The 57,671-nt window shown below is 72.3% G+C and carries 41 protein-coding genes and 1 rRNA gene (1 of these 42 running past the window's edge); 17 read left to right on the forward strand and 25 right to left on the reverse strand.

All coding sequences use genetic code 11. From position 1 onward, the window contains the following. A 5S ribosomal RNA gene (rrf, locus tag ACFU5F_RS24510) occupies positions 1–82 on the forward strand; the annotation flags it as partial. Between the two features lie 103 nt (positions 83–185). On the opposite strand, the gene ACFU5F_RS24515 is transcribed toward rrf, so the two are convergent. Genes ACFU5F_RS24515 through ACFU5F_RS24535 form a run of 5 tightly spaced genes read right to left on the reverse strand, consistent with a single transcriptional unit; the run spans position 186 to position 5,736 of the window. Further along, the gene (locus ACFU5F_RS24515) at positions 186–1,496 is read right to left on the reverse strand and encodes a DUF58 domain-containing protein (RefSeq protein ID WP_383891008.1); all 1,311 of its coding nucleotides are present in this window, start codon (positions 1,494–1,496) and stop codon (positions 186–188) included. Continuing rightward, a complete protein-coding gene (locus tag ACFU5F_RS24520) occupies positions 1,496–2,485 on the reverse strand; it encodes an AAA family ATPase (protein ID WP_383891114.1) in 990 nt (329 codons plus the stop codon). Before ACFU5F_RS24520 ends, ACFU5F_RS24515 begins: the two co-directional genes overlap by 1 nt. Next, complete coding sequence (locus ACFU5F_RS24525) at positions 2,485–3,675, reverse strand: DUF4350 domain-containing protein (protein WP_383891011.1); 1,191 nt, start codon at positions 3,673–3,675, stop codon at positions 2,485–2,487. Before ACFU5F_RS24525 ends, ACFU5F_RS24520 begins: the two co-directional genes overlap by 1 nt. Continuing rightward, positions 3,672–4,352 (reverse strand): DUF4129 domain-containing protein, encoded by a 681-nt coding sequence (locus ACFU5F_RS24530; RefSeq protein ID WP_383891014.1) that lies wholly within the window; start codon positions 4,350–4,352, stop codon positions 3,672–3,674. Before ACFU5F_RS24530 ends, ACFU5F_RS24525 begins: the two co-directional genes overlap by 4 nt. A gap of 40 nt (positions 4,353–4,392) precedes the next feature. After that, complete coding sequence (locus tag ACFU5F_RS24535) at positions 4,393–5,736, reverse strand: glycerophosphoryl diester phosphodiesterase membrane domain-containing protein (protein ID WP_383891017.1); 1,344 nt, start codon at positions 5,734–5,736, stop codon at positions 4,393–4,395. Positions 5,737–5,876: 140 nt separating this feature from the next. On the opposite strand from ACFU5F_RS24535, the gene mtnA reads away from it, so the two are divergent. The 7 genes from mtnA to ACFU5F_RS24570 all read left to right on the forward strand — a co-directional run bounded on the left by mtnA (position 5,877) and on the right by ACFU5F_RS24570 (position 14,538). After that, on the forward strand, positions 5,877–7,022 hold the full coding sequence (mtnA, locus tag ACFU5F_RS24540) for an S-methyl-5-thioribose-1-phosphate isomerase (RefSeq protein ID WP_383891019.1): 1,146 nt from the start codon (positions 5,877–5,879) through the stop codon (positions 7,020–7,022). 8 nt (positions 7,023–7,030) lie between these two features. Then, complete coding sequence (gene mtrA / locus ACFU5F_RS24545; protein WP_189823911.1) at positions 7,031–7,720, forward strand: two-component system response regulator MtrA; 690 nt, start codon at positions 7,031–7,033, stop codon at positions 7,718–7,720. 1 nt (position 7,721) lies between these two features. After that, a complete protein-coding gene (gene mtrB, locus ACFU5F_RS24550) occupies positions 7,722–9,809 on the forward strand; it encodes an MtrAB system histidine kinase MtrB (RefSeq protein WP_383891022.1) in 2,088 nt (695 codons plus the stop codon). Positions 9,810–9,903: 94 nt separating this feature from the next. Then, positions 9,904–11,634, forward strand: coding sequence for an LpqB family beta-propeller domain-containing protein (locus tag ACFU5F_RS24555; protein ID WP_383891024.1), 1,731 nt, complete (start codon positions 9,904–9,906; stop codon positions 11,632–11,634). A gap of 138 nt (positions 11,635–11,772) precedes the next feature. Next, the gene (locus ACFU5F_RS24560; protein WP_383891116.1) at positions 11,773–12,576 is read left to right on the forward strand and encodes a ComF family protein; all 804 of its coding nucleotides are present in this window, start codon (positions 11,773–11,775) and stop codon (positions 12,574–12,576) included. Between the two features lie 314 nt (positions 12,577–12,890). Then, positions 12,891–13,583 (forward strand): ribosome hibernation-promoting factor, HPF/YfiA family, encoded by a 693-nt coding sequence (hpf, locus tag ACFU5F_RS24565; protein ID WP_383891027.1) that lies wholly within the window; start codon positions 12,891–12,893, stop codon positions 13,581–13,583. Between the two features lie 205 nt (positions 13,584–13,788). Further along, on the forward strand, positions 13,789–14,538 hold the full coding sequence (locus tag ACFU5F_RS24570; protein ID WP_383891030.1) for a response regulator: 750 nt from the start codon (positions 13,789–13,791) through the stop codon (positions 14,536–14,538). Between the two features lie 36 nt (positions 14,539–14,574). Here the strand turns inward: ACFU5F_RS24570 and ACFU5F_RS24575 are convergent, their stop codons facing one another. Both ACFU5F_RS24575 and ACFU5F_RS24580 read right to left on the reverse strand, forming a co-directional pair. After that, positions 14,575–15,738 (reverse strand): winged helix-turn-helix domain-containing protein, encoded by a 1,164-nt coding sequence (locus ACFU5F_RS24575; protein WP_383891033.1) that lies wholly within the window; start codon positions 15,736–15,738, stop codon positions 14,575–14,577. A 114-nt stretch (positions 15,739–15,852) separates the two neighbouring features. Then, on the reverse strand, positions 15,853–16,422 hold the full coding sequence (locus ACFU5F_RS24580; RefSeq protein ID WP_383891035.1) for a GNAT family N-acetyltransferase: 570 nt from the start codon (positions 16,420–16,422) through the stop codon (positions 15,853–15,855). Positions 16,423–16,739: 317 nt separating this feature from the next. Between ACFU5F_RS24580 and secA the strand changes: the two genes are divergently transcribed. Continuing rightward, on the forward strand, positions 16,740–19,586 hold the full coding sequence (gene secA / locus ACFU5F_RS24585; RefSeq protein WP_383891038.1) for a preprotein translocase subunit SecA: 2,847 nt from the start codon (positions 16,740–16,742) through the stop codon (positions 19,584–19,586). A 114-nt stretch (positions 19,587–19,700) separates the two neighbouring features. On the opposite strand, the gene ACFU5F_RS24590 is transcribed toward secA, so the two are convergent. Continuing rightward, positions 19,701–20,258 (reverse strand): Rv3235 family protein, encoded by a 558-nt coding sequence (locus ACFU5F_RS24590; protein WP_383891041.1) that lies wholly within the window; start codon positions 20,256–20,258, stop codon positions 19,701–19,703. A gap of 457 nt (positions 20,259–20,715) precedes the next feature. Here ACFU5F_RS24590 and ACFU5F_RS24595 point away from each other — a divergent pair, with 457 nt between their 5' ends. Together ACFU5F_RS24595 and ACFU5F_RS24600 are read left to right on the forward strand one after the other, a co-directional pair. Beyond that, positions 20,716–21,231: a DUF6912 family protein gene (locus ACFU5F_RS24595; RefSeq protein ID WP_319366668.1), complete on the forward strand. Its 516-nt coding sequence runs from the start codon at positions 20,716–20,718 to the stop codon at positions 21,229–21,231. A 363-nt stretch (positions 21,232–21,594) separates the two neighbouring features. Further along, a complete protein-coding gene (locus ACFU5F_RS24600) occupies positions 21,595–22,263 on the forward strand; it encodes an HAD family hydrolase (protein ID WP_383891044.1) in 669 nt (222 codons plus the stop codon). A gap of 38 nt (positions 22,264–22,301) precedes the next feature. On the opposite strand, the gene ACFU5F_RS24605 is transcribed toward ACFU5F_RS24600, so the two are convergent. After that, complete coding sequence (locus ACFU5F_RS24605) at positions 22,302–22,868, reverse strand: DJ-1/PfpI family protein (RefSeq protein WP_383891047.1); 567 nt, start codon at positions 22,866–22,868, stop codon at positions 22,302–22,304. A gap of 594 nt (positions 22,869–23,462) precedes the next feature. Between ACFU5F_RS24605 and ACFU5F_RS24610 the strand changes: the two genes are divergently transcribed. Further along, positions 23,463–28,436: an NAD-glutamate dehydrogenase gene (locus ACFU5F_RS24610; protein WP_383891050.1), complete on the forward strand. Its 4,974-nt coding sequence runs from the start codon at positions 23,463–23,465 to the stop codon at positions 28,434–28,436. A 71-nt stretch (positions 28,437–28,507) separates the two neighbouring features. Here ACFU5F_RS24610 and ACFU5F_RS24615 read toward each other — a convergent pair whose 3' ends face one another. Both ACFU5F_RS24615 and ACFU5F_RS24620 read right to left on the reverse strand, forming a co-directional pair. Next, entirely contained in the window at positions 28,508–30,394 is a 1,887-nt protein-coding gene (locus tag ACFU5F_RS24615; RefSeq protein ID WP_383891053.1) for a serine/threonine-protein kinase, read from the reverse strand. 217 nt (positions 30,395–30,611) lie between these two features. Next, complete coding sequence (locus ACFU5F_RS24620) at positions 30,612–31,661, reverse strand: serine/threonine-protein kinase (RefSeq protein WP_383891055.1); 1,050 nt, start codon at positions 31,659–31,661, stop codon at positions 30,612–30,614. A 167-nt stretch (positions 31,662–31,828) separates the two neighbouring features. Between ACFU5F_RS24620 and ACFU5F_RS24625 the strand changes: the two genes are divergently transcribed. After that, positions 31,829–34,726, forward strand: a complete 2,898-nt coding sequence (locus tag ACFU5F_RS24625; RefSeq protein WP_383891058.1) for a CDP-glycerol glycerophosphotransferase family protein — start codon at positions 31,829–31,831, stop codon at positions 34,724–34,726. Beyond that, a complete protein-coding gene (locus tag ACFU5F_RS24630; RefSeq protein WP_383891061.1) occupies positions 34,723–35,841 on the forward strand; it encodes a glycosyltransferase in 1,119 nt (372 codons plus the stop codon). Before ACFU5F_RS24625 ends, ACFU5F_RS24630 begins: the two co-directional genes overlap by 4 nt. Before the next feature lie 15 nt (positions 35,842–35,856). On the opposite strand, the gene ACFU5F_RS24635 is transcribed toward ACFU5F_RS24630, so the two are convergent. Beyond that, positions 35,857–36,672, reverse strand: coding sequence for an ABC transporter ATP-binding protein (locus tag ACFU5F_RS24635; RefSeq protein WP_383891118.1), 816 nt, complete (start codon positions 36,670–36,672; stop codon positions 35,857–35,859). 22 nt (positions 36,673–36,694) lie between these two features. Beyond that, on the reverse strand, positions 36,695–37,642 hold the full coding sequence (locus ACFU5F_RS24640; RefSeq protein ID WP_383891064.1) for an ABC transporter permease: 948 nt from the start codon (positions 37,640–37,642) through the stop codon (positions 36,695–36,697). A gap of 176 nt (positions 37,643–37,818) precedes the next feature. Here ACFU5F_RS24640 and ACFU5F_RS24645 point away from each other — a divergent pair, with 176 nt between their 5' ends. Next, a complete protein-coding gene (locus ACFU5F_RS24645) occupies positions 37,819–38,457 on the forward strand; it encodes a TetR/AcrR family transcriptional regulator (protein WP_383891067.1) in 639 nt (212 codons plus the stop codon). A gap of 93 nt (positions 38,458–38,550) precedes the next feature. Then, positions 38,551–39,051: a DUF6174 domain-containing protein gene (locus tag ACFU5F_RS24650; protein ID WP_383891069.1), complete on the forward strand. Its 501-nt coding sequence runs from the start codon at positions 38,551–38,553 to the stop codon at positions 39,049–39,051. A gap of 94 nt (positions 39,052–39,145) precedes the next feature. Here ACFU5F_RS24650 and ACFU5F_RS24655 read toward each other — a convergent pair whose 3' ends face one another. From ACFU5F_RS24655 to ACFU5F_RS24680, 6 genes are all read right to left on the reverse strand, one after another. Beyond that, entirely contained in the window at positions 39,146–39,775 is a 630-nt protein-coding gene (locus ACFU5F_RS24655; RefSeq protein WP_383891121.1) for a hypothetical protein, read from the reverse strand. Between the two features lie 20 nt (positions 39,776–39,795). Further along, positions 39,796–42,291, reverse strand: coding sequence for a hypothetical protein (locus tag ACFU5F_RS24660; protein ID WP_383891072.1), 2,496 nt, complete (start codon positions 42,289–42,291; stop codon positions 39,796–39,798). Continuing rightward, positions 42,288–42,722 (reverse strand): DUF6507 family protein, encoded by a 435-nt coding sequence (locus ACFU5F_RS24665; protein ID WP_383891074.1) that lies wholly within the window; start codon positions 42,720–42,722, stop codon positions 42,288–42,290. Before ACFU5F_RS24665 ends, ACFU5F_RS24660 begins: the two co-directional genes overlap by 4 nt. Positions 42,723–42,912: 190 nt before the next feature. Next, a complete protein-coding gene (gene galE, locus ACFU5F_RS24670) occupies positions 42,913–43,884 on the reverse strand; it encodes a UDP-glucose 4-epimerase GalE (RefSeq protein WP_383891077.1) in 972 nt (323 codons plus the stop codon). A gap of 72 nt (positions 43,885–43,956) precedes the next feature. Beyond that, a complete protein-coding gene (locus ACFU5F_RS24675) occupies positions 43,957–45,549 on the reverse strand; it encodes a glycosyltransferase family 2 protein (RefSeq protein WP_383891080.1) in 1,593 nt (530 codons plus the stop codon). Positions 45,550–46,292: 743 nt separating this feature from the next. After that, a complete protein-coding gene (locus ACFU5F_RS24680; RefSeq protein ID WP_383891083.1) occupies positions 46,293–46,808 on the reverse strand; it encodes a MarR family winged helix-turn-helix transcriptional regulator in 516 nt (171 codons plus the stop codon). Positions 46,809–46,937: 129 nt separating this feature from the next. On the opposite strand from ACFU5F_RS24680, the gene ACFU5F_RS24685 reads away from it, so the two are divergent. Beyond that, positions 46,938–47,351 (forward strand): organic hydroperoxide resistance protein, encoded by a 414-nt coding sequence (locus ACFU5F_RS24685; RefSeq protein ID WP_005486852.1) that lies wholly within the window; start codon positions 46,938–46,940, stop codon positions 47,349–47,351. A 52-nt stretch (positions 47,352–47,403) separates the two neighbouring features. Here the strand turns inward: ACFU5F_RS24685 and ACFU5F_RS24690 are convergent, their stop codons facing one another. From ACFU5F_RS24690 to ACFU5F_RS24715, 6 genes are all read right to left on the reverse strand, one after another. Further along, entirely contained in the window at positions 47,404–48,732 is a 1,329-nt protein-coding gene (locus ACFU5F_RS24690) for a hypothetical protein (RefSeq protein ID WP_383891086.1), read from the reverse strand. Beyond that, positions 48,729–50,957, reverse strand: coding sequence for a CDP-glycerol glycerophosphotransferase family protein (locus ACFU5F_RS24695; RefSeq protein ID WP_383891088.1), 2,229 nt, complete (start codon positions 50,955–50,957; stop codon positions 48,729–48,731). Before ACFU5F_RS24695 ends, ACFU5F_RS24690 begins: the two co-directional genes overlap by 4 nt. Positions 50,958–50,962: 5 nt before the next feature. Then, positions 50,963–53,143 (reverse strand): CDP-glycerol:glycerophosphate glycerophosphotransferase, encoded by a 2,181-nt coding sequence (locus tag ACFU5F_RS24700; protein WP_383891091.1) that lies wholly within the window; start codon positions 53,141–53,143, stop codon positions 50,963–50,965. A 100-nt stretch (positions 53,144–53,243) separates the two neighbouring features. Continuing rightward, on the reverse strand, positions 53,244–55,484 hold the full coding sequence (locus ACFU5F_RS24705) for a CDP-glycerol glycerophosphotransferase family protein (protein WP_383891094.1): 2,241 nt from the start codon (positions 55,482–55,484) through the stop codon (positions 53,244–53,246). 234 nt (positions 55,485–55,718) lie between these two features. Next, positions 55,719–56,642, reverse strand: coding sequence for a carbohydrate ABC transporter permease (locus tag ACFU5F_RS24710; protein ID WP_383891097.1), 924 nt, complete (start codon positions 56,640–56,642; stop codon positions 55,719–55,721). Continuing rightward, on the reverse strand, positions 56,639–57,671 hold the 3' portion of the coding sequence (locus ACFU5F_RS24715) for a carbohydrate ABC transporter permease (protein WP_383891100.1). Its footprint extends 332 nt past the window's final position; the window shows 1,033 of its 1,365 coding nt (coding positions 333–1,365); the start codon falls outside the window, past its right edge; the stop codon is at positions 56,639–56,641. Before ACFU5F_RS24715 ends, ACFU5F_RS24710 begins: the two co-directional genes overlap by 4 nt.

A 57,671-nucleotide genomic window follows, 5' to 3' on the forward strand; every position in this document is an offset into this window, starting at 1 on the left:
CATTCCGAACCCGGAAGCTAAGCCTTACAGCGCCGATGGTACTGCAGGGGGGACCCTGTGGGAGAGTAGGACGCCGCCGAACAAATATTGAGAAAGGCCCACACCTATGGTGTGGGCCTTTCTGCGTTTCCAGGGGTATCCGGGGTTTTCCACCCCCGTCATGACGTCGTCATGACGACCTCTGATCAGAGACGTCCCGCTGCCTTCAATGCCAGGTAGGCGTCCGCGAGGGCCGGCGCCAGGTTGTCCGGAGTCGCGTCGACCACCGTGACGCCGTGCCGACGAAGTTGGTCTGCGGTGCGGTGGCGGTCCGCTTGTGACTGGGCTGCGGCCGCCGCCTCGTAGACGGCGTCCGTGGTGCCCCGCGCCTCGGCCATCCGGGCGATGTGCGGGTCGGCGACCGAGGCCACCAGAACCGAATGGCGCTGGGTGAGGCGGGACAGAACGGGGAGAAGGCCCTGTTCCACGGGGGCCGCGTCGAGGGTGGTGAGCAGAACGATCAGGGCGCGACGGGGGGCCGTACGGAGTGCGGTGGCCGCGAGGCCCCGGGCGTCCGTTTCGACGAGTTCCGGTTCGAGCGGGGCCATGGCACTGACCAGGGAGGGCAGGACGTCACCCGCCGAGCGGCCCTGGACGAGGGCGCGTACGCGACGGTCATAGGCGAGGAGGTCCACGCGGTCGCCGGCGCGGGAGGCGAGGGCGGCCAGGAGGAGAGCCGCGTCCATGGAGGCGTCGAGACGGGGGGCGTCACCCACGCGGCCCGCGGAGGTGCGGCCGGTGTCCAGCACGAGCAGGATGTGACGGTCTCGTTCGGGACGCCAGGTGCGTACCGCCACCGACGACTGGCGGGCCGTGGCGCGCCAGTCGATCGAACGGGTGTCGTCGCCGGGGATGTACTCCCGGAGGCTGTCGAACTCCGTGCCCTCGCCCCGGGTCAGGACGCTGGTGCGGCCGTCGAGTTCGCGCAGCCGGGCCAGCTTGGACGGCAGGTGCTTGCGGCTGGTGAACGGGGGCAGCACACGTACGGTCCAGGGGGCCCGGTGGCTGCCCTGGCGGGCGAAGAGGCCGAGCGGGCCGTAGGAGCGGATCGTGACCCTGTCCGCCTGGCGGTCGCCCCTGCGGGTGGGGCGCAGCCGGGTCGTGACGCGGCGGCGTTCACCCGGGGGGATCGCGAGGGGGTGGCGGGAGGCGGTCACCTCGGAGCCGGGGAGCCAGCTGCTGGGGGGCCAGGCGTCGCGGAGGTGGGCGCGCAGGGGGCGGTTGGTGGGGTTGGTGACCGTGAGGGTGACGTCCGCGGTCTCGCCCAGGCGTGCGGAGGTGTCGCCGGAGCGCAGGAGGCCCAGGCGGCGTACGGGAGCGGCGAGGGCGTAGTCGCAGGCGCAGGCCAGGGCCAGGGGGGCGTTCACGGCGAGGATGCCCGTCCAGCTGGGTTCCCAGATGCCCACGGGGAGGGTGCCGAGGGCCGCGAGGAGCGCGGCGCGTCCGGTGGGGGCCATCAGCGGGGGACGGGGACGTGGGCGAGGATCGCGTTGATGACCGAGTCGGCCGTCACGCCCTCCATCTCGGCCTCCGGGCGGAGCTGGACGCGGTGGCGCAGTGTCGGCAGGGCGAGTGCCTTGACGTCGTCGGGGATGACGTAGTCGCGGCCCGTCAGCCAGGCCCAGGCGCGGGAGGCCGCGAGGAGGGCCGTGGAGCCTCGGGGGGAGACGCCGAGGGTGAGGGAGGGAGACTCACGGGTGGCGCGGCAGATGTCCACGACGTAGGCGGTGATCTCGGGGGAGACGGTCGTCCTGGCCACGGCGGCGCGGGCGGCTTCGAGGTCGGCCGCGTTCGCGACGGGGCGTAGGCCGGCGGCGCGCAGGTCGCGCGGGTCGAAGCCTCCGGCGTGACGGGTGAGGACGTCGATCTCGTCCTCGCGGGACGGGAGCGGGACCGTCAGCTTGAGGAGGAAGCGGTCCAGTTGTGCCTCGGGGAGGGGGTAGGTGCCCTCGTACTCGACCGGGTTCTGGGTCGCGGCGACCAGGAACGGGTCCGGGAGCGGGCGCGGGGTGCCGTCGACCGTGACCTGGCGTTCCTCCATCGCTTCGAGGAGGGACGACTGGGTCTTGGGGGGCGTGCGGTTGATCTCGTCGGCGAGGAGGAGGTTGGTGAAGACCGGGCCGGGCTGGAAGGAGAACTCGGCGCTGCGGGTGTCGTAGACGAGGGAGCCGGTGACGTCGCTCGGCATGAGGTCCGGGGTGAACTGGACGCGCTTGGTGTCGAGTTCGAGCGCGGACGCGAGGGCCCGGACGAGCAGCGTCTTGGCGACGCCGGGGACCCCTTCCAGCAGGACGTGTCCGCGGCACAGGAGGGCGACGACGAGGCCGGTCACGGCGGGGTCCTGGCCGACCACGGCTTTGGCGATCTCGGCGCGCAGGGCCTCCAGGGAGGCTCGGGCGGTGCCCGGGTCCCCGGTGGTCCCGGCGTTGTCAGTGGTCGGGTCCATCATGAACGGCGTACCTCTCTTTCGAGGGCGTCGAGTCGGTCGGTGAGGGCGATGAGGGCCGCGTCGTCGCCGGGCGGCGGGCCGAACAGCAGGGGGTGCAGGGGCTGTCCGTCGCCGTGGAGGTGGGCGGACAGCGCGGGGAGCAGGGCCTCGGGTGTGTGGGCCCGGGAGACGGGGACGCCGACCAGGGGGGCGAGGCGGGTGCGGGTGGTGGAGCGCAGAGCGGCGGCCGCGCGGTCGCGGGCGTCGGCCTTGCGGTAGAGGCGGGCGCGGCCTTCGACGGTTTCGGAGGCGCGGATCGCGACGGGGAGGTTCTCGGGCACCAGGGGGCCGAATCGGCGTGCCCGCCAGAAGGCGGCGAGGGCGCCGGCGAGGAGGAGCTGCAGGGTGCCCCAGAGCCAGCCCGGGGGGAGCAGGGCGAGGAGGCCGCGGTCGCCGGTGTCGGGGGCGGAGTCGGAGAGCGAGGGGAGGTACCAGACCAGATGCGGGCGCGAGCCGAGGAGTTGCAGGGCGAGGGAGGCGTTGCCCTGCTCGTCGAGGCTGCTGTTGAGGAGGATGTCGGGGGCGCCGAGGACGACGGTGTCGCCCTTGCCCTCGGCCGCCGGGACGCGCACCAGGGTGGGCAGGCCGTTCTCGGGGTAGCAGGTGTCGGCCGCGCCGACGGTGACGTCGTAGCGGATTCCGCCGGTGTCGGCGCTGCCCGCGCGGCGGGCGGCGGGCAGTTCGCAGCGCGGCCTGAGTGTGGAGTCCAGGCTGAGGGCGGCGTCGGCGGTGACGCCGGGGGCGAGGGTGCTCACGGACGGGGGGCCGGGGGCCACCAGGACCGTGCGTCCGCCGGAGTCCTCGGTCGCCGCGCGGAGGCGGCGCTGCTGGGAGTCGGTCAGCAGGTCCGGGTTCGCGACCAGGAGGGTGGTGTCGGGGCCGGCCGCGGCGGTCGCGCGGTCGAGGGTGGTGACCAGCCGGGTGGACACGCCCCGGTCGTCGAGGAGTTCGGCGACGGCGCGGCTGCCGTCGGTGTCGGCGGAGCGTGGATCCAGGCGGCCGTGTTCGGCGCCGGAGCGGATCACGGCGATGACGGCGGCGGCCGCCAGGAGGATCACCGCCGCGAGGACGACACCGCGGGCGCGGGTCCACACCTGGCGGGCCGTGGGCGAGACCGAGGTGGACGGACGCGTGGCCTCGGTGGTCATTCGGCGGCTCCCGGGCGGGCGGTGCTCGCGGTCTCGGGGGTGCTGCCCGCCGGCGCGGGCCTGGCGCGTTCCAGGTCGGTGTCGAGGGCGGTGAGCCGGAGGTACGTTTCCTCGGCCGCGGACCGGCCGCCGTAGGTGACGTCGTCGAAGTCCCGGGCGGCGGTGTGCAGCCGGTCCGCGTGGCCGGGGAGCGACGTGCCCGCTTCGGAGGCCGCCTCGTCCGCGGTGCGGCCGGGGCGTACGTCGAGCAGGGCGCGCTCCTCCAGGGAGCGGACGACGGCGCGCATGCGTTCCTGGACGGCCTGGTTCCAGTGACTCTGGGCGGCCTGCGCCTCGGCGGCCGCCCGGTGTTCGGCGGCGCTGCGGGGGCGGTCGTCGAAGAGGACGGCGGAGGAGGCGGGGGAGCGGTGGGGGGTGCCGAGACGCCACCACAGGGCGCCCAGCAGGGCCAGTACGGCCAGGACGATGACGACGAGGCCGAGCGTGCCGCCCGGGGTGGCGGCGGAAGCGGCGCCGAAGACCTTGTCGAGCCACTCCCAGAAGGCGTCCAGGGCGCGCTCGTACCAACTGGGGTCGTTCTGGTGGTACATGTTCTTGGACAGCTCGCGTCGGGCCGCCTCCCGCGCGGGGTCGCGCGGGAGGGTGAGGGGCGGCTCGTCCGCCGAGCGCCACGACATCGGTACGGCTGTCAGTGCTCCCCCCGCCGGGCTCACCCCGTCAGCTCCCCGGGGTGGCGCCCGGGGCGTCGCCGTAGCCCTGGAGGCCGGCGGCGCGGCCCAGTTCGAGGTCGAGGGCCTCGCGGCGGATGCGCTGGTCGATGTAGAGGAGCACGGTGACGCCCGCGCTGATCGGGAAGGTGAGCGTGGACCCGATCACCGCGCCGACGCCGCTGATGACGAGGTAGGTCCAGCCGAGTGTGGTGCCGCCGGTGGCGAGGAGGCCGGAGATGCCGTCCCCGTCCAGGGCGGCGCCCGCGAAGGAGAAGGGGATCACGACGATCGACGCGACGATGTAGGCGATGATCGCGGCGAGCAGCTGGATGCCGAGGACCCGCCACCAGGAGCCGCGCACCAGTTTGACGGAGCGGCCGAGGGACTTGCCGACGCCCTGCTTCTCCAGCATCAGCGCGGGCGAGGCGAGCGAGAAGCGGATCATCAGCCACACGGTGAGGACGAAGGCACCCAGTCCGCCGAAGAGGGCGAGGAGGACGCCTCCGCCGGTGGAGCCGCCGGCCGCGAGGAGCACGCCGGGCAGGACGCCGACGGCCATGATCAGGACGGCGGTCACGAGCAGGAGGACGGTCAGTCCCGCCAGCCTCAGCAGCTGCGGGCGGGCGTCGCGCCAGGCCTCGGCGGTGGTCACGGACCTGCCGAGGACGGCGCGGCTGGTCACGGTCGTGAGCAGGGCCGTCGCGATGATGGTGCCCAGCAGGGAGATCACCATGACGACGGAGGTGCTCAGCAGGGTGTCGCCCAGGGCGCGGCCCAGTTCGCCGGGGGTGGCGGTCGGGTCGTTGAGGGCGTCGGCGCTCGCGGTGTCGTCGAGGACGAGGCCCTGGAGCAGGATGACGCCGATCTGGGTGACGACCGCGACGGCCAGGGAGATGCCGAGGACCGTGCGCCAGTACGTGCGCATGGTGGAGACCGCGCCGTCGAGGATCTCGCCGATGCCGAGCGGGCGCAGCGGGATCACGCCGGGCTTGGCCGCGGGCGGGGGGCCGCCCCAGCCGCCGCCCCAGCCGGGAGTGCCGTAGCCGGGGGCTCCGGGGCCCGGACGGCCGCCGGGGGCTCCGTGGCCGGGGTGTCCGCCCCAGCCCGGGACGGGCGGTGGTGGCGGGGTCGGGCCGGGTGCCTGCGGGGTGGGAGCGGACCACTGGGCGGGCGGCGGCTGCTCCTTGGACCACTTGGACTGCTGAGGCGCCTGGCCGGGGCCCGGCTGGTCCGCGGGCTGTGCGCGGTCCGCGTCGGTCCGGTCCTCGGGCCGCGCGGAGCCCTGGGGGTCCGGTTCCTGGCCGCCGGAGGGGGCGGATCCGGGCGAGGCCCAGCCCGGAGTGTCCTTCATCGTCGCTCCTTCACGGTGCTCGTCCGCGGTCGCGGCGGCAGCTTGGCGCCCATCGTGCCACGCGGTCCGCGCGAAGTGACCGGGGGCCGTGTTCGCTGCGTACCTTCAATTGTCCGGCGGATACGGGGCAGACTGACCGCATGGCTGATCAGTACGCGCGATCCGGCGACGACACCCGGCCGACCGGGATACCCGCGATCCGATGGGACGAGCCGCCCGAAGGCCCCGTCCTGGTCCTCCTCGACCAGACGAGACTGCCGGCCGAGGAGGTCGAGCTGGTGTGCACGGACGCGCCCGCGCTGGTGGAGGCGATCCGTTCGCTCGCCGTGCGCGGGGCGCCGCTGCTGGGGATCGCCGGGGCGTACGGCGTCGCGCTCGCCGCGGTGCGCGGGTTCGACGTGGAGGACGCCGCCGAGGCGCTGGAGGGTGCCCGGCCCACCGCGGTGAACCTCGCGGTGGGTGTGCGCCGGGCGCGGGCCGCGCACCGGGCCGAGCTGGGCCGGACGGGCGACCGGAAGCGGGCCGCCGAGGCGGCGCTCGCCGCGGCGCGGGCGCTGCACGGGGAGGACGCCGAGGCCAGTTCCCGGATGGCCGCGCACGGTCTGGCACTGCTGGACGAGCTGCTGCCGGGCGGCGGGCACCGCGTGCTCACGCACTGCAACACGGGGGCGCTGGTGTCGGGTGGTGAGGGCACGGCGTTCGCGGTGGCGCTCGCGGCGCACCGGGTGGGCCGCCTGCGGCGGCTGTGGGTGGACGAGACGCGGCCGCTGCTGCAGGGGGCCCGGCTGACCGCTTATGAGGCGGCGCGCAGCCACATGGCGTACACCTTGCTCACGGACAATGCCGCGGGCTCGCTGTTCGCGGCCGGAGAGGTGGACGCGGTGCTGGTGGGGGCCGACCGGATCGCTGCCGACGGATCGGTGGCGAACAAGGTCGGGACCTATCCGCTCGCGGTGCTCGCCCGGTACCACCACGTGCCGTTCATCGTGGTGGCACCGCTGACGACGGTGGACACGGAGACCCCGGACGGGGCGTCCATCGAGGTGGAACAGCGCGCGGGTCATGAGGTGACGGAGATCACGGCCCCTCAGGTTCCGGTGGCGGGAGCGGAGGCGGGAGGCGGGATCGCGGTGGCACCCCTGGGGACCCAGGCGTACAACCCCGCGTTCGACGTGACACCGCCCGAGTTGGTGACGGCGATCGTCACCGAGGAGGGGGTCGTGTCGCCCGTGACCGCCGAGGCGCTCGCAGAGCTGTGTGACAGGTCACGCCAGGTAACGATTTAGTTAATGGGATGATGGCATTCATGAAGGGACGAGTCCTTGTCGTCGACGACGACACCGCACTGGCCGAGATGCTCGGCATTGTGTTGCGTGGTGAAGGTTTTGAGCCGTCTTTCGTAGCCGACGGCGACAAGGCGCTGGCCGCGTTCCGCGAGGCCAAACCGGATCTGGTGCTGCTGGATCTGATGTTGCCTGGCCGCGACGGGATCGAGGTGTGCCGCCTGATCAGGGCGGAGTCCGGGGTGCCGATCGTGATGCTCACGGCCAAGAGCGACACCGTCGATGTGGTGGTCGGCCTGGAGTCGGGCGCGGACGACTACATCGTGAAGCCGTTCAAGCCGAAGGAGCTGGTGGCCCGGATCCGGGCGCGCCTGAGGCGGTCGGAGGAGCCGGCGCCGGAGCAGCTCGCCATAGGTGACCTGGTCATCGACGTGGCCGGGCACTCGGTGAAGCGTGAGGGACAGTCGATCGCGCTGACGCCCCTGGAGTTCGACCTGCTGGTCGCGCTGGCGCGCAAGCCGTGGCAGGTGTTCACCCGGGAGGTCCTGCTGGAGCAGGTCTGGGGGTACCGCCACGCGGCGGACACCCGTCTGGTGAACGTGCATGTGCAGCGGCTGCGCTCCAAGGTCGAGAAGGACCCGGAGCGGCCGGAGATCGTGGTGACCGTCCGTGGTGTCGGATACAAGGCAGGGCCCAGCTGACATGTCCGGTGACAGTGCCGCTTCGGCGCCCGGCCAGCCGGGGACCCGCGCGGAGCGGCCTGTCGGCCGGAAGGCGCCCGGTTCCGGCTGGAGGCGTCTGCTGGAGGGCGGGTTGCTCCAGGGCGGAGTCCAGGGCAGCCCGGTCCTGAGGCTGTTCATGCGCTGGGTGCGCCGTCCGTTGCTGCCTGTGATGCGGCTGTGGCGGCGCAACATCCAGCTCAGGATCGTCGTGACGACGCTGCTGATGTCGCTCAGCGTCGTGCTGCTGCTGGGCTTCGTCGTCATCGGGCAGGTCCGCAACGGGCTGCTGGACGCCAAGGTCAAGGCCTCGCAGAGCCAGGCCACCGGCGGGTTCACGGTCGCCGAGCAGAAGGCCGACGACGACGCGAGCGCGGCCGGGAACGAGAACCCGGATCCGGACGGCGACCGGGTGCAGAACGTCGGCGAGTGGACGACCAACCTGGTGACCTCGCTCTCCAGCGGCGGCCAGGGCGCGTTCGACGTGGTGACGCTCAGCCCGGCCTCCGCCGACGGCGACACCGGGAGTCTCGGCCCGCGCGTCTCCGGAGGCGTGGAGTGGGACCTCAGTGTGCCCGTGGAGCTGCGTGAGCAGGTCGACGACGGCACCGGCGCCGTACAGAGCTACACCCGGATCCACTACTACAACGGGCAGGAGCCCCAGCCGGGGCTGATCATCGGCAAACAGGTCAACGATCCCAACAACAAGCCGTACCAGATGTACTACCTCTTCCCGCTCACGCAGGAGGAGAAGTCCCTGAGCCTGGTCAAGGGGACCTTGGCGACGGCCGGGCTGTTCGTCGTGGTGCTGCTCGGGGCCATCGCCTGGCTCGTGGTGCGGCAGGTCGTCACGCCCGTGCGGATGGCGGCCGGGATCGCCGAGCGGCTGTCCGCCGGGCGGCTGCAGGAACGGATGAAGGTCAGCGGCGAGGACGACATCGCGCGGCTCGGCGAGGCCTTCAACAAGATGGCGCAGAACCTGCAGCTGAAGATCCAGCAGCTGGAGGACCTGTCACGGATGCAGCGGCGGTTCGTCTCCGACGTGTCGCACGAGCTGCGGACGCCGCTGACGACCGTACGGATGGCGGCGGACGTCATCCATGACGCGCGGGTGGACTTCGATCCGGTCACCGCGCGGTCGGCCGAACTGCTCGCCGACCAGCTGGACCGGTTCGAGTCGCTGCTCGCGGACCTGCTGGAGATCAGCCGGTTCGACGCGGGCGCGGCGGCCCTGGAGGCCGAACCGATAGACCTGCGTGAGGTCGTGCGCAAGGTCGTCAGCGGGGCGCAGCCCCTCGCGGAGCGCAAGGGGACACGGATACGGGTGCTGGGCAACCAGCAGCCCGTCGTGGCCGAGGCCGACGCCCGGCGGGTGGAGCGCGTGCTGCGCAACCTCGTGGTCAACGCCGTGGAGCACGGCGAGGGCAAGGACGTCCTGGTCAAGCTCGCGGCGGCGGGCGGCGCGGTCGCGGTGGCCGTGCGCGACTACGGTGTGGGCCTCAAGCCGGGGGAGGCGACGCGGGTCTTCAGCCGCTTCTGGCGGGCGGACCCGGCACGCGCGCGGACGACCGGTGGTACGGGACTGGGGCTGTCCATCGCCTTGGAGGACGCCCGGCTGCACGGGGGCTGGCTGCAGGCGTGGGGCGAGCCGGGCGGCGGTTCGCAGTTCCGGCTCACGCTGCCGAGGACGGCGGACGAGCCGCTGCGCGGGTCCCCGATACCCCTGGAGCCCAAGGACTCGCGGCGTCATCGCGGACTCAACGACGCCGGTCGGCCGCTCGGGGGCGGCGGCAAGCTCGCCACGGTGCCGGTGCAGACCGGTGAGCACGGGGCCGCCCGGGCGGCCATAGGGCCCCGGCCGGGCGCCGGACAGGCTCCCACGGCGGATCCGACGGCGCTGCCGGGCAACGGCGCGCGCGTGGTGCCCCGGCCGGCCGGGCCGGCCGCGACACCGCCGTCGGCACCGCCCGCGCGGCGGCCCGACGACGGTGCGGGCGAGGAAGCGCAGAAGCCGGCCGACAGTGGTGCGGAGCGGCGGCACGAGCAGGGGGAGGCATTCCGTGGGCGCTGACCGCGCGGAAGGCGGCCGCAGGCGTCCGGGGCGGACGGCCGTGCGTCTCGGGAGTGTCGGTGTGTGTGCCGCCCTGCTGGCGGGGTGCGCGTCGATGCCAGGCAGCGGTGACATGCGCGACGTCGAGTCCACCCCGAGGCAGGACTCGAAGGTGCGGGTCTTCGCGCTGCCGCCCGCCGACGACGCCGAGCCGCAGGAGATCGTGCAGGGCTTCCTGGAGGCCCTGACCAGCGACGACCTCAAATACGAGACCGCGCGCAAGTACCTGACCGGCGAGGCGGCCAAGGAGTGGGATCCGAACGAGTCGACCACGGTCCTCGCCGAGGCCCCGACCCCCTACCCCGCCGTCACCGAGGACCGGCCCGACGCCTACGACTACCGGTTCGAGCTGTCGGGCAAGAGGGTCGCCCGGGTCGACGAGCAGCACGCGTACACACCCACCAGCGGTGAGTACAGCAGGACCGTGCACCTCACGCGCGTGAAGGACACCCGGCAGTGGCGCATCGACAGACTGCCGTCGGGGGTGGTGCTCGGCAGGTCCGACTTCGAGCGCAACTACAAGTCCATCAACAAGTACTACTTCACCTCCGCCGCGCAGTCCGGTGAGCCGGGCACCGTCGCCGACCCCGTCTACGTGCGCAGCCAGGTCGACCCGGTGACCCAGGTGGTCCGCGACCTGCTGCAGGGCCCCACCAGCTGGCTCAACCCCGTCGCGAGGACGAGTTTCCCCTCCGGTACGGCCCTCAGGAAGGGCACCCGGGCGCTGACGCCCGACGACCAGAACATCCTGGTCGTGCCGCTGAACAAGAAGGCCGACCGCGTCTCGGCGGGCAGGTGCAAGGAGATGGCCGCCCAGCTCCTGTTCACGCTGCAGGACTACATGCCCACGGGCGTGACCGACGTGGAGCTGCAGGGGTCGACCGGCGCGCAGCTGTGTGCGCTGAGTGAGAGCGAGGCCGACACCGTCGCCTCGCACGGCTCCGGCAGGACCGCGAGCTTCGAGTACTTCATCGACGGTGACCGCAAGCTCGCACGGCTGTCCGGGCAGGGCGCGGTGACCACGCCGACGGCCGTTCCCGGCGCGCTCGGTGACGGCGAGAAGCAGCTGCGGTCGGCCGCCGTCTCGCGGGACGAGGAGCGGGCGGCCGGTGTGTCGGCCGACGGGAGCGACCTGTACGTGGCGCCGCTGACGCCGGGTGGCACGATCGGCGAGCCGGTGCTGCACAGCTCCGGTGCCACCGCGAAGGACCGGCTGACGACACCCAGTTGGGACGGCCGGGGCGACCTGTGGGTGGCGGACCGTGACCCCGAGAACCCCCGTCTGCTGGTCCTGACGGACGGCATGGGTGATCCGTTGGAGGTCAGAACGCCCAACCTCGACGGCCGCATCGAGGCGGTGCGGGTGGCCGCCGACGGGGTGCGGGTGGCGCTGATCCTCAAGAACGAGGGCAAGCGGGCGCTGTACATCGGACGCATCGAGCGGGACGCCGACGCCGAGAGCACCACCGTCTCGATCGTCGAACTGCGGTCCGTGACACCGGACCTGGAGGACGTCACCGCCATGTCCTGGGCCGGCGACAGCCAGCTCGTGGTCGTGGGGCGCGAACGCGGTGGCGTGCAGCAGATGCGGTACGTCCGCGTCGACGGGTCCCCGACGCCGGGCTCCGGGCCCTCGGCGCTCACCGGTGTGGAGGAGATCGCCGCGTCCGAGGACGAGAGCCAGCCGCTGGTCGCGCACTCGGCCGACGGGATCGTCCGGCTGTCGCCGGGGTCGCAGTGGCAGACGGTGGTCAAGGAAGGGTCGGCGCCGGTCTACCCCGGGTGAGGGTGGGGCAGGGCACCGCGGTCTTCCGGCGCCCGTCATTCGTGTGGGTGACAACCTCTTTGCGGTTGCGGTCAGTTGTCCACAGGCGGTTGTCCACAGGGGTGGCGGAGCCTCGTCCGCGTGGGCACAGTGGAGGACATGCGGGGGTGGTGGCGTGACCTCACTGATCTGGTGCTGCCGGCCGAGTGCGGGGGCTGCGGGAGGCCTCGCGCGGTGCTCTGCCCGGAGTGCCGTGCGGCTCTGACCGGAGCCGCGCCGTGCCGGGTGCGACCGGCGCCGGAGCCGTCGGGGCTGCCCGTGGTGCACGCGGCGGCGCCGTACGAGGACGCGGTGCGGGCCACCCTGATCGCGCACAAGGAACGGGGTGCGCTGGCTCTCGCCGGACCGCTCGGCGCGGCCCTGGCGGGGGCCGTACGCGCGGCCGTACGGGCCGGTGGTGACGGGGCGGTGCTGCTGGTCCCGGTGCCGTCGGCGCGGCGGGCGGTGCGGGCGCGGGGGCACGACCCCACGCGGCGGATCGCGCTCGCGGCGGCCGGGGAACTGCGGCGCGGCGGGACACCGGCCCGGGTCGCCGGGGTGCTGCGGCAGCGGCGGGCGGTGGCCGACCAGTCGGGGCTGGGCGCCCGGCGGCGGCTGGACAACCTCGCGGGTGCTCTGGAGGTGGCCGCGGGGGGTACCCCCCTCCTGGACGGCGGCGCGATCGTGCTCGTGGACGACCTGATGACCACGGGTGCCTCCCTCGCGGAGGCGGCCCGGGCGGTTCGGACGGCGCGGGGCGGGCATGCGGCGAGGACGGGAGAGTTCGTTGCGAGAGGAAAGCCGCAGGACGCGGTGCGCACACGGGGGGTGACGGGAACGACGGGCGGGAACGGTGCCGAGGACGGGATCAGCGCGGCGGTGGTCGCCGCCCCACCCGACTCTTTCGAAATAAACCGGAACTGACAGAGAACTTGCATCGTTGCAGGTAATGAAAGGGCCAATTCACCTGAACGGAGGTACGCCCCAGTAGAGGGTGACGACATCCGGCCGGGCGAGATATGTTCGGTTGTGAGGGAATGGCCCCGGCCGTTCACCACATATCCGAATGCTGCGCTGCGGCTTTTCCGAATCACCCCGCGCCGGTGGGTGGAGATCTTGTCCACGGGGGAGGAGGAGGTGGAAGTCACCGAGTCCGCGGTTCCGGGAGCCACCGGAACCTGGTGCACAAGGGAGATGCTCCGCCAGTGGAGCGGAGCGATCCGGGAACGGAGTTCTGCGTGGACATCGTCGTCAAGGGCCGCAAGACCGAGGTGCCCGAGCGGTTCCGCAAGCACGTGGCCGAGAAGCTGAAGCTGGAGAAGATCCAGAAGCTCGACGGCAAGGTGATCAGCCTCGACGTCGAGGTGTCCAAGGAGCCCAACCCCCGACAGGCCGACCGCAGCGACCGGGTGGAGATCACGCTCCACTCGCGCGGGCCGGTGATCCGGGCCGAGGCAGCGGCAAGCGATCCGTATGCGGCGCTCGACCTGGCGGCGGACAAGCTGGAGGCCCGGCTGCGCAAGCAGCACGACAAGCGTTACACGCGCCGTGGAGCGCGCCGTCTGACGGCCGCGGAGGTCGCCGACCACGTCCCCGGCGTGGCCACGCTCAACGGCAACGGATACGTCGCCGACGAGGAGAAGGCGGAAAGCGTTCCCACCAAGAAGATCGGTTCGCTGGAGGTGAAGGGCGAAGGCCCCCTCATCGTCCGCGAGAAGACCCACGTGGCATCCCCGATGACCCTCGACCAGGCTCTCTACGAGATGGAGCTGGTCGGGCACGACTTCTACCTCTTCGTCGACTCCGAGACCAAAGAACCGAGTGTCGTCTACCGGCGGCACGCCTACGACTACGGCGTCATCCACCTCAGCACCGACCCGATGGTCGCCCAGGCGCATCCGGACGCCGCGGGCGGCGCGCTCGGCGGCTGAGCGCGCCCGGTGACAGCCTGCCGGTGCCCCTGGAGCGCTTGTGCGCCCCCAGGGGCACCGGTGTGCGACCCCTAGCGGCCCGCTCTGTCACCGCAGGGTGGGCCAGGCATGAAATCATGGCCGGACCGGCCCCAACCGGGGGGCCGTTGCCTTGGGTTGGCAATGGCACAGAAACACAGGGCCACGGCCTTCAGGGGGAGGAACGATGGCGGACAGCAGTTTCGGACCGATGCGTGACGCGAATGCCGACGGCGGCTCCGCCGGCACGGACTCCGACACGGGCTCCTCACGGAAGGAGCCGATCCGGGTCCTCGTCGTGGACGACCACGCGCTTTTCCGCCGCGGCCTGGAGATCGTGCTCGCCGCCGAGGAGGACATCCAGGTCGTCGGTGAGGCCGGTGACGGGGCGGAGGCGGTCGACAAGGCCGCGGACCTGCTGCCCGACATCGTGCTGATGGACGTACGGATGCCCAAGCGCGGCGGTATCGAGGCGTGCACCTCCATCAAGGAGGTGGCCCCCAGCGCGAAGATCATCATGCTGACGATCAGCGACGAGGAGGCCGACCTCTACGACGCGATCAAGGCGGGGGCGACCGGCTATCTCCTCAAGGAGATCTCCACGGACGAGGTGGCCACCGCCATTCGCGCCGTCGCCGACGGGCAGTCGCAGATCAGTCCCTCGATGGCGTCGAAGCTGCTCACCGAGTTCAAGTCCATGATCCAGCGGACCGACGAACGGCGCCTCGTGCCGGCGCCGCGGCTGACGGACCGGGAACTGGAAGTGCTCAAGCTCGTGGCGACCGGTATGAACAACCGGGACATCGCCAAGGAACTGTTCATTTCCGAGAACACCGTGAAGAACCATGTGCGCAACATCCTGGAGAAGCTGCAGCTGCACTCCAGGATGGAGGCCGTGGTGTACGCGATGCGGGAGAAGATCCTCGAGATCCGCTGAGCGGCGCCCCCGCCCGCAGTCGCGCGCTCGTGTGGATCAGGACAGGGCGCGCACCAGCGGCTCCCGTAGTTCCGGGGCGTCGACCCGCTCCACGCGCACGTCCGTGCAGTCCACCCAGGTCGCCGCTTCCAGGAGGGCCTGGGCCACGGCCGGGACCGCCTTCGGGCCGTCGAGGGTGACCTGCTTGGCGACCAGGGTGCGGCCGTCGCGGGCGGGGTCCACGCGGCCGACGAGCCGGCCGCCGGACAGCACCGGCATCGCGAAGTAGCCGTGGACACGCTTCTGTTTGGGGACGTAGGCCTCCAGGCGGTGGGTGAAGCCGAAGATGCGCTCCGTGCGGGCCCGCTCCCAGATCAGGGAGTCGAACGGGGACAGGAGCGTGGTGCGGTGGCGGCCGCGCGGGGGCGTGGCCAGCGCCGCCGGGTCGGCCCAGGCGGGCTTGGCCCAGCCCGCCACCGTCACCGGGACCAGGCCCGAGTCGGCGACCACCGCGTCGAACTGCTCGCCCTTGAGACGGTGGTAGTCCGCGATGTCCGCGCGGGTGCCGACGCCCAGGGCCTCACCGGCCAGCCGGACCAGGCGGCGTACGCACTCCTTGTCGTCCAGCTCGTCGTGGAGGAGGTCCCCGGGGATCGCCCGCTCGGCGAGGTCGTACACCCGCTTCCAGCCGCGGCGCTCCACGCAGACCACCTCGCCGTGCATCAGGGCGCGTTCGACGGCGACCTTCTCCCCGGACCAGTCCCACCACTCGCTGGTGCGCTTCGCACCGCCCAGCTCCGTGGCCGTGAGGGGGCCCTCGTCGCGGAGCTGCTTGATGACCCGCTCGTAGGCGCCGTCCGGGAGTTGGTGGTTCCACTGCGGGCTGGAGCGGTAGGCGCGGCGGCGGAAGGCGAAGTGGGGCCACTCCTCGATGGGGAGGATGCAGGCGGCGTGGGACCAGTACTCGAAGGCGTGCGTGTCCGTCCAGTAGGCGCTGTCGACGGTGGTGCGACCCACGGCGCCGAGGCGGGCGTACGGGATGAGTTCGTGCGAGCGGGCGAGGACCGAGATGGTGTCGAGCTGGACCGCGCCCAGGTGTCGCAGCACGCCCCGGACGCCGGACCTGCGGTCCGGGGCTCCGAGGAAGCCCTGTGCCCGGAGGGCGATTCTGCGGGCCTCGTCTGCGGTGAGTTCTGTGCTGGGGCGCGGAAGGGAGGTCATGCTCCGCAGGGTAGGGGAGGGGACTGACAGGCGGGGCTGAGCTGGGGATACGGACCGCCGTCCAGCGGGACCGCGCCCGTCCGGGGCCGGGCGCGGGGCGTCAGGGCGGCGGGGTCAGGAGCGCCCCGGTACGTACGGCGTCGCCGAGGGCAGACCGAGGTCCGAGGGGAGCAGGGAGGCCAGCCAGCAGTCGCGGCGGACCCCGTTGTTGTCGAGGCCCGATCTGAGGGTGCCCTCGAAGACGAAGCCGGTGCGTTCGGCCACCGCGCGAGAGGCGGCGTTGCCCACCTCGGCGCGCCATTCGAGGCGGTCGAGGGCGAGTGCGGTGAAGGACCAGTGCGCGGCGGCGCGGGTGGCCTCGGTGACGTAGCCGTTGCGGCGGTGCTCCCTGGTCGCCCAGAAGCCGATCTCGCCGGTGCCGGACAGGCGCCTGGTGATGCCCAGCATCCCCGCCAGCTCCCCGGCGGGAAGGAAGAGGCCGAAGGTGAACATCGAGGCGTCGGCCCAGCCTTCGGGAACGGCCCGCTCGACGAAACCCTCCGCGTGCTCCCGCAGATACGGCGAGGGGATCGTGGTCCAGCGCTGGATGTCCGGGTCCTGCGCGGCGGCGTACACCGTGGCGGTGTCGCGCTGGTCCACGGTGCGCAGCAGCAGGCGCTCGGTGGTCAGGGTGACGGGTTCCATCGGGCGATTCTGCTCGGTGGGACGCGGGGGCGCCATCCCGTGGGAGGCCGATCCGTCCGAGGCCGTCGCGCGGGGTGGAAGCACCCGGAGCAAAGGCGCGGTGCGTGAGGGCGCGGTCACAATTCGCGCATTTGGTGGGCGGAACGCGGCACCATCTGCGACACCTGCCCGTTGTCCTGGTGAGCTGTCACCGCCAGACCTCCCGGCACGGCGGGGTCCTCGCTTACGATGGCCGTTGCTCAAGCTGTGATTCAAGACTGTCAACTGTCATTGAAACCGACCCTCCCCAGGCCCGACCGGCAAGGAGACAAACCCCCGTGTCCGTCCTCTCGAAGATCATGCGTGCAGGCGAAGGCAAAATCCTGCGCAAGCTGCACCGCATCGCGGACCAGGTCAACTCCATCGAAGAGGACTTCGTCGACCTCTCCGACGCCGAGCTGCGCGCCCTCACCGAGGAGTACAAGCAGCGGTACGCCGACGGTGAGACCCTCGACGACCTGCTCCCCGAGGCGTTCGCCACCGTCCGTGAGGGCGCCAAGCGCGCCCTCGGCCAGCGCCACTACGACGTGCAGATCATGGGCGGTGCCGCCCTCCACCTCGGCTATGTCGCCGAGATGAAGACCGGTGAGGGCAAGACCCTCGTCGGCACGCTGCCCGCCTACCTGAACGCGCTGGCGGGCAAGGGCGTGCACCTGATCACGGTCAACGACTACCTGGCCGAGCGCGACTCCGAGCTGATGGGCCGCGTCCACAAGTTCCTGGGTCTGAGCGTCGGCTGCATCCTCGCCAACATGACGCCGGCCCAGCGCCGCGAGCAGTACAACTGCGACATCACCTACGGCACGAACAACGAGTTCGGCTTCGACTACCTCCGCGACAACATGGCGTGGTCCAAGGACGAGCTCGTCCAGCGCGGCCACAACTTCGCGATCGTCGACGAGGTCGACTCCATCCTCGTCGACGAGGCCCGTACGCCGCTGATCATCTCCGGCCCGGCCGACCAGGCCACCAAGTGGTACGGCGACTTCGCCAAGCTGGTCACGCGCCTGAAGAAGGGCGAGCCGGGCAACCCCCTCAAGGGCATCGAGGAGACCGGCGACTACGAGGTCGACGAGAAGAAGCGCACCGTCGCCATCCACGAGGCGGGTGTCAGCAAGGTCGAGGACTGGCTGGGCATCGACAACCTCTACGAGTCGGTGAACACCCCTCTGGTGGGCTACCTGAACAACGCCATCAAGGCCAAGGAACTCTTCAAGAAGGACAAGGACTACGTCGTCATGGACGGCGAAGTCATGATCGTCGACGAGCACACCGGCCGTATCCTCGCCGGCCGCCGCTACAACGAGGGCATGCACCAGGCGATCGAGGCGAAGGAAGGGGTGGACATCAAGGACGAGAACCAGACACTCGCCACGATCACCCTGCAGAACTTCTTCCGCCTCTACAAGCGTCACGACCACAACGGCAAGGAACGGCCCGGCCTCTGCGGCATGACCGGTACGGCGATGACCGAGGCCGCCGAGTTCCACCAGATCTACAAGCTCGGTGTCGTCCCGATCCCGACCAACCGGCCGATGGTCCGCAAGGACCAGTCCGACCTGATCTACCGCACCGAGGTCGCGAAGTTCGAGGCGGTCGTCGACGACATCGTCGAGAAGCACGAGAAGGGCCAGCCGATCCTCGTCGGTACGACGTCGGTCGAGAAGTCCGAGTACCTCTCGCAGCAGCTGAGCAAGCGCGGCGTCCAGCACGAGGTGCTCAACGCCAAGCAGCACGACCGGGAGGCGACGATCGTCGCCCAGGCCGGCCGCAAGGGCGCCGTGACCGTCGCCACCAACATGGCCGGCCGTGGTACGGACATCAAGCTCGGCGGCAACCCCGACGACCTCGCCGAGGCGGAGCTGCGCCAGCGCGGCCTCGACCCCGAGGAGCACATCGAGGAGTGGGCGCACGCCCTGCCCGAGGCGCTCGCGAAGGCCGAGGAAGCGGTCAAGGCGGAGTTCGAGGAGGTCAAGGAGCTCGGCGGGCTCTACGTCCTCGGCACCGAGCGCCACGAGTCCCGGCGCATCGACAACCAGCTGCGCGGTCGTTCCGGCCGTCAGGGCGACCCCGGTGAGTCCCGGTTCTACCTGTCGCTGGGCGACGACCTGATGCGGCTGTTCAAGGCCCAGATGGTCGAGCGCGTGATGTCCATGGCGAACGTGCCGGACGACGTCCCGATCGAGAACAAGATGGTCACCCGGGCGATCGCCTCGGCGCAGTCGCAGGTCGAGCAGCAGAACTTCGAGACCCGGAAGAACGTCCTCAAGTACGACGAGGTCCTCAACCGGCAGCGCGAGGTCATCTACGGCGAGCGGCGCCGCGTCCTGGAGGGCGAGGACCTGCAGGAGCAGATCCAGCACTTCATGGACGACACCATCGACGCGTACATCACCGCCGAGACCGCCGAGGGCTTCGCCGAGGAGTGGGACCTCGACCGGCTGTGGGGCGCCTTCAAGCAGCTCTACCCGGTGAAGGTCACCGTCGACGAGCTGGAGGAGGCCGCCGGTGACCGGGCCGGGCTGACCGCCGAGTTCATCGCCGAGTCGATCAAGGACGACATCACCGAGCAGTACCAGGCGCGTGAGACGCAGCTCGGCTCCGAGATCATGCGTGAGCTGGAGCGCCGGGTGGTCCTGTCGGTGCTGGACCGCAAGTGGCGCGAGCACCTCTACGAGATGGACTACCTCCAGGAGGGCATCGGCCTGCGCGCGATGGCGCAGAAGGACCCGCTGGTCGAGTACCAGCGCGAGGGCTTCGACATGTTCACCGCCATGATGGAGGGCATCAAGGAGGAGTCCGTCGGCTACCTGTTCAACCTGGAGGTCCAGGTCGAGCAGCAGGTCGAGGAGGTCCCGGTCGAGGACACGAAGCCGTCCCTGGACAAGGGCGACGCCGTGCCGGCCCAGGCGGGTGCGTCGCGGCCGGAGATCCGCGCGAAGGGCCTGGAGGCCCCGCAGCGCCGTGACCGGCTGCACTTCTCCGCGCCCACCGTCGACGGCGACGGCGGCATCGTGGAGGGCGACCTCCCCGAGGACGAGCCGATCCGCTCCGAGGCCGACGGTCTCACCCGCGCGGAGCGCCGCAAGCAGCAGGCGAAGACCAGCCGCCGCCGCAAGAAGTAGGCGGCGCGCCGCGCGACACCGCCGCGCCGGGCGCGGCGGTGGGACACGAGCCGCGTGAGGCGGTGAGGGCCGGGCACCTTCGGGTGTCCGGCCCTTCGTGCTCGTGGCCGCCGTTCAGTCCTCGTCGTCCCGGTGAGGGAGCCTCGGGCCGCCGAGTTCCACCGCCGTGCAGCGCCAGCGGTGGTCGGGGCCGTGTTCCAGGCGGAAGGCCATGGCCCGGAGGCGGTCGCCGGCGCCGATGCGGGCGAAGACCTCCAGGGCGCCCGGTCCGGCCACGTAGTAGCCGATGTCGCGGACGACCGGGTCGGCGCCGTGGGGGACGCGCAGGGTGCCGTGTTCGGCCAGCCAGGCCAGCTCGTCGTAGGCCCTCCCGGCGGTGTGGCGCAGCATGCTGTGGACCGGACGCCGGCCGCTGAGCACGGCGAGGAGGAGGTCGGCGAAGCGGTCGGTGGGGCGAGGGTGGTGGGCCGGCCCGGTGGCCGTGGCGGGCGGCGTGGGGGAGGTGCGGGGCGGCGGCTGGATCGCGGGCGCCGCGGTCGTGGAGCGGGGTGTCGACGGGCGGCCGTCCCCCGGGGTCGTACGGGCCGGGGTGCGGCCCGGGCGGCGGGTGTCGTGGCGGACGGGCGGGCGGGTGCCGGGGGTGCGCCTGGTCCTGGTCATGACCTTGTTCATCGGAAATCCCCGTTCGTCGGTGAGGCCGCGGGTACCAGTCGGTAACTTGGTGATGGGGATCTTGTACGAGGCCGGGAGGGGCCGTGGCAAGGAGGCGTGGGGCGCTGCCGGGGGCCGGGAGAAGTTCACCTATCAGGGTGACGGTGAGGGGGTTCGGGCCAGGCGGGGCACGGGTGTACCGGTGAGGTGACGGGCCCGGGGTGGACGCGTCCGCAGCGCCGGGCGGGCGCTCGAAAGGGGACGCCCGCACGTATCCTGAAGGGCCTGGCGGAGGCTTCGCGGGGCCTTCGCGGCGGACCGGGACGCATCGCGGGAACAGACCGCGGCGACGAACCGCCGACTCGCTCCGGACGCTCCGGTTCAGCCCCGCGAGCACGACCCGGAGCACGACCCGGCGGATGCCCGGGTGTACGACCCAGAGCTCGACCGAGATCACGACTAACGAAAGCGGCCTGCCATGCGCGTCTACGTCCCCCTGACCCTTCCCGGGCTCGCCGAGGCGTACAAGACGGGTGAGCTGGGGGAGGGGGCGTTCGTCGCGTACGCCGTCACCCCGGCCCTGCGGGAGTGGTATCTGTCCGACGACATCGAGGAGTTGGAGTACGCGGCGCTGAACCGGGCGGCGCACGCGTCGCTGCGGCTGGTGGCCGTGGATCCCGGGGCCGCGCGACGGCGGGTCGTCGTGGCGGTGGACGTGGCCGACCGGGACGCGGTGGCCGATCCCGACCGGGGCCTCGATCCGGTGGCGCTCGGAGAGGTGCGGGTGGCCGGTCCCGTGCCGTTGAGCAAGGCGGCGGCCGTGCATGTCGACTCGGCGGAGGCCGAGGAGGAGGTCGGGGAGGCCGCGGACGCGCTGGGGGCGGCGGACCAGGGCGACGACGACGCGCAGTTCATCGTGGACGGGGCGGACGACCACGAGCTGCTCTGGTACGCGACCCAGGAGATCCCGAACCTCGTGGGACTGGGCGGCTGACCCCCGCGCCCACGGGTGCCCGCGGGCGTCCCACGCCCGGGCTGGACGGGGGCCGGCTTCGCTCGCCGGGTGCCGCCGCGCCCAGCCGTGCCGCCCCGGGCGGCACACTGCCGCAGCCGGAAAGGTTGGGCGGGCGGCTGACACAGCCACGCCGGACGAGGGCGTTCGGGCGGCACCGTCGTCCTGTCGGCGACGACGCGTGCGCGACCGCCGCCGGGGAGACCCCCGGCGGGGCGGGGGCGGTTTCCGGGTCCGGGCGGGGGTGCGGAGGAAGCGGGCGAGCGGCTGGTGCAGGTGTTCGAGGGGGGTGGCCCTGATGGGCGGTGGGAATGCGGTGTCGGTGGTGAAGGGTACGTTCTGGGTATGGGGATGAACGGAGCCGGGGCGCATATCGTCTGGGACTGGAACGGGACCTTGTTGAACGACAACGAGGCGATCATCGGGGCGACGAACGCCGCGTTCGCGGAGCTGGGGATCGAGCCGATCACGCTGGAGCGGTACCGGGAGCTGTACTGCGTACCGGTGCCCAAGTTCTACGAGCGGCTGATCGGGCGACTGCCCTCGGACGAGGAGTGGGAGGCCATGGACGTGGTCTTCCACCGGTACTACGCCGAGCACCGGGTCGCCTGCGGGCTGACCGACGGTGTGCCGGGGCTTCTGACGCAGTGGCTCTCGGGCGGCCGCAGCCAGTCGATCCTCAGCATGTACGTGCACGAGGAACTGGTCCCGCTGGTCCGGGGCTTCGGGATCGAGCCGCACTTCGTCCGGGTCGACGGACGCACCGGCCCCTCCGGGGGCAGCAAGGCCGAGCACATGGTCCGGCATCTGCGCCGCCTCGTGGGCGTGGAACCGCGACGGACCGTGGTGATCGGGGACGCCGCCGACGACGCCGTCGCCGCCCGGCACGTGGGGGCGCAGGCCGTGCTCTACACCGGCGGCTCCCACAGCAGGGCCAGCCTGGAGTGGGTCGGGGTGCCCGTCGTGGACACCCTGGAGGAGGCCGTCGCCGAGGCCGAGCGGCTCGCCGCGTAACCCGGCTCTCGCGATCCGTGCTTCCGAGGCGCCCCCGGCTACGTCACCGGCGCCTTCGCCCGCAGCACCGTGAGGAACTCGCGCATCCAGCCGGAGTGGTCCGGCCAGGCGCGGGCGGAGACGAGGGTGCCGTCGACGACGGTCTCGGCGTCCTGGAAGGCGGCGCCGGCGGCCTGCATGTCGAGTTCGAGGGCGGGGTACGCGGTGACGCGGCGGCCCGACAGCGCGTCCACGGCGGCGGTCAGCAGCGGGCCGTGGCAGATCTGGGCCACCGGCTTGTCGGTGTCGAAGAAGGACTTGAGGATCTTGCGCAGCTCGGGATCGTTGCGCAGGTACTCCGGGGCCCGGCCGCCCGGGACGACGACCGCGACGTACTCACCGGGGTCGACCTCGGAGAAGGCCAGGTCGGCGGGCCAGGAGTAGCCGGGCTTCTCGGTGTAGGTGTCGTAGCCCGGCTCGAAGTCGTGGACGACGAACCGGAGCTTCTTGCGGCTGGGGGCCGCGATGTGGACCTCGTACCCCTCCTCGCGGAGGCGCTGGTAGGGGTACAGGACCTCCAGCGACTCCGCCGCGTCGCCGGTCACGATCAGGATCTTGGCGGTCATGGTGGGCTCCCCTCGGTACCGCAGGGCTTCCTTCGTCAGGCTATGGCCTCCTGGGCAACGTGCATCCGGGGTGAGGATCTGCCAAGGGGGTGGGTGGATTCCCGGGCCCGGCGAAGCCGCGTATAAGCTCGGTTGCGCGGAGGTAAGCTCAAAAGTGCGCGAGGGGTACTGTGCAGAACGTCAAAGTTCCACCCCCTGTTTTGTACACATACGGCTCATGACGCGCCCCCCGTCCGGAGGGATAGCCTTGTGGCGTGATCAGCGCGATAGTTCGCGGGGACGCCGTCGTCCCTGCCCTGCGCCCGGTGAGCACGGACGACATCCGTGTCCGGGCGGCGGTCGCTGGTCCTCGCGGGCGGGAGGGAGCCACCAGGGCTCCCGGGACGCCGGGAACATCCACGGACGGCACGGCGCCGAGAGCAGCGTCACATCCCCGTCGGGTGCCGAGAATGGCTGATTACCCCCCGCTCGTCTCGCCCTGCGGCATAGCGTCGAACCAGACCGGACACCCCGTGTCGTGGTGGCGCGTCGGAGGGCACGAGTTCGTACTTCCTTCTACGTCACGCAACGGCGCGCGACAGGAGCCAGAGGACAATGCAGACCAAGCTGGACGAAGCCAAGGCCGAGCTGCTCGAACGGGCCGCCCGGGTAGCTGAGAACAGCCCGGTCGGGGGGTATCTACCGACTGGGACGACGAGCGAGAGCAAGTCCGGCATCCCGGACCACGAGACCGTGCTCGCGTTCCTCCAGCGCTACTACCTGCACACCGCCCCGGAGGACCTGAGCGGCCGTGACCCGGTCGACGTCTTCGGAGCCGCCCACTCCCACTATCGGCTGGCCGAGAACCGCCCCCAGGGCACGGCCAACGTACGGGTGCACACCCCGACCGTCGAGGAGAACGGCTGGACGTGCAGCCACTCCGTCGTCGAGGTCGTCACCGACGACATGCCCTTCCTTGTCGACTCCGTGACCAACGAGCTGTCACGGCAGGGGCGCGGCATCCATGTCGTCATCCACCCCCAGGTCGTCGTACGGCGGGACGTCACCGGCAGGCTCGTCGAGCTGATCACCGAGCCGTCCGCCGTCGCCGCGGCCGCCGCCGCGGTGGCTGCAGGGGAGACCCTGCCGCACGACGCGCACATCGAGTCCTGGATCCACGTCGAGATCGACCGCGAGACCGACCGGGCGGACCTCAAGCAGATCAACAACGATCTGCTGCGCGTCCTGTCCGACGTCCGCGAGGCCGTCGAGGACTGGGAGAAGATGCGGGACGCGGCGGTCCGGATCGCCGACGGGCTGACCGCCGAGCCCACCGCCGACGACCTGCGCGAACAGGAGGTGGAGGAGGCCCGCGAGCTGCTGCGCTGGCTCGCCGACGACCACTTCACCTTCCTGGGGTTCCGGGAGTACGAGCTGCGCGAGGACGACTCCCTCGCCGCCGTCGCCGGGACCGGCCTCGGCATCCTGCGCTCCGACCCGCACCACTCGGGGGACGACCAGCACCCCGTCAGCCCCTCCTTCGAGCGGCTGCCCGCCGACGCCCGCGCCAAGGCCCGTGAGCACAGGCTCCTCGTCCTGACGAAGGCCAACAGCCGGGCCACCGTCCACCGCCCGTCCTACCTCGACTACGTGGGCGTGAAGAAGTTCGACGCCGAGGGCAACGTGATCGGCGAGCGGCGCTTCCTCGGCCTGTTCTCCTCGGCCGCCTACACCGAGTCCGTGCGTCGGGTGCCCGTCGTCCGCCGCAAGGTCGAGGACGTCCTGCGGGGAGCCGGGTTCTCGCCCAACAGCCACGACGGACGCGACCTCCTGCAGATCCTGGAGACCTACCCGCGCGACGAGCTGTTCCAGACCTCGGCCGACGAGCTGCGGTCCATCGTCACCTCCGTGCTCTATCTCCAGGAGCGCCGGCGGCTGCGGCTCTACCTCCGCCAGGACGAGTACGGGCGCTACTACTCCGCCCTCGTCTACCTCCCGCGCGACCGCTACACCACCGGCGTACGCCTCAGGATCATCGACATCCTGAAGGAGGAACTGGGCGGTATCAGCGTCGACTTCACCGCCTGGAACACCGAGTCGATCCTCTCCCGGCTGCACTTCGTGGTCCGTGTCCAGCCCGGCACTGAACTGCCGCACCTCAGCGACGCCGACAAGGAACGCCTGGAGGCCAAGCTCGTCGAGGCCGCCCGGTCCTGGTCGGACGGGTTCGCCGAGGCGCTCAACGCCGAGGTCGGCGAGGAGCGTGCCGCCGAGATGCTGCGCAAGTACGGCAACGCGATCCCCGAGGGGTACAAGGCCGACCACAACCCCCGCTCGGCCGTCGCGGACCTCGTCCGCCTCGAAGCGCTCGACCAGGACGAGGACTTCGAGCTGAGCCTGTACGAGCCGGTGGGTGCCGCGCCCGACGAACGCCGGTTCAAGATCTACCGCAAGGGCGGCTCGGTCTCGCTCTCCGCGGTCCTGCCCGTCCTCAGCCGCATCGGCGTCGAGGTCATCGACGAGCGGCCCTACGAGCTGCGCTGCGCGGACCGGACGACCGCGTGGATCTACGACTTCGGGCTGCGGATGCCGAGGCAGCAGACCGGCAGCGCGGACTACGCCGGGGACGACGCCCGGGAGCGGGTGCAGGAGGCCTTCGCCGCCACCTGGACCGGGCAGGCCGAGAACGACGGGTTCAACGCGCTCGTACTGAGCGCCGGCCTCACCTGGCGGCAGGCCATGGTGCTGCGCGCGTACGCCAAGTACCTGCGGCAGGCCGGATCCACCTTCAGCCAGGACTACATGGAGGACACCCTCCGCAACAACGTCCACACCACCCGGTTGCTCGTGTCGCTGTTCGAGGCGCGGATGTCACCGGACCGGCAGCGCGCCGGGCGGGAGATCGTCGACGCGCTCCTCGAAGAGGTCGACGCGGCGCTCGACCAGGTGGCCAGCCTCGACGAGGACCGCATCCTGCGGTCCTTCCTGACCGTCATCAAGGCGACGCTGCGCACGAACTTCTTCCAGGAGGCGGCCGGCGGCCGCCCGCACGACTACGTCTCCATGAAGTTCGACCCGCAGGCCATCCCCGACCTGCCGGCGCCCCGCCCGGCGTACGAGATCTGGGTGTACTCGCCGCGCGTCGAGGGCGTGCACCTCAGGTTCGGGAAGGTCGCCCGCGGCGGGCTGCGCTGGTCGGACCGGCGGGAGGACTTCCGCACCGAGATCCTGGGCCTGGTCAAGGCGCAGATGGTCAAGAACACCGTCATCGTGCCCGTCGGCGCCAAGGGCGGCTTCGTCGCCAAGCAGCTCCCGGACCCGTCGGTGGACCGCGACGCGTGGCTGGCCGAGGGCATCCGGAGCTACAAGACCTTCATCTCCGCGCTGCTCGACATCACCGACAACATGGTCGCGGGCGAGGTCACGCCGCCCGCCGACGTCGTACGGCACGACGAGGACGACACCTACCTGGTCGTCGCCGCCGACAAGGGCACGGCGACCTTCTCCGACATCGCCAACGAGGTGGCCGAGAGCTACAACTTCTGGCTCGGGGACGCCTTCGCCTCCGGCGGCTCGGCCGGCTACGACCACAAGGGCATGGGCATCACCGCCCGCGGTGCCTGGGAGTCGGTCAAGCGGCACTTCCGGGACGTGGGCGTCGACACGCAGTCCGAGGACTTCACGGTCGTCGGCATCGGTGACATGTCCGGTGACGTGTTCGGCAACGGCATGCTGCTCAGCGAGCACATCCGGCTCGTCGCCGCCTTCGACCACCGGCACATCTTCATCGACCCCAGCCCCGACGCGGCCACCTCCTACGCCGAGCGCCGCCGCGTCTTCGAACTGCCCCGTTCCAGCTGGGCCGACTACGACACCGACCTGATCTCCACCGGCGGCGGCGTCTTCCCGCGCACCGCCAAGGCGATCCCGATCAACGCCCACATCCGGGACGTCCTCGGCATCGAGGACAAGGTCGCCAAGATGACCCCGGCCGACCTGATGAAGGCGATCCTCAAGGCCCCGGTCGACCTGCTGTGGAACGGCGGCATCGGCACCTACGTGAAGGCGTCGACGGAGTCGCACGCCGACGTCGGCGACAAGGCCAACGACGCCATCCGGGTCGACGGACGGGACCTGCGGGTCCAGGTCGTCGGTGAGGGCGGCAACCTCGGTCTGACCCAGCTGGGCCGGATCGAGTTCGCCCAGACCGGCGGGCGGGTCAACACCGACGCCATCGACAACAGCGCGGGCGTGGACACCTCCGACCACGAGGTGAACATCAAGATCCTGCTCAACGGCCTGGTCGCCGAGGGCGACATGACGGTCAAGCAGCGCAACAAGCTGCTCGCCGAGATGACCGACGAGGTCGGCCGTCTCGTCCTGCGCAACAACTACGCGCAGAACACGGCGATCGCCAACGCCCTCGCCCAGTCCCCGGACATGCTCCACGCCCAGCAGCGCTTCATGCGCCACCTGGCCAGGGAGGGCCACCTCGACCGGGCGCTCGAATTCCTGCCCACCGACCGGCAGATCCGCGAGCGCCTCAACACGGGGCAGGGCCTCACCGGCCCCGAGACGGCCGTCCTGCTCGCCTACACGAAGATCACCGTCGCCGAGGAGCTGCTGCACACCGAGCTGCCCGACGACGCCTACCTGCGCAAGCTGCTGCACGCGTACTTCCCGGCCGCGCTGGGCGAGCGGTTCCCCGAGCACATCGACAGCCACCCGCTGAGCCGCGAGATCATCACGACCCTGCTGGTCAACGACACGGTCAACACGGGCGGTACGAGCTTCCTGCACCGGCTGCGGGAGGAGACCGGGGCCTCGCTGGAGGAGATCGTCCGGGCGCAGACCGCGTCCCGCGCGATCTTCGGGTCGGGCGCGGTGTGGGACGCCGTCGAGGGCCTGGACAACAAGGTCGACGCGGCCGTCCAGACCCGGATCCGCCTGCACTCCCGCCGCCTCGTCGAGCGCGGCACGCGCTGGCTGCTCAACAACCGGCCGCAGCCTCTGCAGCTCAGCGAGACCATCGCGTTCTTCTCCGAGGGCGTCCACCTGGTCTGGAGCGAGCTGCCCAAGCTGCTGCGCGGCGCGGACCTGGAGTGGTACCAGGAGATCCACGACGAGCTGACGGGCGCCGGGGTCCCGGAGGAGCTGGCCACGCGGGTCGCGGGCTTCTCCTCCGCCTTCCCCACGCTCGACATCGTCGCCGTCGCGGACCGGGTCGGCCGGACGCCGATGGAGGTCGCCGAGGTGTACTACGACCTCGCCGACCGGCTGAGCATCACCCAGCTGATGGACCGCATCATCGAGCTGCCGCGCGCCGACCGCTGGCAGTCCATGGCCCGCGCGGCGATCCGCGAGGACCTGTACGCGGCGCACGCGTCCCTCACCGCCGAGGTCCTCTCCGCCGGCAACGGCTCCTCCACGCCCGAGCAGCGCTTCAAGGTGTGGGAGCAGAAGAACGCGGCGCTGCTGGGCCGGGCGCGGACGACCCTGGAGGAGATCCAGACCTCCGACGCGTTCGACCTCGCCAACCTGTCGGTGGCGATGCGGACGATGAGGACGCTGCTGCGCTCGCACTCGTAGGCGGTACGGCGGTACGGCGACGGGGGCGCCCCACGGCTGTGGGGCGCCCCCGTTCGTCCGCGTGGGCCGGGCTACGCGCCGCTCTTCTTCCAGAGCGTCAGCTTGCCCTCGACGCTCGGTACCTCCCAGCTGTACTCACCCGGGGTCAGCTTGGTGATCTCGTACATGGCGAGGTTGCCGTCCTTGGTGACCGTGCAGAGGAGGGAGCCCTCGGGGATGATCCCGTCCTTGCCGAAGTCGTCGGGGCCCACGAGGGAAGGCAGGACGTCGGTGTCCGCGCCCGTGCGGCACTCGTCGAGCGTGGGGCCCCCGCTCTTGCCCATCGTGGTCTCGAAGTTCCACTGGCCGTTCTGGATCGACATCTCCCGTGCCTCGTCCCGCATCTCGGCCTTGATGTCGATGCTCGGCTGGTCCAGGTCGATGTAGGTGTAGTTCTCGGCGGGAGTGCGCAGGACGAAGGACTGGTCCTCGAAGGCCAGGGTGAACTTGGTGCCCGCGGGTACCGTGGCGGACCCGGTGGGTTTGGTGACGTCCTGTCCGTCGCCGCTTCCGCCGTCGTCGGTGGGAGCGGGGGTGGGGGGCGAGGAGCCCTTGTCCCCGCCCGTGCCCTCGCTCGTGCCGCCGTCCTTCGTGCCGCTCGCGTCGGTGCCGCCCTTGTCCTTCCCGCCCAGCACGTAGACGGCGGCTGCCGCGCCCGAGCCGGCCACGAGGACGAGGGCCAGGGCGACGAGGGCCGCCTTCACCCCTCGGCGGCTTTTCCTGGGCGGCGCGGGGGCCGGGGCGGGGGCCTGGCCGGTCTGGGGCTGCGGGGTGAGGTTGTAGGTGTCCGTCGCCGGGGGCGGGTAGCCGTAGCCCGGGGCCGGGGTCTGGGACGGCGGGCCGAAGCCGGTGGCCGGGCCCGGCTGGGGCACGCCCTGGGTGGTGTCCTGTGCCGCCGGGGCCGCTGTCGGCGGGGCGGCCGGGGGTGCGGCGGGCATCTGGGGCGCCGTCGGTTCGGGCGGTGCCTGGGCGGACTGTTCGCGGCGGGTGATCTCAGCCGCGAGGGGGGCCGGGAGCCAGCCGGTGAAGTCGCTGAGGCCGCGGCCCGCCGACTCCTGGCACAGGGCGGCCAGTTCCTCGGTGCCGGCGCGCGCGGCCGGGTCGGCGGTCAGGCAGTGCTCCAGCAGGGGGCGCAGCCGCTCGTCGTACCCGTCGAGCCTCGGGGGCCGCTGGGCGGTGTTGGCGATCTGCGCGGCGATGGTGATGGCACCGCCGTCGCCGTACGGGTGGCGGCCGGTGGCCGCGACGGCGGCGATCAGGCCGAGCGAGAAGACGTCGGTGGCCGGGGTGACCTGCTCGCCGAGGGCGTGCTCCGGGGACATGTACTGCGGGGTGCCGATCAGACCGCCGGACTGGGTCAGATGGGTGGCGTCGGCGGCGCGGGCGATACCGAAGTCGATGACGTACGGGCCCTGGGAGCCCAGCAGGATGTTGCTGGGCTTGAGGTCGCGGTGGATGACGCCGGCCGCGTGGATGGAGGTCAGGGCACGGGCCGCGCAGCCGACGAGCTGGAACACGGCGGGCAGGGGCAGCGGACCGAAGCCGACCAGGGCGTCGTGCAGGGAGATGCCCGCGATGAACGCCGAGGCCAGCCAGGGGAGTTCGCCGGTGGTGTCGTGGTCGACCACCGGGACGATGTGGTAGCCCTGTACGCGCCGGGCCGCCTGGACCTCCTGCTCGAAGCGGCGGCGGAAGTCGGCGTCCTGGCCGTACTCGCGGCGGATGACCTTCAGGGCGACGGGCTGGCCGCCGCGGGTGTGCGACAGATAGACCGTGCCCATGCCGCCCTCGCCGATCCGGGCGTGCAGGTGGTAGCCGGCGGTCTCTCTCGGGTCCTGCGGCCCCAACGGGCTCAGGATGTCGCCAGTGCTGCTGCTGATGGGAGCCTCCCCCGGTGCGGTGCCGAACTCCTGTGCCATGCCTGGGCACTTGAAGCGGTCCGAAGCTTATACGGCACTTATGACACTTGGGGTGGTGTTGTGGTTCCCGGGGATCGGAGGCCGGGGTGCGCGGTAGGGGCGGGGTGGTCCGGCGCGTGGGCGGGTGCGGGTCCGGTGGGGGCTTGTCGCGCAGTTCCCCGCCCCTGAGAAGCCGGGGCTGCACCCCGCGCTTCTCCCCGCGTGCCCGCCGACGGCCCTACGGATCCCGGCGGACCCGGTGGCGCCACTCCTCGTCCCGGACCGTGATCGGGGCCGTCGCCGGCAGGGGGCGGGCCGTCGGGGCCTCCGAGAGGAGGGGACGGGGGGCCGGGGTCGTCGGGGCCTCCGTCAGCGACAGTGTGCGGAAGGCCGTCTCGATGAGGGTCACCGACGTGGCGACCGGGGCCGGGAGCCAGCCGGTGAAGTCGCGCACATCCCGGCGGGCCGCTCCCGCGCAGTGCTCGGCCAGGGCGGCGGCGGAGGGGCGGGACGCCGGGTCGGCGGTGAGGCAGCGGCGCACGATGTCGAGGAGCGGCCGGCCGATGCCGTCCAGGGCGGGCGGGGTTACGTCGGTGGCGGCGATACGGGTCGCGATGGCCAGCGGATTGCCCCGGCCGTACGGGTGGGCGCCGGTGGCGGCGACCGCGGCGATCAGGCCGAGCGCGAAGACGTCCGACGCGGAGGTCACCCGGCGGCCGAGGGCGTGCTCGGGGGACATGTAGTGCGGGGTGCCGATGAGGCGTCCGGCGGTGGTGAGGGTGGCCGCGCCCGCCGCCCGCGCGATGCCGAAGTCGAGCAGCCAGGGCCCGTCCGCCGCGAGCAGCAGGTTCGCGGGCTTGACGTCACGGTGGATCACCCCGGCGGTGTGCACGGCGTCCAGCGCGTACGCGGCGCAGGCCAGCAGCTGCAGGACCGTGGGCACGGGGAGCGGACCGTGGGTCTCCAGGACCTGGTCGAGGGGGACACCCGGCACGTAGTGGGTGGCGAGCCACGGCCGCTCCGCCCCGGCGTCGTGGTCGACGATCGGCACCAGGTGGTAGCCGGAGACGCGGCGCCCGGCGGCCACTTCGCGTGCGAACCGCTCACGGAAGGCGGGGCTGCCGGCGTACTCCGGACGGACCAGTTTCAGCGCGACCGGCTGGCCGCCCCGGCTGCGGGAGAGATAGACGGTGCCCATCCCGCCCTCACCGATCCGGGCGTACAGCGGATACCCGGCTATCTCCCGCGGATCCTCCACCCGTAGCGGCTCAGGCACCACCCCGCGCATCGACCGCCCCCTCCGCTCAGCCTCTCTGCGGAGCGTATCGCGGCACGGCCGTGGCGGTGGCGGATGAGGCAACTCGCGGCACCCCACGCACCGGCAGAGGCGTCCGCCCGAGTGGCCCCCCGCCGCGCCACGGTCTATAGAGGGGAGGAGAACCGGTCGAAAAAGGGATGAGTGGGGTGAGCGCGGACGTGGACCAGCGACCCGCGGTGTCCGTCGTCGTGATCGTCTACAACGACGCTGCCAGGCTGCCCACGGCCGTCCGCTCGGTGCTCGGGCAGACGCTGCGGAGCGTCGAGGTCGTGATCGTCGACGACCACAGCACGGACGCCTCCTACGAGGTGGCCGCCCGCCTCGCCGCCGAGCACCCGGGCCGCGTGCGCGCCTACCGGCTGCCCGAGAACAGCGGAGGCTGCGGCGCGCCCCGCAACGCGGGCGTCCGGGAGGCCCGCGGCGCGTACGTCGTCTTCCTCGACAGCGACGACGTCCTGGAGCGCGACGCCTGCCGGAACCTGCTGGAGGCCGCCGAGACCACCGGTGCCGACATCGTCTCCGGCCTCTGCGTGCGCGTCCACGTGGACACACGCGCCCGCAAGGAGGTCAAGTGGTACCCGTGGCTGTACGCCCGCACCCGTACCCTCGACTCGGTCGCCGAGCTGCCCGACCTGCTGGTCTACGACACCCTGTCCACCAACAAGTGCTACCGCCGGGACTTCCTGGTCGAGGGCGGCCTGCTGTTCCCCGTCGGCATCCACTACGAGGACCTCTTCTTCTCCGCCCAGGCGTACGCGGCCGCCCGCCGGATCACCCTGATCCCCAACCGGGTCTACGACTGGAACGTCGTCCAGACGCCGGGGGCGGCCGTGGCCTCGATCAGCAACCGGCGGGCCGAGATCGCCAACTTCGCGCACCGCATGGAGATCCACCGCAGGGTGGACCGGCTCCTCGCCGACCGGGGTCTTGGGGAACTGAAGTTCCACAAGGACGTCAAGTTCCTCAAGCACGACCTGGTGCTGCACCTGCGGGACCTGCCCTTCCGTGACGCGGCCTACCGTGCGGAGTTCGCCCGGCTGGCCCGTGCCTATCTGATGTCGGTCGACCCGGCCGCGTACGACGCGGTCGAGCCCGTGCACGCCGTCTGCGCCTACCTCCTGCGGCAGGGCGACTGGGACAACCTGCTGCCCGCCGTGGACACGCTCACCAACCGCGACAAGGTCTCCGCGCCGCTCGTCGAGCGCGACGGGCGCGTCTACTGGTGTGCCGAGCACCTGGACGCCCCGGGGGAGGAGGGGGAGTTCGCGCGCCGGATCCTGGACGTCACCGAACTCGGGTACCACTCCCGCCCGGTCGGCAGGCTGTTCCTGCGCAACGAGCTGACGCGGTACGAGCGGGACGCGGCGGGCGGGGGCGGCATCCGCCTGGCCGGACGCGTCACGAACCCCCTCGGCGTCGTCCCGCCCGGCGCCCGGCTCACCGCCGGGCTGGAGTTCTACGCCCGCCGCCCCGGTGTGCGCTTCCGGACCTTCCGGGTGCCGGTGACGGCCGTCCGGCACGACGGCCCGTACCTCACCTGGGAGGCCGCCGTCGACATCGCGAGGACGCTGCGGCCCCTCGGCATCGTGGACGCCGTCTGGGACGTACGCCTGCACCTGGACGTCGACGGCGAGCGCACCACCAGCCGGCTCAGCGCCGCCGAACCGGGCCTCGTCGCCGGTGCACTGCCGGTCCGCCCCCGCCTCACCCGGCTGGTCGCCGACCGGATCGAGCCGCACGTCTCCGCCCGCGGCCACCTCGCCTTCCGGCTCGTCCCCGACAAGAAGGCGCACGCCCTCGTCACCCGAGGGCTGCGGGGCACACCCGGCCGGCTCGCCAAGTCCGGCTACCGCGGGGCGAAGACGCTGCGCGCGAGAGCCACCTCCGGAGACACCAAGCTCCGCCTCTACGAGGAGGTGTTCCGGCGTCTGCCGATGCGCCGGCGCCTGGTGGTCTTCGAGAGCCACCTCGGCCGGCAGTACAGCGACAGCCCCCGGGCGATCTACGAGGAGATGCGCCGCCAGGGTCTCGACTTCGAGGCGGTGTGGTCGTACACGGGCCGCCCCGAGGGGTTCCCGGCCGACGCCACCCTCGTCCGGCGCTGGTCGCTGCCGTACCTGCGGGCGCTGGCCCGTGCCGGGTTCTGGATCGACAACCAGAGCTTCCCGCTGAAGCTGGCCAAGCGCCCCGGCACGACCTACCTCCAGACCTGGCACGGCTCCGCGCTCAAACGCATGGGCTTCGACGAGCCCGGCTGGAAGCTCAAGTCCCGTGCCGAACAGGCCGAACAGCAGCGCACCCTCGACCGCTTCGACCACTTCCTGATCCGCTCCGAGCACGACGTGCGCACCCTGGCGAAGGCCTTCCGGCTGCGGGAGAAGGTGCTGCTGCGGGTGGGCTATCCGCGCAACGACGCTCTCGTGCGCGCCCGGGGGACCCGCCCGCCTTCCGAACGCCCGGCCCTGGCAGCCGAGTTGGGCATCCCGGCGGACCGGAAGATCCTCCTCTACGCCCCCACCTTCCGTCACCAGGGGCAGCGCCGGTTCGTCCTCCCCTTCGACGTGGAGCGCTTCGCCGAGACGTTCGGAGACGAGTACGTCCTCCTCGTCCGCGCCCACTACCTCAACCATGTCGTGCTCCCCCCGTCGGTCCGGGGCCGGGTGGTCGACGTCTCGGCCCACCACGACGTGACCCCCCTCCTCGCCCTCGCGGACGCGCTGATCACGGACTACTCGTCGGTGATGTTCGACTACGCCCTGCTCGACCGCCCGATGCTGTTCTTCGCTCACGACTACGAGGAGTACGTGCACGAGGGCCGGGGCACCTACTTCGACCTGCTGGAACGGGCGCCGGGCCCGGTCGTGCGGACGGAGGAGGAACTGCACGCCGTCCTGCGGTCGATGCCGCTGGAGGACCTGACGCTCAAGTACGCCGCCGCGCGCGAGCGGTTCACGGCCGACTTCGGCGAGTACGACCGGGGGACGGCGGCCCGGAGCGTCGTCGACCAGTTCTTCTCCGAGTGGAGGCGCGGGTGACCGGGCCGGAGGGGACACGGGTGGCCGGGGCGCGGGACGTCTTCCTGGTGTCCAACAGCGTGGACGAGACGGGCGGGGTGACCAGCTGGTCCCACCACCTGGCCCGCCTGCTCACCGGGCGCGGACACCGGGTGCACGTCATCGGGATCACCACCCCCGAGGACCCGCACGACCTCGGCGCACTCCCGTACCCCACCACCAGGCTGTACGACGGGCAGCCGCCGGCGCCCGGCCGGGCCCGGGACGTGAGCAGACGGGACAGGGCGGCCGTGCTCACGCGCCTCTTCCGGGCCGCGCGGCCCGGCGGGGTGGTCGTCGTGACCCAGGTCTGGGCGATGGAGTGGGTCCGGCTCGCCGACACCAGCGGTCTGACCGTCATCGGCATGAGCCACGAGTCCTTCGAGGCCTCGCGGCGCTCCTCGCGCTTCCGGCGGGTGCTCACCCACTACCGCGACGTCGACCGGATGCTCGTCCTCACCCGCGAGGACGCCGACCTGTGGATCGGCGAGGGCCTCAACAACGCCTCGTACCTGCCCAACGCCGTGCCCTGGCTGCCGGAGACGCCCTCGCCGCGCACCGGGAAGGCCGTGGTCAGCATCGGCCGGCTCAGCGACGAGAAGGGTGTCGACATGCTCCTCGACACCTGGGCCGAGGTGGCGCCCCGCCACCCCGACTGGACCTTGCTCGTGTACGGCTCCGGCGAGGACGAGGAACTGCTGCGCAAGCAGTGCACGGCCCTCGGCCTCGACGGCTCGGTGTCCTGGAGGGGCCGTACGGACGACGTGCCCGGCGCCCTGTGCGCCGGCTCGGTCTTCGCGCTGTCCTCCCGGGGCGAGGGCTTCCCCCTCGCGCTGATGGAGGCCATGGCGATGGGTGTGCCCTGCGTCGCCTTCGACTGCGCCCCCGGCGTCCACGAGATCGTCCGCGACGGCGAGGACGGCCTCCTCGCCGCCCCCGGCAACACCGGTGAACTGGCCCGCAAGCTGGACCTGTTGATGACCGACAAGAGCCTGCGGGACCGGATGGGCGACGCGGCGAGAAGGAACATCCGGCGGTACGCACCGCAGGAGATCGTGGACCGGTGGGAGGCGCTGTTCACCTTCCTGGAGAGGTGAGGACGGCGTCGGGGCCTACTTCTTGCCGCCGGTGAACCTCTCGTACTCCTTCAGCACCTCGTCCGTCGGCCCGTCCAGGCGGAGTTCACCGCGCTCCAGCCACAGCACCCGGTCGCACGTGTCCCGGATCGACTTGTTGTTGTGGCTGACGAGGAAGACCGTGCCCGCGTGCTTGCGCAGCTCGCGGATCCGGGCCTCGGAGCGCTTCTGGAAGGAGCGGTCGCCGGTGGCCAGGGCCTCGTCGATGAGCAGGACGTCGTGGTCCTTGGCGGCGGCGATGGAGAACCGCAGCCGGGCCGCCATACCGGAGGAGTACGTGCGCATGGGGAGGGTGATGAAGTCCCCCTTCTCGTTGATGCCCGAGAAGTCGACGATCTCCTCGTACCGCTCCTTCACCTGCTCGCGGGACATGCCCATGGCGAGCCCGCCGAGGTGGACGTTCCGCTCGCCCGTCAGGTCGTTCATCAGGGCCGCGTTGACGCCGAGCAGGGAGGGCTGGCCGTCGGTGTAGATGCGGCCGTTCTCCACGGGGAGCAGCCCGGCGACGGCCTTGAGGAGGGTCGACTTGCCGGAGCCGTTGGTGCCGATGAGCCCGATGGCCTCACCCCGGTACGCGGTGAACGACACGTTCCGCACGGCGTGCACGGTGCGGACACCGGCCGCCTTCTCGGACTTCTTGCGCCGCAGGATGCGGTTGAGCGCGGCGGTGGCGGTGCCGCGCCCGGCACCGGTGCCGTTGACGCGGTAGACGATGTCGACGCCGTCGACGACGACGGTGGGGACGAGTTCGGGGGCGGTGACCGGAACGGTCTCGTGCCGTGCGTCCGGCACGGTGACGGTGGGGGTGATCGTGTCAGCCACGGCCGTACGTCTCCTCAGCCTTCCAGAAGTAGATGAACCCGCCGACGCCCGCGAGGAGCGCCCAGCCCGCGGCGATCGCCCAGACGTGCGGCGGGAGCTGGCTCGCGTGGAAGCTGTCGATCAGCGCGAACCGCATCAGGTCGATGTAGACGGCGGCCGGGTTGCACTCCAGCAGCAGGTGCACGAAGGCCGGGACGTCCCGGTTGTCGAGGATGCGGTCGATGCTGAACATCACGCCCGACGTGTACATCCAGGTGCGCAGGACGAACGGCATCAGCTGCGAGATGTCGGGGGTCTTGGCGCCGATCCGCGCCATCACCATCGCGATGCCGGCGTTGAACACGAACTGGAGCGCCAGCGCGGGCACGACCAGCAGCCACGACACGGCCACCGGCACCCCGAAGGCCAGCAGGATCACGACCAGCGCGGCCATCGAGAACAGCAGCTGCTGCAGCTGCTGCAGGCAGTACGACAGGGGCAGCGAGGCCCGGGGGAAGTGCAGCGCCCGGACGAGGCCCAGGCTGCCGGAGATGGCGCGGGTGCCCGCCATGATCGAGCTCTGGGTGAAGGTCCACACGAACACGCCCGTCACCAGGAACGGGACGTAGTCCGGCACGCCCTTCTTGGTGCCCATCAGCAAGCCGAAGATCAGGTAGTAGACCGCCGCGTTGAGCAGCGGATTCGCGACCTGCCAGATCTGGCCGAGCTTCGCCTGGCTGTACTGCGCGGTCAGCTTCGCCGTGGCGAAGGCGGTGATGAAGTGCCGTCTGGCCCACAGCTGCCGTACGTACGTACCGAGGGAGGGGCGGGCGCCGCTGACGCTGAGCCCGTACCGCTCGGCGAGCTGGGCGGGGGTCTCGGCGGGGGTGCCCCGGTCGGCCGGGGCGGCCGGGGGGTGGGCCGCCGGGGGAGGTGGCGGTGTGTGGAGGACCTGGCTCACATCCGCTGCTTTCGCTAGTGGGGGGCGTCCGCGTACTCGGGCGCCGGCGCTCGGGGTTCTCACGCCGTCCTTGCCCGGCTCTTACGTCGGGACGGGACCGTATCGTCGTCACGCGAGAGTAAGCCGATTCGACGTCGGAACGCAACCGTTTCGTCGTGGCGCCCTATGCTGGGGGCATGACGACCAACGCCGGCCCCTCCGCAGCGCAGCCGCCGCCACGGCCGCGCCGCCGGGCCCCCGCCGGGGCGGCCGTGCTCCGGGAGGACGTGACCGAGGCGATCCGGGCCGCGGTCTTCGAGGAACTGGCGGCCGTCGGCTACGCCCGGATGTCCATCGAGGGGATCGCGCGCCGGGCGGGCGTCGGCAAGACGGCGGTGTACCGGCGCTGGCGCTCCAAGCTGCACCTGGTCCTCGACCTCGTCTCGGCGGTGGCCGTCCAGGGCCTGCCGATGCCCGACACGGGCTCGCTGGAGGGCGACCTCCGGCTGCTCTACGAGGTCACCTCCCGCGCCCTGCGGCACCCGGTCGCCGGCCAGATCATCCCCGACCTCCAGGCCGAGGCCGCCCGCAACCCGGAGATCGCGGAGGCGATGCGCAAGGCGCTGCGGGAGGGCCAGCAGGGCGTGGCCACGGGGATCGTCGCCGCGGCGGTCGCGCGCGGCGAGGTCGGGGCGGACGTCGACGAGGACCTCGCCCTGGACGTGATGTTCGGGCCGCTGTACTGGCGGTCGGTGGTCGTACGGTCGCCGAAGCTGCCGAAGGGGTATCTGGAGAGCCTGACGCGGGCCACGGCCGCGGCGCTGCGGGCTCTGTAGAGGAGGGCGCTGGGCCGGGCGGGAGCGGCACCGGGCTGAACGTTTTCCGCGCGGGCTGCGTCTTGGTCACAGTCGCTCAGGAATGGGGTCGCCGTGACTCTCGTACGCTTACGCTCCCGTGCTCGCTCCGTGCTCCTCGCCGCCGCGCTGGTCGCGGGAACGACGGGGGTGACGGCCGCCTGCGACGACGGGACCGCCTCCCCCAAGTCGACCGAGGGGGCATCGCCGAGCGGTACCACGGCGGCGCACAGGGTCATGTGGCAGGAGCCCGCCTCGTACGTCTACACGCTCACCTCGACCTCGCAGGTCCTGACGGGGCGTTTCCGCGTGACGGTCCGGGACGGCGAGGTGGCGGGGGCCGTCGGTCTGGACAGCGCCGGCAGGAAGGCGCTGGCGGACGGACCCGGCCGGGTCCCCAGCATCGGTGACCTGATCGACAGGCTGGAGAAGGCCTGGCAGGAGGGGGCGGACACGGCGGAGGCGGAGTACGCCCCCGACGGCCACCCCTCGCGGATCACCCTGGACCCGGCCGAGAACGCCATCGACGACGAGGCCGAGTACGTCATCGGCTCCCTCGAGGCGGGCGGGGGCTGAGGGTCCCGCGCCCCGCGCCCCGCGTCGGTGCGGCCTTCGGCGACGACGCGGGGCCCGGGTGCAGGTGTAGGTGCGCGTGCGGTGCGGGCGCTGGTCAGAAGAGGTCGGTCAGGTCCGGGCCCCGGCCGTCGATGATGTCCGGGGCCTTGACGCCGTGGCCCTCGGCGGAGCCGAAGTAGGTCGGCTCACCGGGCTCGGCGGGGGTGCCCAGGACGGCGTCGAGCGACCGCAGGGCCGCCGCGAGGCGTGGGGCGTTCTGCCTCTCCACCTCGGGATGCGGCTCGCCCCGGAAGTCGAACGGGCCCCAGACGTCGTGGTGGAGGGCCAGCTCCACCCAGATGCCGGGTGCGTCGGGGGCCACCGTGAGCTCGACCAGCCGGTGCTCCCCGCGCTTCTCGCCCGTCGCGTCGATCCAGGTCCCGGAACCCAGCACGAGCACGCTCCCGACCGCCGCGTCGGGGAGGCCGACGGGGCGGCTGTGCTCGATGCGCCGGGGCACGTCCTCGTCGTCCATGGGGCCCTGGAGCGCCATCCGGGTGGTGAGCCCGGTGCCGCCGCTGCCGTAGACGATCCAGTTCCATTCGAGGCTGTCGGGTACCAGCAGTTCGTGTTCGCGCAGGACGGCGCACATCCGGGCCGCCACGGACAGCGCGGAGTCCAGGCCCGAGGGTGCGAACTCGTCGAGCTCCCACGTCCACGACGCACATTCCTTCGGGGCGCGCATGAGAAGGGACACGGAATTCCTCACGGATAGGTCGGGCCGTTGGCCGGGATGGTGATCGAGCCGTCCTGGAAACGCAGTTCGAAGGTGGCGTTGATCCTTTTGGCGTGTCTCTCGACAGCCTTCAGGATGTCATCGGTGACCGCGCCCTTCATGTCGTGGATGTCGAGGATGGCGACCTTCTGGCCGGCGATCTCTCCGGCGAGCTGCTTGGCGGCGATCTTCTTGGCGGCGGAGTTGATGCCGGAGGCCGACTGCACGTCCTTGAGCTGGACGCCGTACTCGATCCTGTCACCCGCCCTGACCAGCACGTCCAGGTCCAGGTTGTCGCCCGGCGCCTTGAACTCGAACGCCACGTCCTTGGCGCCCCGGGCGCTCAGGTCCGCCGCGTGCTCCATGGCCATGTGCACCGAGGGCGTCATGTCGCCCTGCTTGACCTGGAGCAGGAGGTCCTTGTAGCCGGGCATGCCCGCGAGGTCCCCGCGGGTGATGTGCTCCGCGATGCCGGCTCCGTAGGGGCTCTTGTTCAGCTGAGTGAGCATGCGCTGCAGGTCCTGCGGCTTGAGCTTGAGCTTGTCGCTGTTGAGCGCGCTCACGACGTCGGCCTGCTGGTCGGGGCGCATGGGGCCGGTGGGAGGCGTGGGCGTCGCGTCGCCCTCGCTGAAGTCCGGCCGGCCGGCTCCGTCGCCGCCGGGTCCGCCGCCTCCGCCGGGTCCGTCCCCACCGCCGGGTCCGTCGCCGCCGGGTCCCTCGCCTCCCGCGCCGGGTCCGGCGCCGTGGCCGCCGCCACCGGGGCCTTCGCCGTGCCCGCCGCCGGTGCCTTCGCCGTGGCCGCCGCCGGGCGTCTCGCCGTGGCCGCCCACGGGGCGCTCACCGTGGCCGCTCCCCGTCGGGCCCTCTCCGCCGCGTGGGCCGCCGCCCCCGGTCGGCGTCTCGTGGTTCCCGGACGGCCCGCGGCCCAGGTCGTCGGCGCGACCGCCGGGCAGCTGGTCGGCGCGGCCACCCGGCGGATCGCCCGCCCGCCCGCCCGGCAGGCCGGTGTCCCCGGTCCGTCCGGCTCCGCCCAGGTCGTCGCCGACGCGCCCGACCACGGAGGCGCCGTCGCCCACCTTGGCGCCCGCGCCCACCAGTTCGGGCTGCCGGGACCCCGCATCGACGCCCCGCTCGGCCGCCGTCCCCTCGTGCTTGACGCCGTCCAGGGACTCCCGGACCGTGCCGTCGGCGTTGTGCACGACCAGCGTGTCGGTGTCGAGATAGACGACCTCGCCCGTGGGCGTCTCCATGCGGACGGAGTTCTCGGGGGTGAGCCCCGACGGCAGTTCGTCGGCGATGTTCGGCGGATCGGCGATCTGGTAGGTGCCCTCGCCGAGCTTGATGTGCGTGCCGTCGGTGATGCCGCGCAGGCTCGCCATGACGTCGCTGATCTTCACGGCCGTCGCGCCGACACCCTTGGTGATGTACGTCATCGGGTCGACGATCTTGCCGGCCTTGCCCGCGAAGGAGATGGCCCGGGCGATGGCGCCCGCCTTGCCCGCGCCGGCGACCGCGCCGCCCGCACCGCCCGTGAAGACCGTGGTCAGGACGTTGAAGGTGACCGCCCCGGCCGCGCGGGACGGATTCTTGCCCCACTCGTCGTAGGCGATGAGCGCCTTGCCGGTCTCCACGACGGCCGTACGGGAATCCCGGATCCAGGAGGGCAGTTTGTCGTCGGGCGTGAGCCAGAAGGCTGCGGCCGTCACCGGGTTGGACATGATGACGATGCCGGTCGCGAGCTTGCCGAGGCCCACCCAGGCCTGCCCCGCCGCGTCCCAGCCGTTGAAACCGACCAGCGTGCCCAGGCCCTTGATCGTGCCCCACACCCCGTCGACCACGAAGCCGACGGCGAAGTCCCAGACGTGCTCGTGGACGTAGTACCAGGGGTTGGACTCCTCCACCGGATCGCCCCACGGCAGCCCGCCGGCGTTGTCCAGGTCCTCGCCCCGGTAGCCGTACATGTTCTCTTTGTTCGAGCCGTCGTTGACGACGAGCGCCTCGCCGCCCACCAGCGCGACGATCTTGTTGTAGCAGTCGCGTTCGGCGGCCTGGAACGCGGCGTACGTGGCGTTGATGTCCGAGCGGCGGTTGTTGTTCTCCTCGACGAGGTCACCGTCGGCGCGCCACTCGTCGTCGTCCGCGATCTTCGCGCGGAACGCGACGGCGTCCTGCCGGAGCTGGTCGAACTTCTGCTTCAGCGGGCCGACGGCGGCGGCGTACGTGTCCAGCGCCGAGGCCACCGTCTCCAGCTCGGTGGCGAACTCGTCGCCCTTGGCCGCCACCGGAGCGGTCGTCGCGAACAGCGCCTCCGCCTCGGGCGCCTTGTAGTACGCGGAGAGGCCGCCGAAGCGGGTGTGGATCGCCGAGCCCGAGTCCTTCAGGGAGGTGCCGGCCGACCGCACGCCCGCGATGTTCTGGTCGAGCAGCTCCAGGTTGCCGGTGAACTCGGGGACCTCCTCCGGGATGACGGGGATGTCGTCGCTCACTTCGGCCCCTGCCCGCCGTTGCCGTCGACACCGGGCGGCGGCGGGACCACCGTCGCCTTGAGGGCGTTGGCCTGCTGCTCGGCGGCCATGTCCAGGTCGCCCGTCACATAGGCGTTGGTCGCCTTGGCAGCGCCCTGCACGGAGTCGATGGTCCGCTGCGCCATGTACGCCAGCTTCTGCTGCCGCTCCTGCAGGTACGTGCTCAGTGCCGCCGCGACCGGACCGACCGGCACCCGTGGGGTGCCCGCCGCCACCGGCCCGACCATGGGCCCGCTGAACTGCCCGCCCGGCACGGCCGTTCCGGCCGACTCGGCCGCGCTCGCCATGTTCGACACCAGCGAGTTGGCGGCCTTCTCCAGGCCGCCCGCCGCCTCACCGGTCGACCTCAGCGTGGTCTGCACGTTGATCGGATCGATGTCCCATGCCGGCATCGCCGCTACCCCCGTAACGCCCCTGTCGGATACGTCTTTTCGTCGCTTGCCCGTCGCCGCCCGTCGTGCTCACGCACGCCTCGCGCGCTCGTACGCCGGTTGCCTGTTCGCTTCCCTCAGTACACACGCGCAAACGACACCGGACAGTTCCCACGGTACGACGATCCCGTCACGGTTCTCCCCGGATTTCTCACCGTGTGGGGTGGTTCACCTGCCAGCCGGCCCAGGCCGACGTGATCATGTCGTCGACGCCGTACCGTGCCTTCCAACCCAGCTCGGCGGCGATCCGGTCGGCCGAGGCGACGACCCGCGCGGGATCGCCGGGCCGCCGCCCGACGGCCACGGGGGTCACGTCGTGGCCGGTGAGCACGGTGATCCGGTCGACCATCTCCCGCACCGAGACGCCGTCCCCGCGCCCGATGTTGAGGGTGAGGTCGGTGCCCGGGGCCTCGCGCAACCGCCGCGCGGTCGCCACATGGGCCTCGGCGAGGTCGACGACATGGATGTAGTCCCGGACGCAGGTCCCGTCGGGGGTCGGGTGGTCGGTGCCGAAGATCCGCGGCGGGGCGCCCTCGGACAGCTTCTCGAAGACCATGGGGACGAGGTTGAGGACGCCGGTGTCGGCCAGCCTGGGGCTCGCGGCCCCCGCCACGTTGAAGTAGCGCAGGGAGGCCGTCGACAGGCCCGTCGCCCGGCCCGTGGCCCTGACCAGCCACTCGCCGGCCAGCTTGGTCTCGCCGTAGGGGCTCATCGGCACGCACGGCGTCTCCTCGGTGACGAGGTCCACGTCGGGCATGCCGTACACGGCGGCCGAGGAGGAGAGGACGAAGGAGGCGACGCCGGCGTCGGTGACGGCCGACAGCAGGGTGCGCAGGCCCTCGACGTTCTCCCGGTAGTAGTGCAGCGGCAGTTGGACGGACTCGCCGACCTGCTTCTTGGCCGCGAGATGGACGACGCCGGTGACGCCCCGGTCCCGGACCACCCGGGCCAGCCGTTCCGCGTCGAGGGTGGAGCCGATCTCCAACGGCACGCCGTCGGGCACCCGTTCGGCCATCCCCGTGGACAGGTCGTCGTAGACGACGGTCTCCTCGCCCGCGCCGAGCATCGCGCGCACCACGTGCGCCCCGATGTATCCGGCGCCACCGGTGATCAGCCAGGTCATGGACGACCGTCCCCTCGTAGGCATGGCGATGCGTGACGCCATGGTGATGATGCAGGTGCAATCAGTCGGCTCTCAGTGAAGCAGGCGCTTGAGGCGACGCAGCACCACTGCGGTCACACCTCGCCAACCGGGCGCGAGCCGTAGCGCGAGCGCCCCCGCGTGCGTCGCGTACGGCTGTGCGAGGAGCACGCCGTGGCGTGTGTCCGGCAGGATGCTCCGGCGCAGCAGCCCGGTGCCCGCGACGGCGTGCGCGGTGGTGTCCCGGTGACCGCCGTCCGCGAAGCGCAGCCGCAGCCGCAGGTCCCAGGTCCCGCCGCCCAGCGCGGACAGGTCCAGCGGGATCTCCGCCGTCCAGCCGTCGACGTCCGGCTCGGCCGCGAGGGGGGCCGAACCGGTGAACCCCACCCGTCCGTCCTCCCGCGCGGTGAACTCCGCCCGCACGCTCAGCGGACCCGCCTCCGCCATCCGCCCGTACAGCTCGTGGAGACGCAGCCGGAGCGTCGTCCGGCGCGCGCGTGGCCGCAGTTCCGCGTCGACGGCGGCCGGCAGCAGATGCACGGGGCGGACGAGGAGATGGTCCAGCTCCACCTGCGGCAGCTCAGCGGACCAGACGGGCGTACCGTCGTCCGCGCGCGCGTAGGGCGGGGTCAGCCGGGCCGGGCGGGCCGCGAGTTCCTTGAGGCGGGCCAGGTCGCGCGGCTCCTCGGCGGCGAGGATCACCCGGGCGACGACCCGGCCGGGCGCGGGCGCCGTAGCGAAGTCGCCCTCGTCGAAGGAGGCCAGGTGCGCGCGGGTCAGGGCCCACCACTCGCGCCGGTACTCCGCGCCGCGCAGGTCCAGCTCGCGCGCGTACATCCGCAGTGAGTGGTCGAGGAAACGCGTCCGCGTCGCCCGCGCCAGCCGCTTCTCGCCGGCGCCCAGCAGGATGTCGTACGACAGGCGGTCCGCCTCCGTCCGGGCCCGCCAGTTGGCCGTGCCGGAGCGGTCGAGGGAGAGGGACAGCCGGGCGGCCGAGCGGCGCACGTGCCAGACGTACACCGGGTCGGGGACGAGCGCGATCCGCGGCGCCGCGGCCAGCACGCGCGCGCCGAAGACGAAGTCCTCGTACGGGAAGCGGCCCTCGGGGAAACGGATCGCGTGGTCGCGCAGGAAGGCGGTGCGGTAGAGCTTGTTGACGCAGAGGGTGTCGTGCGCCAGGCGTACGCGCCGGGCGGGGTGCGGCACCAGTGTGCGCCGGGCGTACAGCTCGGGCTGCCAGGGGGTCTCGCGGCCGGACGGCAGCTCCCTGCGCACGCACAGGCCCGACGCGACCGGCGCGTCGTGCTCCAGGGCGGCGCCCAGCAGCGCGTCCACCGCGCCGGGCGGCAGCACGTCGTCGCTGTCCAGGAACATCAGGTACGGCGAGGACACGGCGTCCATCCCGTCGTTGCGCGGGGTGCCGCAGCCGCCGCTGTTGGTCCGGCGCCGCAGCACCCGCAGGCGGGGCTCGGCCTCGGCCAGCCGCTCCAGCAGCTCCCCGCTGCCGTCCGTCGAACAGTCGTCGACGGCGATCACCTCACGGACGGCCGGCCCCTGCGCGAGCGCCGAGCGGACGGCGTCCGCCACGTGGGCGTCGTCGTCGTACCCGATGACGACGACGGAGACCTGCGCCTTCTGGACAGTCATGGTTGCCCCGCACCCTGTGAGAGATATGTACGCAAATCTTCTCTTAGGGACGGCTTTGCGGCCCGGTGGGAAGAGGGGATGCGGGGGGCGAGAGCTCCGTAGGGGATGGTCGAATTCGGGTGATATGTCCAGGTCTGGTGCTCCGGCGGCCTTCACCCGGGCCTTCGGCCGGGCTCTGTGGCGGGTCTTGGGGTGGTCCCTCGGATGGGCTCATCGCCGGGCTCATGGGCGGGCTGTCGGTCGGACCTTCGTGGCCTCTCGGCCCCTCTCGGTCCATCGCGGCCGGGCTCTCCGCCGGCCCTCGGGGCGGCTCCTCGGCCGGCCTTCCGCCCGCTTCCGGGCGGACGTTCGGTCAGGCTTCCGTCGGGCCTCGGGCCTCGGGCCTCGGGCCTCGGCCGCAGGCCGTCGGTCGGTGTCGGGGTGGCGCCTCGGGCGGGCCGGCCCTCTGCCGGGATTCGGGGCGGATTTTCCGTCGATCTCGGGGGTGGGTCTCCCGTCGGGTCTCGGGTGGGCCCCGCAGCGCCTCGTGGCCGGGCCTTCGGTCGGCCCTGGGGTGGCCCCTCGTCGGGCCGGCCCTCGCCGGGTTTCGCGGGCCTTCCGTCGGGCTTCGGGGCGGGCTTTCCGTCGCGCCCGGGGGTGGGTCCTCTGTCGAGACGGGGGTGGTCACCCGTCGGGTCTCAGCTGGCCTCCGTCGGGCCTTCGTGTCTTCAGGCCGGGCCTTCGGTCGGGCCCGGCGCCCCTCCCTAGGGCTCCGGGTTTTCCAGGGCCGCCTCGTCCAGCGCTGCCGTCAGGTGGTCCAGGCGGTCGCGCAGGTCGCGGATCTCGTCGAGGTCGAAGGTCGTCGCCGAGACGATCCGGCGCGGCACGGCCAGGGCACGCTCGCGCAGTGCGGTGCCCTCCTCGGTCGGCCGCACCACCACCGACCGCTCGTCACGCGCGCTGCGTTCCCGGTGGACGAGACCGGCCGTCTCCAGGCGCTTGAGCAGCGGCGAGAGGGTGCCGGAGTCGAGCCGCAGATGCTCGCCCAGCTTCTTCACGGGCAGCTCGCCCCGTTCCCACAGCACCAGCATCACCAGGTACTGGGGGTACGTGATCCCCAGATCCTTCAGCACTACCCGGTAGACGCTGTTGAAGGCGCGGGAGGCGGCGTGCAGGGAGAAGCAGATCTGCCGGTCGAGACGGAGGAACTCCTCCTCGGAGACCTGCCCGGAGATCTCCTCGGAGACCCCCTCGGGCGTGGGAACGGCACTCGTGGTCATGGATCCAGCGTAACTCCTGCCCGCCATTTAGTTGTGGGCAATTGAATTGTGTGCTCTACTGGAGCCCGTGAACGGTGGTCGGACCGGACCGCCGGACGTGAGATGACCTGTGAAAGGGATGGTTCTCCCATGGACGCGCTCTACACCGCTGTCGCCACCGCCACCCACGGCCGTGACGGTCGCGCCGTCAGCAACGACGGCAAGCTCGACCTCGACCTGGCCCTCCCGGTGGAGCTGGGCGGCAACGGCCAGGGCACCAACCCCGAGCAGCTCTTCGCCGCCGGCTACTCCGCCTGCTTCGCCAGCGCCCTCGGCCTGGTCGGCCGCGCCGCCAAGGTCGACGTCAGCGACGCCGCCGTGACCGCCGAGGTCGGCATAGGCAAGCAGGGCGAGGGCTTCGCCCTCAAGGTCACCCTCCGCGTCGAACTCCCCGACTCCGTCGACGAGGCCACCGGCCGCAAGCTCGTCGAGCAGGCCCACCAGGTCTGCCCCTACTCCAACGCCACCCGCAACAACATCCCGGTCGAGCTGGTGGTCGAGTAGGTCCGGTCCGGTCCGGTACCCCGGTGCCCCCGGCGTCGCCGGGGGCACCGGCTCAGCTCGCCCTCACCACGTCGAGCGAGCCGCGCGGGGCCGTGACGCGCTCCAGCAGCAGGGGCAGCCCCAGCACCGGCAGCAGCCACGCCACCACGATCAGCCGGTCGCCCCAGATGGTGATGTCCGGGTGCCCGGCCTGGTTCAGGATCCCGGTGCACGCGCCGGCGATCACGAACCAGCCGAAGACGGGCCGCTGCCGCGCCGCGCCCCACGCGCCCCCCGCCAGCGCGGCCAGGAACAGCGGCTGGGCCAGCTGCCTGCGCCCCCACTCCAGCCAGAAGGCGGACTCCAGGCGCAGGAACTCCGGCCACAGCCGGGCCCGGTCGGGGTGGGTGTAGTGGTCGGTGAGCAGGTCCTGCAGACTCTCGGTGGCCGCCGGGTAGCGCAGCAGTCCGGCGAGCACCGGCGTGCACACCACCGCGCACGCCGACACGGCCCCGACCGCCCGCACCCACGGCTCGACCGCCCCGCGCCCCGCGCGTTCGCCGACGGGTTCACCACTGCGCCCGCCGACAGGTTCACCACCGCGTCCGCCGGCGGGTTCACCACGGCGTGCGCGCGGTAGGGCGACCACCGCGCACGCTCCCACCAGACACACCCCCAGAAACAGCGCCTGTGAGTGCTTCACCGTGAACAGCGCCGCCAGTGCCCCGCCCACCAGGGACATCCCCGCCCGCAGCCGCCCCTCCATGGCCAGCGCGCACCCCCACAGTGCCGCCAGCGTCAGGGCCAGCAGCACTCCCTCGGTCATGGGCCGCATGGCGGTCGCGCCGCACGGGAGGACGTAGTAGAGGGCCTGCCCGGTGAGGGCCACGGGGGTGGGGGCGCGGACGGCGCGCAGGACGAGGAAGGCCAGTACGCCCCCGGTCGCGGCGATCAGCACGCTCGCCAGCCACACCCCCCATACGACCCCGAACACGGCGACGAACGGTGCCAGCAGCACCGGGTACCCGGGCCGTACCTCGAAGATCCGCTGGAACCGCTCCGAGGCGAACGGGGGAATGTGGCCGTCGGTCCGGCCCTCCGCCAGCCCCCGGTCCACCTTCCGCCACAGCTTCCGACGGCACTCCTCGGTGACCCGCGCGGCCGGGCTCGGCGCACGGAACCGCACCACGTCCACACCCTGCTTCCGCTCGGCCGTCGCCGCCCGGCTCCCGCAGTAGTGGTCGATGGCCCCGGCCGCCGCCTCCCGCGGACTCGCGCCGCCCAGAGCGAGGGCGTACGCGACGTAGTTCTTGGTGTCGGGGGTGGCGCGCCCGGTGACACTCGCGAACTGGAGCAGCGCGAAACCGGCGGCGAGCAACAGCACCCACGCCCGCGCCCTCATGACAACACGAAGCCCGAGTTCGTCACCGGCCCGGCCGGCCCGGCCGTCCTCGGCGCGGGCACCACCACCGCCCGCTCGCCCAGCATCAGCGTCCGGACGACCCGCTCGGCCGCCCGCCCGTCGTCGAACTCGCAGTACCGCTCCCGGAATCCGGCCCGCAGCCGCGCCGACTCCGCGTCCCGCCACCGCCCGGAGTCGAACAGCCAGGCCAGCTCCCGGTAGGAGCGGGACACATGGCCGGGCGGCTCGGCGGTGATGTCGAGGTACAGGCCCCGGCTCTCGGCGACGGCGTCCCGGTCGTCGGCGTGGACGACGATCGGCCGGTCCAGGTTGGCGTAGTCGAACATCAGGGCCGAGTAGTCCGTGACGAGGACGTCGGCGGCAAGCATCAGCTCCTCCACGTGCGGCTCGTCCGTCGCGTCCACGACGACCCCCCGCCGGTGCAGCTCGGCGAGCCCGTACCCACGCGCCGGGCCGTCCGCGAGCGCCGGATGCAGCCGTACGACGAGGGTGTGGGCCTCGCCCAGGCCGCGCCGCAGATCGGCGGCGAACCGGGCGAGGTCGAGGCGTTCGACGTGCCCCCGGCGGTAGTCGCGGATCGTCGGCGCGTACAGCACGACCGTGTGCCCGGCCGGGACGCCGAGCCGTGCACGGATCCGCGCACCGCTGTCCGGCCCGGCGTTCACCAGGACGTCGTTGCGCGGGCTGCCGGTCCGCAGCGAGGTGAACCCGCACGGATACGCCCTGCTCCACACCAGCTCGGAGTGGCGGTTGGCGACGAGGCTGTGGTCCCAGCGGTCGGCCCGGCGCAGCATCTCCGGCACGTCCGCGCCGAGCCGGGCACCCGGCCTGTGCAGCAGGTCGGCGCCCATGAACCTCAGCGGGGTCCCCCGGTGGGTGTGGATGTGCACACTGCCCGGCCGCTTGGCGAGGACGCCGGGCCAGGCGGCGTTGCCGACGACGTACGTCGCCCGCGCGGCCAGCCGCTGGTACGCGGGCGAGCCCGGCGTCACGTACTCGACCCCGGGCGGAAGCGCCGCCACCCGCTCCGGCCGCACCACCCACACCCCGCGGATGTGCGGCGCGAGATCACGGGCGGCCTGGTACACGGCCGCCGGGTCCCCGAACACGCCCCGGTGCGCGAACGCCGAGTACAGCGCCAGCCCAGGGTCCAGCGGCAGCCGCTCATGGGCCAGGGCCCGGCCCCGCCCGACCAGTTCGGCGCCGGCCGCTCGCCACCGCTCCCCGTGTACGCCGAGCGCGGTACGGACCCGCGTCACCCGGCGCCGGGCGCGGTAGGCCGCCCAGCCGCCCTCCAGAACGCGGTGCGCGGGGGCCACCGGGCCCTCGTCCGGCCCGTACGTCCGGTACAGCGCCGCCGTCCGCCGGAAGAACTCGGCCCTGTCCTGCGACGGCACCCGGTCCGGCTCGGCCAGGACGGACAGACAGTGCTCCGCCATCCGGTTTCGCACCAGGGCGCGCCAACCCGCAGGCTCGGGGCGGGCGTTCAGAAGGCCGAGAACGCGCTCGTACTGGTCGTGCACGTCGAAGTGCCGACGGCTCGTGGTGGCCGGCGGGCCGCCGTGCCGCCGCTGCCGGTGGGTCACGCAGATCCGGTCCAGGACGGCGATCCGTTCGGCGCCGAACAGCACCGGGAACGTCCATGCCGTGTCCTCGTAGTGGCCCGGCGGGAACCGGAAGCCGTGCGCCTCGACGAACTCCCGCCGGTACGCCTTGTTCCACACGGCCGTCGGGAGGTCGAGGACCCCCGGGCGTTCCGCGACCGTGAAGGTGTCCCCGCCGGCCTCGGACAGCAGGTGTGCGCGCGGGTGGTGCCGCGTCTCGCCCCACCAGTGGACGCGAACGTGGTCGAAGACCAGGACATCGGGGTCCCCGGCCTCGTCCAGGCGGTCCGCCAGCCCGCGCAGCGCCCCCGGCACGAGTGAGTCGTCGCCGTCGAGGAAGAGCACGAAGTCCCCTGTGGCGTACGGCAGTCCGGCGTTGCGGGCCCGGCCGGGGCCCACGTTCGCGGGCAGGTGCAGCACGCGTACGCGCGGGTCGCGGGCGGCGTACGCGTCGAGGATCGCGCCGCCGCCGTCGGGCGTGCAGTCGTTCACGGCGATCACCTCCAGATCCCGGTACGACTGCTCCAGGACCGAGTCGAGGCACGCGCGCAGAAAGCCCCGGACCTCGAACACGGGGACGATGACACTGAAACGGGGCATGGCCGTCAGCTCCTCACGAGGGTGGCGGCGGCGGGCGCCGGGGCCGGGGTCCGTCCGGCGAGCGGCACCACGGGCGGCAGCGTCCGGGGTTCCTCGCCCAGGAACACCCGCCGGACGACCCGCTCGGCCGCCCGCCCGTCGTCGAACTGGCAGAAGCGCTCCCGGAAGACGGCCCGCAGGGCGTCGGCCTCCAGGTCCGCGTACGACCCGTCGCGGAACAGCTCCGCCACCTCCCGCTCGGTGCGCGCCACATGGCCGGGCGGCGAGGCCGGCAGGTCGAAGCAGACGCCCCGGGTCTCCCGCAGGACGTCCCAGCCCGCCGTGTGGATCACGATCGGCCGGTCGAGGTGGGCGTAGTCGAACATCAGGGGCGAGTGGTCGGTGATCAGCGCGTCGGCGGCGAGACAGACGTCCTCGACCGAGCGGTGTGCGGTGACGTCGATGACCCGGCCGCCCTTCTCGCGGACGGGGGCGCCGCCGTGGCCGTCACGCGCCCGCAGCAGTACCACGTACTCCTCGCCGGCCGCCTCGCAGAACGCCTCCGGATCGAGCCGGGCGCCGGGGCTCCGGTCGCCGGGGGCGCCGCGGTGCGCGGGGGCGTAGAGCAGGGCCTTCCTGCCCTCGGGCACGCCCAGCGCGCGCCGGGCGCGCGCCACGTCCTCGGCCGTGGCCGTGTAGTGGACGTCGTTGCGCGGAGAGCCGTACTCCAGTGGTTCGTACGTGCCCGGGAAGGCCCGCTCCCAGGTCTCCGTGGAGTGCCGGTTGGCGGAGAGCACGAAGTCCCAGCGGTCCACGTGCGCGGCGAGGCCGGTGAGGCCACCGGTCGTGGCGGCCGCCACCGGGTACGGGGCCCGGTCCGCGCCCGTCGTCGCCAGCGGCGTGCCCCGCTGGGTCCGGACACGGACGGCGCGGGGGCGCCCGACGACCGCCTCCGCCTCCGAGCCCGCGCCCGCCGCCTCGATGTCGGAGCCGTCGATGACGTACCGGGCGCGGGCCAGGGCCCGCCGGTGACCCGGGCCGCCGAGGACGGCGTACTCGGCGCCCTCCGGCACGGTGTCCACCGCGCCGGGCCCGACGAGGAACACCGAACGCAGCCGCGGGGCGAGTTCACGGGCCTTCGCGTGGACGGCCACGAGGTCGCAGCCGATGTCACCGCCCGGGTGCGCGCGGTACACGACGAGGTTCCTGTCCGGCGGCATACGGCGCTGGACGGCGCACCGGGCGCGGTCCAGGGGCGCGCGGGGACGGGGAAGCGCGGCCAGCGCTCCGGCGGCCGCCCGCTCGGCGGCGCACCACGCCCGGAAGCCGGCGTACGAGCCGGACGCGAGCAACCGGTGCCGGACCCCGAGGCCGCCGCCGGGCGGCTGGAAACCGGCCGGGACATAGTGGCGGTAGAGATGCGTGGCGTGACGGAAGAACGCGCGGCGGTGGTGGACGGGCAGCCGCTCCGGGTGCGCGGCGCTCCGCAGCACCACCGCGAACAGCCACGTGAACAACGCCTCCGGCACGCCCTGTTCGGCCGTGGCCCTGGCGAGCACCAGCTCCACCTGGTCGAGCAGTTCGAGCTGGCGCTCGCCCGGCGCGTGCAGCCGGCTGCCCTGCCGGCGCGGCAGATGGCGCACACACACCGCCTCCCGCAGCTCGGCCGTACGGCCGGCGGCCAGCGCGACCAGACCGCTCCAGCCGAGGTCGGTGAAGTGACCGATGGGGAACATCAGTTGACGCTCGGCCAGGAAATCCCGGCGGTGGGCCGCGCTCCACGCCGGGGTCTGCGGGCCGTTGGGGCGCACGACCCGCGTCCCGCCCTCCCACCAGTGCGCGCGTTCATGCGCGAAGTACAGGACGTCGGGGTCGCCGGTCTCGCCCAGCCGGTCCGCGATCGCCCGCAGCGCGCCCGGCGCGAGCGTGTCGTCCCCGTCCAGGAACAGCACGTACGCGCCGTGCGCCGCCGCGATTCCCGCGTTGCGCGCGGCGCTCAGCCCGCCCGCGGGCGGCGACACGACGGGGACCACCCGGCTGTCCCTGGCGGCGTACGCGCTGCCGACGGCTCCCGCCGGTGAGCCCGGTGCGTCATGGACCGGGATCAGCTCGAAGTCGCCGAACGGTTGCGTGAGGACCGAGTCCAGGGCGAGCGACAGGCGCCCTTCGACACCGTGCGTGGGGACGATGACGCTGAAGCGGGGCATTCTGTCCTTTCGGGGGTGATTTCGTCGGGTGCGGGTGGATGAGGAGGGCTTCTCGCGTGGTCCGCGAGCCCCTGGGAGCGGGGGCCGGGGCGGCGTACCTCTACGTGCCGAGCGCCCCGTCCACCCCCGGACGGGCGGCCGCGGCCGACGGAACGGGATGCCGCTCGGCCAGGGGCACGAAGTCCGCCGGCGCGGGTTCCCCCAGCACCACCCGCCGCACCACGCGCTCGGCCGCCCGTCCGTCGTCGTACGGACAGAACCGCTCCCGGAACGCCGCCCGCAGCTGCGCCGACCGCGACCCCCGCCAGTGCCCCGTGGCGAAGATGTCGATCAGCTCGTCCTCACTGCGCGCCACCGCCCCCGGCGGGAAGGAACGCAGATCGAAGTATGTGCCCCGCGCCGCCTCGTACGCCTCCCAGTCCTCCGCGTGGATCACGATCGGCCGGTCGAGGTTGGCGTAGTCGAACATCAGGGAGGAGTAGTCGGTGACCAGCGCGTCCGAGGCGAGGCACAGGTTCTCCACGCTCGGGTGGCCGGTGACGTCCAGCAGCCGGCCGTGCGCCAGGTCCGTCAGCGGCGAGCCGTACCCGTGGTGGGCCCGGGCGAGGACCACGAACCGCGGCCCGAGCTTGCGCAGCACCCGCTCCAGGTCCAGGTGGGCGCGCTGCGAGTGCCGGTAGTCGCGGTGCGTGGGGGCGTACAGGACGGCGACCGTGCCCTCGGGGATGCCGAGGTGCTCGCGCACCCGGGCCACGTCCGTCGAATTCGCCCGCAGGAACACGTCGTTGCGGGGTGAGCCGTATTCGAGGGTCGTGTACGGGGACGGGTGGACCCGCTCCCAGACCAGCGTGGAATGGCGGTTGCCGGACAGTACGTAGTCCCACCGGTCGCTGCCGCGCAGCGCGGCGCCGAAGTCCGTGCCGCGCGCCGCCGCCGGCCGGTCCTGGAGGTCGAGCCCCATGCGCTTGAGCGGTGTGCCGTGCTGCGTCTGCAGCAGGACCTGACCGCGGCGCTTGACCAGGCGCCGGTCGAAGTCCACGTTGCTCACCAGGTACTTGGAGCGCGCCAGCGCCGTCCAGTACGCCATCGAGCCGGGGAGCACCCGCCGGGTCGCCACCGGGAGCGTGTGGTGGTGCTCCGGGCGCGCGGCCCACGAGGTGCGCATCCGGGGGGCGTACGTCCGGAAGGCGTTCTCCAGCGCGGCCGGGCTGCACTCGTAGCCCCGGCCGTCGTACGCGGCGAACACCGCCCGGTCGGCACGCAGCGGGAGGAGCCGCTGGAGGCGGTAGTGCAGGCGCAGCCCGGCCGTGCGGAACAGCCCGGCGAGGTCCCGCACGAGGCGTCCGGCGCCCCGGCCCAGCCGCGCCCCGGCCCACAGGGCGCGGTGCAGGCGCCGGCCGCCGAGCCGCAGGAGCGCGTGCCGGAGCCGGGCGCGGGCGCGGACGGGGGCGCCCGGGGTGCGGTAGCGGGCGCAGTGCGCGCGGACCGTGCGCAGGAACTCGGCGTGAGCCTCGCGCGGCAGGCGGTGGCGCTGAGAGAGGACGGAGGTGAGGTGGTCGACCATGAGCCGGAACAGCACCGGACGCCACTGCGCCAGCTCCGGCCGCTCGTCGACGTACGCGAACACCCGGTCGTACTGGGCGAACACGTCGAAGTGGACGCGGCTGACCGTCCCGAGCAGGCTGCCGTGGCGGCGCCGGCGGTGGTGGACGCAGACCCGGTCGAGGGTGGCGACGGACTCGGCCGCCAGCAGGACGGGGTACGTCCAGGCCGTGTCCTCGTAGACACCGGGCGGCAGACGGAAGCCGTGGTCCTCGACGAACTCCCGCTTGTACGCCTTGTTCCACACCATCGGGGGGACGTTCAGGAGACCCGGACGGTCGTCCAGGCGGAAGGGTGCGGGGCCCTGCTCGGTGAGGCGGGGGGCGCGTGCGTCGCGGACGGACTCGCCCGACCAGGAGACGCGGGCGAAGTCGTGGACGAGGACGTCCGGTTCCCCGGTCTCCTTGACGCGGTCCGCGATCGCCTGGAGCGCGCCCGGCGCGAAGGTGTCGTCGCCGTCGAGGAAGAGGAGGTAGTCCCCCCTCGCGTACTCCATCCCCTTGTTGCGGGCGGCACCCGGGCCCGCGTTCTCCCGCAGGCGCACGGTGTGCCGTACCCGGGGGTCGCGGGCCGCGGTCTCGTCGGCGATCGCACCGCAGTTGTCGGGGGAGGCGTCGTCGACGACGATCAGTTCGAGGTCGGTGAAGGACTGGGAGAGCACGGAATCCAGGCATTCCTGCAGGTACGCCTGAACCTTGTACGCGGGAACGATGACACTGAACCTGGGCAAAGAGGACATCCATGGGTCGGCGCGGGCATACTGCCCGGAAACGGCCGATGGGATGATTTGGTTACGGCGCGTGTTCCATACGGGGGATTTCAGGGGGAGTTGGGGGCGCGCGGGTGCGTATCGGGTGCGGACGGTGACGAGTTGCGCGACCAGCCCCACGCGCTCTCAGCCGTACCCGCCCGCACCCGCACCCGCGCCCGCCGGGGCCGTGGGCGCCGCGCCGAACTCCCCCTGCGGCCAGGGCTACTTCACGGCCCCCGCCATCACCCCCGACACGAACTGCCGCTGGAACGCGAAGAACACGGCCAGCGGGATCACCATCGAGATGAACGCGCCCGGCGCCAGCACCTCGATGTTGCTGCCGAACTGCCGTACCTGCTGCTGGAGTGCGACCGTCAGTGGCTGCGAGTCGGAGCTGGAGAACACCAGCGCGACCAGCATGTCGTTCCACACCCACAGGAACTGGAAGATCCCGAGGGAGGCCAACGCCGGTGCGGCCAGGGGCAGGACGACCGTCACGAACAGCCGCACCTCACCCGCCCCGTCCAGCCGCGCCGCCTCCAGCAGCTCACGCGGGATCTCGGCGAAGAAGTTCCGCAACAGGAAGATCGCGAAGGGCAGTCCGAAACCGACGTGGAAGAGGACGACACCGATGATGTCGCCGAAGATCCCGAGGTCCCGGAAGAGACCGGACAGCGGGATCAGCGCCACCTGCACCGGCACCACGAGCAGCCCCACGACGGCCATGAACCACCAGTCGCGGCCCTTGAAGTCCAGCCAGGCGAAGGCGTATCCGGCCATCGCGCCGATCAGGACGACCAGCAGCGTCGCCGGGACCGTGATCCAGACCGTGTTGAACAGGGCGTCCGTTATGCCGTCGTTCTCCAGCAGCGACTGGTAGCTCCTGGTGGTGAGTTGGGCCGGCGCCGAGAACACCGTCCACCAGCCGGAGGCGGAGATGTCGGTCGGGTCGCGGAACGACGAGACCAGCAGCCCGAAGGTCGGCACCAGCCAGAACAGCGCCACCAGCAGCAGGAACACGCGCAGCACCCCGCCCGCCGCGCCGCTCGCGAGCCGGGCGGCGAGGGAGCGCTTCCCGGCGGTCCCGGCGGTCCCGGCAGTCCCCGCGGCCCCGGAGGGCCCGGGGCGTTCCTCGACAGTCGTCACCGCTGGCGCTCCTTCCGCAGGCGCCGGATGTTGACCCACATCACCGGCAGCACGAGCAGCAGCAGGACCACACCGATCGCGCTGCCGAGACCGAAGTCGCCCCCGCCGCCGTACGACACCAGATAGAGCTGCAGGGCGAGGACGTTGGCCTCGTCCTGGGTGGGCTGGGGGGCGATGATGTAGACGAGGTCGAACACCTTCATCACGTTGATCATCAACGTGACGAGGACGACGACCAGCACCGGCGCGAGCAGCGGCACGGTGACCTTCCGGAACACCTGCCACTCGTTCGCCCCGTCCACCCGGGCCGCTTCGAGCAGATTGCGGTCGACGCCGGCGAGACCCGCCGCGATCAGCACCATCGCGAACCCGGCCCACATCCAGACGTACGACGCGATGACGGCCGGGGTGACGAGCGTCGGGCCCAGCCAGTCGATGCCGTTGTAGGGCGCCGCGAAGTTCGAGCCGGGCAGCCTGAGCCGGGACCCGTCGGCGGACTCCGGCAGGCTGAAGGTGCCGTCGGAGCCGCTGGTCGCGGTGGCGACGACCTTGCCGTCCTTCACCGCCTCGACCTCGACGCCCTTCAGCGCCTTCTCACCCGGGTCGACGGCCCCCTTCTCCCCGCCACCGCCGAGCCGGAAGTCCAGCCAGACGGTGCCGGTGACGCCGTCACCCTTTCCGGTCCCGGCGGCCTTGGCGTCCTGGGCGTCGCCGGGCAGCCGGTTGGGCGCGATACCGACGAGCGGGAGGAGCGCCGGGGTGCCCGCCCGGACGGTGCCCTCCGTGGTGAACGAACCGCCGCCGGACGCCCGCAGATCGCTCACCTGGGCGTTCGGCCGGGCCTTCGGATACACGGACTCGTCGACGAAGACGTCGTGCACGGACGTCACGACCGCGTTGGCCACACCCTGGTCCGGGTCCTGCTCGTACACCAGCCGGAAGATGATGCCCGCGGCGAGCATCGAGATCGCCATCGGCATGAAGACGATCAGCTTGAACGCCGTTCCCCAGCGGATCCGTTCGGTCAGC

The organism is Streptomyces sp. NPDC057438 (assembly GCF_042802995.1).
Classification (GTDB): Bacteria; Actinomycetota; Actinomycetes; order Streptomycetales; family Streptomycetaceae; genus Streptomyces.

Bases quoted from the DNA above. Each gene is read 5' to 3' on its own strand.
- ACFU5F_RS24560 (WP_383891116.1), top strand. From the start codon at position 11,773: ATGCGGGGGTGGTGGCGTGACCTCACTGATCTGGTGCTGCCGGCCGAG.
- ACFU5F_RS24555 (WP_383891024.1), top strand. From the start codon at position 9,904: ATGCCAGGCAGCGGTGACATGCGCGACGTCGAGTCCACCCCGAGGCAG.
- ACFU5F_RS24690 (WP_383891086.1), bottom strand. From the start codon at position 48,732: ATGAGGGCGCGGGCGTGGGTGCTGTTGCTCGCCGCCGGTTTCGCGCTG.
- mtnA (WP_383891019.1), top strand. From the start codon at position 5,877: ATGGCTGATCAGTACGCGCGATCCGGCGACGACACCCGGCCGACCGGG.
- ACFU5F_RS24675 (WP_383891080.1), bottom strand. From the start codon at position 45,549: ATGACTGTCCAGAAGGCGCAGGTCTCCGTCGTCGTCATCGGGTACGAC.
- ACFU5F_RS24615 (WP_383891053.1), bottom strand. From the start codon at position 30,394: ATGGCACAGGAGTTCGGCACCGCACCGGGGGAGGCTCCCATCAGCAGC.
- ACFU5F_RS24645 (WP_383891067.1), top strand. From the start codon at position 37,819: ATGACGACCAACGCCGGCCCCTCCGCAGCGCAGCCGCCGCCACGGCCG.
- ACFU5F_RS24525 (WP_383891011.1), bottom strand. From the start codon at position 3,675: ATGACCACCGAGGCCACGCGTCCGTCCACCTCGGTCTCGCCCACGGCC.
- mtrA (WP_189823911.1), top strand. From the start codon at position 7,031: ATGATGGCATTCATGAAGGGACGAGTCCTTGTCGTCGACGACGACACC.
- ACFU5F_RS24580 (WP_383891035.1), bottom strand. From the start codon at position 16,422: ATGGAACCCGTCACCCTGACCACCGAGCGCCTGCTGCTGCGCACCGTG.
- ACFU5F_RS24535 (WP_383891017.1), bottom strand. From the start codon at position 5,736: ATGAAGGACACTCCGGGCTGGGCCTCGCCCGGATCCGCCCCCTCCGGC.
- ACFU5F_RS24685 (WP_005486852.1), top strand. From the start codon at position 46,938: ATGGACGCGCTCTACACCGCTGTCGCCACCGCCACCCACGGCCGTGAC.
- ACFU5F_RS24695 (WP_383891088.1), bottom strand. From the start codon at position 50,957: ATGCCCCGTTTCAGTGTCATCGTCCCCGTGTTCGAGGTCCGGGGCTTT.
- ACFU5F_RS24590 (WP_383891041.1), bottom strand. From the start codon at position 20,258: ATGAACAAGGTCATGACCAGGACCAGGCGCACCCCCGGCACCCGCCCG.
- ACFU5F_RS24595 (WP_319366668.1), top strand. From the start codon at position 20,716: ATGCGCGTCTACGTCCCCCTGACCCTTCCCGGGCTCGCCGAGGCGTAC.
- ACFU5F_RS24610 (WP_383891050.1), top strand. From the start codon at position 23,463: ATGCAGACCAAGCTGGACGAAGCCAAGGCCGAGCTGCTCGAACGGGCC.
- ACFU5F_RS24665 (WP_383891074.1), bottom strand. From the start codon at position 42,722: ATGCCGGCATGGGACATCGATCCGATCAACGTGCAGACCACGCTGAGG.
- galE (WP_383891077.1), bottom strand. From the start codon at position 43,884: ATGACCTGGCTGATCACCGGTGGCGCCGGATACATCGGGGCGCACGTG.
- mtrB (WP_383891022.1), top strand. From the start codon at position 7,722: ATGTCCGGTGACAGTGCCGCTTCGGCGCCCGGCCAGCCGGGGACCCGC.
- ACFU5F_RS24570 (WP_383891030.1), top strand. From the start codon at position 13,789: ATGGCGGACAGCAGTTTCGGACCGATGCGTGACGCGAATGCCGACGGC.
- ACFU5F_RS24700 (WP_383891091.1), bottom strand. From the start codon at position 53,143: ATGCCCCGCTTCAGCGTCATCGTCCCCACGCACGGTGTCGAAGGGCGC.
- ACFU5F_RS24705 (WP_383891094.1), bottom strand. From the start codon at position 55,484: ATGTCCTCTTTGCCCAGGTTCAGTGTCATCGTTCCCGCGTACAAGGTT.
- ACFU5F_RS24620 (WP_383891055.1), bottom strand. From the start codon at position 31,661: ATGCGCGGGGTGGTGCCTGAGCCGCTACGGGTGGAGGATCCGCGGGAG.
- ACFU5F_RS24575 (WP_383891033.1), bottom strand. From the start codon at position 15,738: ATGACCTCCCTTCCGCGCCCCAGCACAGAACTCACCGCAGACGAGGCC.
- ACFU5F_RS24680 (WP_383891083.1), bottom strand. From the start codon at position 46,808: ATGACCACGAGTGCCGTTCCCACGCCCGAGGGGGTCTCCGAGGAGATC.
- ACFU5F_RS24530 (WP_383891014.1), bottom strand. From the start codon at position 4,352: ATGTCGTGGCGCTCGGCGGACGAGCCGCCCCTCACCCTCCCGCGCGAC.
- ACFU5F_RS24625 (WP_383891058.1), top strand. From the start codon at position 31,829: ATGAGTGGGGTGAGCGCGGACGTGGACCAGCGACCCGCGGTGTCCGTC.
- ACFU5F_RS24600 (WP_383891044.1), top strand. From the start codon at position 21,595: ATGGGGATGAACGGAGCCGGGGCGCATATCGTCTGGGACTGGAACGGG.
- ACFU5F_RS24515 (WP_383891008.1), bottom strand. From the start codon at position 1,496: ATGGCCCCCACCGGACGCGCCGCGCTCCTCGCGGCCCTCGGCACCCTC.
- ACFU5F_RS24655 (WP_383891121.1), bottom strand. From the start codon at position 39,775: ATGCGCGCCCCGAAGGAATGTGCGTCGTGGACGTGGGAGCTCGACGAG.
- ACFU5F_RS24605 (WP_383891047.1), bottom strand. From the start codon at position 22,868: ATGACCGCCAAGATCCTGATCGTGACCGGCGACGCGGCGGAGTCGCTG.
- ACFU5F_RS24520 (WP_383891114.1), bottom strand. From the start codon at position 2,485: ATGGACCCGACCACTGACAACGCCGGGACCACCGGGGACCCGGGCACC.